Source organism: Streptomyces sp. NPDC059788 (genome assembly GCF_042732265.1).
GTDB lineage: Bacteria > Actinomycetota > Actinomycetes > Streptomycetales > Streptomycetaceae > Streptomyces.
In genome coordinates this window covers 1-57,671 of sequence record NZ_JBHWHY010000028.1, presented here as the reverse complement: position 1 = coordinate 57,671, position 57,671 = coordinate 1, and the positions used below count along the sequence as shown (strand labels likewise).

Annotated in this window: 46 protein-coding genes (1 of these 46 running past the window's edge); 25 read left to right on the top strand and 21 right to left on the bottom strand. The window is 72.6% G+C overall.

Annotated features, from left to right (window positions below):
• Together nadE and ACFV57_RS24390 are read left to right on the top strand one after the other, a co-directional pair.
• A protein-coding gene (gene nadE / locus ACFV57_RS24395) for an ammonia-dependent NAD(+) synthetase (RefSeq protein WP_385236040.1) crosses the window boundary here: on the top strand, window positions 1-302 show its 3' portion. The gene continues 529 nt to the left of window position 1, outside the view; the window shows 302 of its 831 coding nt (coding positions 530-831); its start codon lies beyond the left edge, outside the window; its stop codon occupies window positions 300-302.
• 245 nt (window positions 303-547) lie between these two features.
• Window positions 548-895 carry a hypothetical protein gene (locus ACFV57_RS24390; RefSeq protein WP_385236037.1) on the top strand — a complete coding sequence of 116 codons (348 nt, stop codon included), beginning with the start codon at window positions 548-550 and terminating at the stop codon, window positions 893-895.
• Window positions 896-954: 59 nt separating this feature from the next.
• Here the strand turns inward: ACFV57_RS24390 and ACFV57_RS24385 are convergent, their stop codons facing one another.
• From ACFV57_RS24385 to ACFV57_RS24345, 9 genes are all read right to left on the bottom strand, one after another.
• Window positions 955-1,596, bottom strand: coding sequence for a disulfide bond formation protein B (locus ACFV57_RS24385; protein ID WP_385236034.1), 642 nt, complete (start codon window positions 1,594-1,596; stop codon window positions 955-957).
• Window positions 1,597-1,719: 123 nt separating this feature from the next.
• Window positions 1,720-1,884 (bottom strand): DUF5993 family protein, encoded by a 165-nt coding sequence (locus tag ACFV57_RS24380; RefSeq protein WP_385236031.1) that lies wholly within the window; start codon window positions 1,882-1,884, stop codon window positions 1,720-1,722.
• Between the two features lie 136 nt (window positions 1,885-2,020).
• Window positions 2,021-2,851, bottom strand: coding sequence for a cytochrome c biogenesis CcdA family protein (locus ACFV57_RS24375; protein ID WP_385236028.1), 831 nt, complete (start codon window positions 2,849-2,851; stop codon window positions 2,021-2,023).
• Window positions 2,848-3,672, bottom strand: coding sequence for a DsbA family protein (locus tag ACFV57_RS24370; protein WP_385236025.1), 825 nt, complete (start codon window positions 3,670-3,672; stop codon window positions 2,848-2,850). The genes ACFV57_RS24375 and ACFV57_RS24370 overlap by 4 nt, the downstream gene beginning before the upstream one ends.
• A gap of 60 nt (window positions 3,673-3,732) precedes the next feature.
• Complete coding sequence (locus ACFV57_RS24365; RefSeq protein ID WP_385236022.1) at window positions 3,733-4,179, bottom strand: hypothetical protein; 447 nt, start codon at window positions 4,177-4,179, stop codon at window positions 3,733-3,735.
• Window positions 4,180-4,632: 453 nt separating this feature from the next.
• Entirely contained in the window at window positions 4,633-5,172 is a 540-nt protein-coding gene (locus ACFV57_RS24360) for an ATP-binding protein (RefSeq protein ID WP_385236019.1), read from the bottom strand.
• A gap of 275 nt (window positions 5,173-5,447) precedes the next feature.
• The gene (locus tag ACFV57_RS24355) at window positions 5,448-6,215 is read right to left on the bottom strand and encodes an enoyl-CoA hydratase/isomerase family protein (RefSeq protein ID WP_385236016.1); all 768 of its coding nucleotides are present in this window, start codon (window positions 6,213-6,215) and stop codon (window positions 5,448-5,450) included.
• An 83-nt stretch (window positions 6,216-6,298) separates the two neighbouring features.
• Window positions 6,299-7,525: an Ig-like domain-containing protein gene (locus tag ACFV57_RS24350; protein ID WP_385236233.1), complete on the bottom strand. Its 1,227-nt coding sequence runs from the start codon at window positions 7,523-7,525 to the stop codon at window positions 6,299-6,301.
• Window positions 7,526-7,748: 223 nt separating this feature from the next.
• Complete coding sequence (locus ACFV57_RS24345) at window positions 7,749-8,930, bottom strand: Ig-like domain-containing protein (RefSeq protein ID WP_385236013.1); 1,182 nt, start codon at window positions 8,928-8,930, stop codon at window positions 7,749-7,751.
• Window positions 8,931-9,460: 530 nt separating this feature from the next.
• On the opposite strand from ACFV57_RS24345, the gene glgX reads away from it, so the two are divergent.
• The 3 genes from glgX to ACFV57_RS24330 all read left to right on the top strand — a co-directional run bounded on the left by glgX (window position 9,461) and on the right by ACFV57_RS24330 (window position 15,645).
• Window positions 9,461-11,680, top strand: coding sequence for a glycogen debranching protein GlgX (gene glgX, locus ACFV57_RS24340; RefSeq protein ID WP_385236230.1), 2,220 nt, complete (start codon window positions 9,461-9,463; stop codon window positions 11,678-11,680).
• A 105-nt stretch (window positions 11,681-11,785) separates the two neighbouring features.
• The gene (locus tag ACFV57_RS24335) at window positions 11,786-13,699 is read left to right on the top strand and encodes an ABC transporter ATP-binding protein (protein ID WP_385236010.1); all 1,914 of its coding nucleotides are present in this window, start codon (window positions 11,786-11,788) and stop codon (window positions 13,697-13,699) included.
• The gene (locus ACFV57_RS24330; RefSeq protein WP_385236007.1) at window positions 13,696-15,645 is read left to right on the top strand and encodes an ABC transporter ATP-binding protein; all 1,950 of its coding nucleotides are present in this window, start codon (window positions 13,696-13,698) and stop codon (window positions 15,643-15,645) included. Before ACFV57_RS24335 ends, ACFV57_RS24330 begins: the two co-directional genes overlap by 4 nt.
• 208 nt (window positions 15,646-15,853) lie before the next feature.
• On the opposite strand, the gene ACFV57_RS24325 is transcribed toward ACFV57_RS24330, so the two are convergent.
• Window positions 15,854-17,101 (bottom strand): FAD-dependent monooxygenase, encoded by a 1,248-nt coding sequence (locus tag ACFV57_RS24325; RefSeq protein WP_385236004.1) that lies wholly within the window; start codon window positions 17,099-17,101, stop codon window positions 15,854-15,856.
• 78 nt (window positions 17,102-17,179) lie between these two features.
• Here ACFV57_RS24325 and ACFV57_RS24320 point away from each other — a divergent pair, with 78 nt between their 5' ends.
• Entirely contained in the window at window positions 17,180-17,773 is a 594-nt protein-coding gene (locus ACFV57_RS24320) for a TetR/AcrR family transcriptional regulator C-terminal domain-containing protein (RefSeq protein ID WP_385236227.1), read from the top strand.
• 217 nt (window positions 17,774-17,990) lie between these two features.
• Here ACFV57_RS24320 and ACFV57_RS24315 read toward each other — a convergent pair whose 3' ends face one another.
• The 4 genes from ACFV57_RS24315 to ACFV57_RS24300 all read right to left on the bottom strand — a co-directional run bounded on the left by ACFV57_RS24315 (window position 17,991) and on the right by ACFV57_RS24300 (window position 21,074).
• Entirely contained in the window at window positions 17,991-18,311 is a 321-nt protein-coding gene (locus tag ACFV57_RS24315) for a carboxylesterase family protein (RefSeq protein WP_385236001.1), read from the bottom strand.
• 134 nt (window positions 18,312-18,445) lie between these two features.
• On the bottom strand, window positions 18,446-19,552 hold the full coding sequence (locus tag ACFV57_RS24310; protein ID WP_385235998.1) for an NAD(P)/FAD-dependent oxidoreductase: 1,107 nt from the start codon (window positions 19,550-19,552) through the stop codon (window positions 18,446-18,448).
• Window positions 19,553-19,606: 54 nt separating this feature from the next.
• Window positions 19,607-20,497, bottom strand: a complete 891-nt coding sequence (locus tag ACFV57_RS24305) for an RNA polymerase sigma-70 factor (RefSeq protein WP_385235995.1) — start codon at window positions 20,495-20,497, stop codon at window positions 19,607-19,609.
• Window positions 20,498-20,567: 70 nt separating this feature from the next.
• Entirely contained in the window at window positions 20,568-21,074 is a 507-nt protein-coding gene (locus ACFV57_RS24300; RefSeq protein ID WP_385235992.1) for a DinB family protein, read from the bottom strand.
• Window positions 21,075-21,633: 559 nt separating this feature from the next.
• Between ACFV57_RS24300 and ACFV57_RS24295 the strand changes: the two genes are divergently transcribed.
• The 3 genes from ACFV57_RS24295 (at window position 21,634) to ACFV57_RS24285 (ending at window position 26,645) form a co-directional block, all read left to right on the top strand.
• Window positions 21,634-23,898, top strand: a complete 2,265-nt coding sequence (locus ACFV57_RS24295) for a M4 family metallopeptidase (RefSeq protein WP_385235989.1) — start codon at window positions 21,634-21,636, stop codon at window positions 23,896-23,898.
• A 270-nt stretch (window positions 23,899-24,168) separates the two neighbouring features.
• Entirely contained in the window at window positions 24,169-25,812 is a 1,644-nt protein-coding gene (locus tag ACFV57_RS24290) for a M4 family metallopeptidase (protein ID WP_385235986.1), read from the top strand.
• Between the two features lie 158 nt (window positions 25,813-25,970).
• Window positions 25,971-26,645 carry a response regulator gene (locus ACFV57_RS24285; RefSeq protein ID WP_385235982.1) on the top strand — a complete coding sequence of 225 codons (675 nt, stop codon included), beginning with the start codon at window positions 25,971-25,973 and terminating at the stop codon, window positions 26,643-26,645.
• Window positions 26,646-26,664: 19 nt separating this feature from the next.
• On the opposite strand, the gene ACFV57_RS24280 is transcribed toward ACFV57_RS24285, so the two are convergent.
• Window positions 26,665-27,900, bottom strand: coding sequence for a helix-turn-helix domain-containing protein (locus tag ACFV57_RS24280; RefSeq protein WP_385235979.1), 1,236 nt, complete (start codon window positions 27,898-27,900; stop codon window positions 26,665-26,667).
• 133 nt (window positions 27,901-28,033) lie between these two features.
• Here ACFV57_RS24280 and ACFV57_RS24275 point away from each other — a divergent pair, with 133 nt between their 5' ends.
• A complete protein-coding gene (locus ACFV57_RS24275) occupies window positions 28,034-28,195 on the top strand; it encodes a hypothetical protein (RefSeq protein WP_385235976.1) in 162 nt (53 codons plus the stop codon).
• A gap of 66 nt (window positions 28,196-28,261) precedes the next feature.
• Window positions 28,262-29,902, top strand: a complete 1,641-nt coding sequence (locus tag ACFV57_RS24270) for a sensor histidine kinase (RefSeq protein ID WP_385235973.1) — start codon at window positions 28,262-28,264, stop codon at window positions 29,900-29,902.
• A gap of 4 nt (window positions 29,903-29,906) precedes the next feature.
• On the opposite strand, the gene ACFV57_RS24265 is transcribed toward ACFV57_RS24270, so the two are convergent.
• On the bottom strand, window positions 29,907-30,839 hold the full coding sequence (locus ACFV57_RS24265) for an NADP-dependent oxidoreductase (RefSeq protein ID WP_385236224.1): 933 nt from the start codon (window positions 30,837-30,839) through the stop codon (window positions 29,907-29,909).
• Between the two features lie 85 nt (window positions 30,840-30,924).
• Here ACFV57_RS24265 and ACFV57_RS24260 point away from each other — a divergent pair, with 85 nt between their 5' ends.
• Window positions 30,925-31,908 carry a GlxA family transcriptional regulator gene (locus ACFV57_RS24260; protein ID WP_385235970.1) on the top strand — a complete coding sequence of 328 codons (984 nt, stop codon included), beginning with the start codon at window positions 30,925-30,927 and terminating at the stop codon, window positions 31,906-31,908.
• Window positions 31,909-32,001: 93 nt separating this feature from the next.
• On the top strand, window positions 32,002-32,289 hold the full coding sequence (locus ACFV57_RS24255) for an antibiotic biosynthesis monooxygenase family protein (RefSeq protein WP_385235967.1): 288 nt from the start codon (window positions 32,002-32,004) through the stop codon (window positions 32,287-32,289).
• Between the two features lie 63 nt (window positions 32,290-32,352).
• Here the strand turns inward: ACFV57_RS24255 and glgP are convergent, their stop codons facing one another.
• A complete protein-coding gene (gene glgP / locus ACFV57_RS24250) occupies window positions 32,353-35,070 on the bottom strand; it encodes an alpha-glucan family phosphorylase (RefSeq protein WP_385235964.1) in 2,718 nt (905 codons plus the stop codon).
• A 376-nt stretch (window positions 35,071-35,446) separates the two neighbouring features.
• On the opposite strand from glgP, the gene ACFV57_RS24245 reads away from it, so the two are divergent.
• The 5 genes from ACFV57_RS24245 to glgB all read left to right on the top strand — a co-directional run bounded on the left by ACFV57_RS24245 (window position 35,447) and on the right by glgB (window position 45,206).
• On the top strand, window positions 35,447-36,658 hold the full coding sequence (locus tag ACFV57_RS24245) for a S8 family peptidase (RefSeq protein ID WP_385235962.1): 1,212 nt from the start codon (window positions 35,447-35,449) through the stop codon (window positions 36,656-36,658).
• Window positions 36,659-37,003: 345 nt separating this feature from the next.
• Window positions 37,004-39,007, top strand: a complete 2,004-nt coding sequence (locus ACFV57_RS24240) for a maltotransferase domain-containing protein (protein ID WP_385235959.1) — start codon at window positions 37,004-37,006, stop codon at window positions 39,005-39,007.
• Window positions 39,004-40,704, top strand: a complete 1,701-nt coding sequence (gene treS, locus ACFV57_RS24235) for a maltose alpha-D-glucosyltransferase (protein WP_385235956.1) — start codon at window positions 39,004-39,006, stop codon at window positions 40,702-40,704. Before ACFV57_RS24240 ends, treS begins: the two co-directional genes overlap by 4 nt.
• A 258-nt stretch (window positions 40,705-40,962) precedes the next feature.
• Window positions 40,963-42,534 carry a phosphotransferase gene (locus tag ACFV57_RS24230; RefSeq protein ID WP_385235953.1) on the top strand — a complete coding sequence of 524 codons (1,572 nt, stop codon included), beginning with the start codon at window positions 40,963-40,965 and terminating at the stop codon, window positions 42,532-42,534.
• Between the two features lie 167 nt (window positions 42,535-42,701).
• Window positions 42,702-45,206, top strand: a complete 2,505-nt coding sequence (gene glgB / locus ACFV57_RS24225; protein ID WP_385235950.1) for a 1,4-alpha-glucan branching enzyme — start codon at window positions 42,702-42,704, stop codon at window positions 45,204-45,206.
• Between the two features lie 46 nt (window positions 45,207-45,252).
• Here glgB and ACFV57_RS24220 read toward each other — a convergent pair whose 3' ends face one another.
• The 3 genes from ACFV57_RS24220 to ACFV57_RS24210 form a co-directional block, all read right to left on the bottom strand.
• Window positions 45,253-46,317, bottom strand: a complete 1,065-nt coding sequence (locus ACFV57_RS24220) for an aldo/keto reductase (RefSeq protein WP_385235947.1) — start codon at window positions 46,315-46,317, stop codon at window positions 45,253-45,255.
• A gap of 168 nt (window positions 46,318-46,485) precedes the next feature.
• Window positions 46,486-46,899, bottom strand: coding sequence for a DUF4259 domain-containing protein (locus tag ACFV57_RS24215; RefSeq protein ID WP_385235944.1), 414 nt, complete (start codon window positions 46,897-46,899; stop codon window positions 46,486-46,488).
• Window positions 46,900-47,024: 125 nt separating this feature from the next.
• Complete coding sequence (locus ACFV57_RS24210; RefSeq protein ID WP_385235941.1) at window positions 47,025-48,713, bottom strand: MFS transporter; 1,689 nt, start codon at window positions 48,711-48,713, stop codon at window positions 47,025-47,027.
• A 181-nt stretch (window positions 48,714-48,894) separates the two neighbouring features.
• On the opposite strand from ACFV57_RS24210, the gene ACFV57_RS24205 reads away from it, so the two are divergent.
• Window positions 48,895-49,545: a TetR/AcrR family transcriptional regulator gene (locus tag ACFV57_RS24205; RefSeq protein WP_385235938.1), complete on the top strand. Its 651-nt coding sequence runs from the start codon at window positions 48,895-48,897 to the stop codon at window positions 49,543-49,545.
• A gap of 64 nt (window positions 49,546-49,609) precedes the next feature.
• On the opposite strand, the gene ACFV57_RS24200 is transcribed toward ACFV57_RS24205, so the two are convergent.
• Window positions 49,610-51,013, bottom strand: coding sequence for a cation:dicarboxylate symporter family transporter (locus tag ACFV57_RS24200; protein ID WP_385235935.1), 1,404 nt, complete (start codon window positions 51,011-51,013; stop codon window positions 49,610-49,612).
• Window positions 51,014-51,196: 183 nt separating this feature from the next.
• Here ACFV57_RS24200 and ACFV57_RS24195 point away from each other — a divergent pair, with 183 nt between their 5' ends.
• The 6 genes from ACFV57_RS24195 (at window position 51,197) to ACFV57_RS24170 (ending at window position 57,544) form a co-directional block, all read left to right on the top strand.
• Entirely contained in the window at window positions 51,197-52,888 is a 1,692-nt protein-coding gene (locus tag ACFV57_RS24195) for an ATP-binding protein (RefSeq protein WP_385235932.1), read from the top strand.
• On the top strand, window positions 52,885-53,583 hold the full coding sequence (locus ACFV57_RS24190; RefSeq protein WP_385235929.1) for a response regulator: 699 nt from the start codon (window positions 52,885-52,887) through the stop codon (window positions 53,581-53,583). Before ACFV57_RS24195 ends, ACFV57_RS24190 begins: the two co-directional genes overlap by 4 nt.
• A gap of 63 nt (window positions 53,584-53,646) precedes the next feature.
• Window positions 53,647-55,011 (top strand): extracellular solute-binding protein, encoded by a 1,365-nt coding sequence (locus ACFV57_RS24185; RefSeq protein ID WP_385235927.1) that lies wholly within the window; start codon window positions 53,647-53,649, stop codon window positions 55,009-55,011.
• Window positions 55,008-55,925 (top strand): carbohydrate ABC transporter permease, encoded by a 918-nt coding sequence (locus tag ACFV57_RS24180; protein WP_385235924.1) that lies wholly within the window; start codon window positions 55,008-55,010, stop codon window positions 55,923-55,925. The genes ACFV57_RS24185 and ACFV57_RS24180 overlap by 4 nt, the downstream gene beginning before the upstream one ends.
• Window positions 55,926-55,929: 4 nt before the next feature.
• Window positions 55,930-56,781, top strand: coding sequence for a carbohydrate ABC transporter permease (locus tag ACFV57_RS24175; protein ID WP_385235921.1), 852 nt, complete (start codon window positions 55,930-55,932; stop codon window positions 56,779-56,781).
• Between the two features lie 40 nt (window positions 56,782-56,821).
• On the top strand, window positions 56,822-57,544 hold the full coding sequence (locus tag ACFV57_RS24170) for a S1 family peptidase (RefSeq protein WP_385235918.1): 723 nt from the start codon (window positions 56,822-56,824) through the stop codon (window positions 57,542-57,544).
• The last annotated feature ends 127 nt before the right edge of the window (window positions 57,545-57,671 follow it).

Here is a 57,671-nt window from a genome sequence, read left to right as displayed (position 1 = left end):
GCTTCTTCACCAAGTACGGCGACGGCGCGGCGGACGTGGTGCCGCTCACGGGCCTGACCAAGCGCCGGGTACGGGCCCTCGCCGACGCGCTGGGCGCCCCCGCCGAGCTGGTCCACAAGGTGCCGACCGCCGATCTGGAGACGCTGGACCCGGGCAAGCCGGACGAGGACGCGCTCGGCGTCACGTACGACGACATCGACGACTTCCTGGAGGGCAAGCCGGTCGGCGAGAAGGCGTACGAGTCGATCGTCCGCCGGTACCACGCCACGGCCCACAAGCGGGAGCTGCCGACCGCGCCCTGAGCGGGGTCCGCTCAGGGCCGCGCCGGGGACCGGCTGGTTTGCCGAGACGGTGCGGGGCCGCTTCCGGGCGGGCCCGCACCGTCTTCGCGTCCGGCGGCCAGGGTGACACCTGTCATGCTCCGGCAAGGGGACGGTCACCGCGGGTGTGCACAATCGTGGTCCGCGGCGGGCATGGATGGGTCATGCGAAGCCGTGAAATGCGATCGGAAGATCAACTGTCAGTGGGGGCCTCTACGCTCCGGAGCATGGGTTACGCAGACCTGCGCGAACTCCAGACCGCGCTGACGACCGCATCCGACATCGCCTCCTCCCTCCAGGCGGCGCCCACCCGGCGGGACGCCGACCAGCTCGTCGACGTCCTGCGGCAGGCGCTGACCGCCGCCAGCTCGCTCAGCACGCTGACCGGGCCGACCGGCTGCGCCATACATCCGCACGGCGCGGTCGACCCGCTGTACGGCGACCCCGAGGACCCGCTGCCTCCGGGGTACGGCAAGTGCCTGCTGTGCAACGACCGCCGTCGCCGTGCGGACGCCCGCCCGCACCAGCCGTACCACTGGGACCGGCAGGAGCACTCCTTGCGCCGCAGCGCCTGACGCCGCGCACGCTTGCCGGGGCGGGGGCCCGCCCCGGCAGGCGCCGGGCCCCCGCCTGCCTAGTCCAGGAAGCCGAGGTCGTAGAAGAACTCGTAGCGGACGGGGTTGTCCGGCAGGAACCAGTGGAAGCCCTCTTCGAGGAGGACGGCGACGGCATTGACCGCGACGACCAGCACGGCGAACGCCAGGGCGAAGCGCCCGACGGCGCGGTACGGCCCCGAGGCCGGCACCCGCCGGTCGGCCGCGGTGCCGTACGCGAACGCCATGACCACGCCGATGGCGACGACGGACGCCTGGAAGAGGAGCCACGCCCAGACGTAGAGGTGCAGGCCGAGCAGCTCGCTGCCGTATCCGTGGTCGCCGGGCAGCACGTGCAGCATCGTCTGCCGCCAGGCGGCGAAGGACCCGGCGACGCAGCCGATCAGGGCCAGGCCCCAGCCCATGAGGCAGTCGCGGCGTGCGACCGTGCCGTTCAGGCCCTGCCGCACGATGTACGCGGGCCCCAGGAACGCCAGCATCATGAACATCCGCTGGATGACGCACAGCGGGCACGGATACTCCCACCGCACGAACTGGTAGTAGAGGCCGCCGCAGACGATGCCGGTCCAGCCGATGACGAAGAGGCAGGCGAACCAGTACTGGCCGCGGGCCACGACCGCGGGCGGTCCCGGTTCCAGGCCGGCGAGGGGCGGTGCGCTCATGGAAGCTGGCAACTCCGGACGTCAGAAGCAGCGGACAGGCCGCAGGCGGCGGAAGCGGAAAGGGCCGGACGGAATGCGGCGCCCCCCGGATTTATCGGGCCGGTGATTCAGGGACGGGGCGGTTCAGTAATTCAAGGAGAGGGCCAGACTGCTGGTGATGTGGTGCGCCAGCAGGGCGAGCGTCGCGGCGAGTATCAGCCACCACCACCCGAGGACCACGGCGCGGCTCTTGTTGCCCACGACCGCCAGGAGCGCGACCAGCAGACCGGCGAAGACGAGGGTGTCCATGGCTGGGGAAAATAGCGCCTCGAATGCGTACGGGCGGTCCGACATCCCGCACCGTGTGCGGGAGCCGGGCCGCCCGTGAGCCGGATGGCCCCCTGCGCGCCGCCGGTCGCCCGGCGGCTTCGGGGGCCGCGTCGCCTCAGTCCTCCCGCTTCTTTTCCGGACGCAGCGCGATACGTCCCAGCACCGCCGCCACGACGAGCGCGACCAGGGCGACCAGGACGAAATCCGGTACGGAATTGCCGATCCGGGTGGCCCATTCCTCGACGCGGATCTCCGCGTCCGGGTCGAGGATTCCGGGCAGCGCGCTGGTGCCGTTGAACGTGAGGAAGAGGATGCCGATTCCGATGAAGAACAGGCCGGAGAGCAAGGAGGTGGTGTGCAGCCGCAGCTTTCCGACGGTGAATTCCCGGCCGCGCAGCCAGCCCCGGCTGCCCAGCGAGAACCGGTCCCAGAGCAGCGCCAGCACGAACAGCGGCAGGGCCATGCCGAGCGCGTACACCGCGAGCATGGAGGCGCCGTAGACCGGTGAGCCGCTGACCGCCGTGACCGTCAGCACCGCGCCCAGGATCGGCCCGGCGCAGAAGCCCGCGAGGCCGTAGACGCAGCCCAGCAGGAACGTCGACAGGGCCGAGCGCGGGGTGATCCGGGCCGCCGCCTGCTGGGCGCGCTTGAAGGCGAAGCCCAGGCCGAGGATCTGGGCGACGCCCATCGCGATCACCACCCAGCCGCCGATGGCGACGAGCAGGTCGCGGTGGCCGTTGAACAGCCGGCTGGCGGCCGTGCTGGCCGCGCCGAGCGGAACCAGCGTGGTGGCGAGGCCCAGGTAGAACACGCCGGTACGGGCGAGCAGCCGGCCGGGGTGGGAGAGGGAGTAGGCGAAGAAGGCGGGCAGCAGCAGCGCGCTGCACGGGCTGAGCAGGGCGAGGGCGCCGCCGAGGAAGGCGGCGAGGTAGCCGATGTCGGTCACTTCGCCTGCTCCTCCGCCTTGCCGGAACCCTGGCCCTTCTCCGCGCCGCCGGACTTCCCGGCCTTCTTCGCCTGCTCGGCGGCCTGGCCGACCGCCTGCTCGAAGACGGCGGTGGGCTGGGCGCCCGCGATGGGGCGGCCGTTGACGAGGAAGGACGGCGTGGACTGCACGCCGATCCCGTAGCCCTCGTTCTGGTCCTTCTTCAGGGCGGCGGCGGCAGCGGGGCTCTTGAGGTCGGTGCGGAACGTGTCGAGGTCGCTCACGCCGCTCTTGCGGGCCATCTCGACGAGCTTGTCCTCGGCGAGTGCGCTGCCCTTGTTGGTCTTGGCGTACAGCTCGTCGTGCATCTGCCAGAACCTGCCCTGCTGCCCCGCGGCCCATGAGGCGCGGGCGGCCCGCTCCGAGTCGGCGCCGTAGATGGTGAAGTTGCGGAACTCGATGCGCAGGGTGCCGTCGTCCACGAACTTCTTGATCAGCTCGGGCTGGGTCTCCCGGGTGAAGCGCCCGCAGAACGAGCACTGGTAGTCGGCGTACTCGACGAGGACGACCGGGGCGTCCTTCTTGCCGACGGCGAGCGGATCGCCGTCCGTGCGCCGGCTGGTCTGCTGCGCGAGCTGGTCGTACAGCTTCTGCTGGCCGTCGTCCTCCTGGGGAGAGACGGAGGCGGCGGCGCCGGGGGTGTCCGCGGCGCTGTCGGCATCGCCTTCGACGGCCTTGCCGACGGCGATGCCGATGGCGACGAGCGCCACGACCAGGGCGAGGACGGCACCGATGGCGGCGATCTTGCGGGTGGGTGAAGCGGATGACGAGGAAGTGGGCATGGGGATGCTCCAGACGTACCGGGATGAACAGGAGGTCGGGCCGTGTGTACGGGCAGCGGCCTAAATCCGCAGTACGGGCAGGAGCGCGGTGTGATCGGTGGCGGGCGCAGTTCCGGTGGGCGGGCGGGCGAGGCCGAAGCAGGCGGGGGCGTCGGCCGCGAGCGGTGCGGGGGCGGGGGCGGCGGGCGCCAGCGGCTCGCCGCGGTTCGGGGTGGGCACCGGGACCGACTCGTTCTGGCTGGGGGCGTGCTGCCCGGAGCACTTCTTCGGCGCCTGGGCGACGGCGTGGCGCGGGGCCGGGTCGCCGGTCTTGGCGACGGCGTGACGCGGGCCGCCGGTCGCGGCGCCGTCGGGCGCCTGCGCCGCGGTCTGTGTCACGGCCTGCGCCGCGGCGGCCGGCAGCGTCGGTGCCGGCTGGACGCCGCCCACCCGGCACAGCAGCGGGGCGAAGGTGACGGCGAGCAGGAGCAGCAGGGTCGCGGCGGCCGAGCGGCGTACGCGTTCCATGCCGTGGTCTCCTTCCGCTTCCCTCTCCCGGGCCCGCGCCGGGTTGTGCCGGTGTGAGCCGCCCATCCTACGGACCGCGGGCCCGGCGTCCCGCTACCGGCCGTTCCGCCCCGCCATCGAGTTGCGTGCATAGCCCACGATCTTGACCGCATAACCATCGAAGGAATCGATTACCTAACCGCTAAATGCAAGGCTGGTGTCCTAGCTCACCTTTGATCATCCAGCACTTCGTCAATAAGTGCCCTATTTTGTCCACGAATGCCGTTTTGGCAAGGTCACGACCGGCCTGCCATAGTCGGTCCAGCGACCCCCCATTGACCCGGGCCAGGTCGTCCAGACCCCGCGGGTACACCCCTTTCGCCCGCCGGCGGTCGACACTGGGGCCTCACCCGCGCACACAGCGGGCAGGCCCCAGTCGCGTTCACGGCACGGGCGAAGCGGCCCGGCGGGCGCTCAGCGGTCGATGACCCGCATCTCGAACCAGGTGGTCTTGCCGCGCGGCAGCAGGTCCACGCCCCAGCGGTCGGAGAGCTTGTCGACGAGGAAGAGACCGCGGCCGCTGATGTCCATCTCATGGACCGGCATCAGACAGGGCAGACCGCGGGACGGATCGCGGACCTCGATACGGATCCAGCCACGGCGGCGGAGCATCCGCAGGCCGAAGGTGCGCGCGCCGGTGTGCCGGACGGCGTTGCCGACCAGTTCGGATACCAGGAGCACGGCGTGCTCGGCGAGCTGGGGGGAGAGGTTCCAGCGCTTGACGAGCACGGACTGGGTCAGCCGGCGGGCGGTGAGGGCGGATTCGGGGCGCGAGGGCAGCCGCACCTCCTCCAGGGTGGGGTCGCCCACCAACTCCAGTGCCTTGGCGGCGAGATCGTCGTCGGACGGGCCGCCCTCCGCGCCCGCACCGGGGAGATCTCCGGGAAGTCCCCAGCGTGCGGCGGCCGAGCCGCTCCGCGGCCGCGGCTGCTCCGTTCCTTCGAGGCCCGCCATGCCCCCATCATGGCCGTTACCGGGGCGTCACGGGGGCGGAACCGGTGGAATGCTCCGCCCGGTACAGCCGGTTTCGACACCCTGCCGCGGCATATGCCGACGGCAGGGGATGCCCGGCCGAATCCACGCTGACCTGCGGTGACTTCATGTTTCTAACCGATCATCGGGAGCCGTGGACGGGGCTCCCGTGGGGCATGACAGCGGTTTCCGCAATTCGCCCACATGAGGCATCGACAACCGGCCAAACCTCAGAAGCCCCGCCAACACCTTCCGCCTCAGCGGAACTTGGCCTTGCCCGGCCCCTCCTCGACGAAGCTGCGCATCCCGGTCTCCCGGTCCTCGGTGGCGAAGAGGCCCGCGAACCACGTGCGTTCGATCGTCAGACCGGTGTCGATGTCGGTCTCCAGGCCCGCGTCGACGGCCTCCTTCGCGGCCCGCAGCGCGATGGCGGGGCCGGCCGCGAGCCGGGCCGCCCAGGCGTGCGCCTGCTCGTAGACCTCGGCGGCGGGCACGACCCGGTCCACCAGCCCGAGGGACAGCGCCTCGTCGGCCCGCACCTGGCGGCCCGTGAAGATCAGGTCCTTGGCCTTGGACGGGCCGACGAGCCGGGCCAGCCGCTGGGTGCCGCCGGCGCCCGGGATCAGGCCGAGCAGGATCTCCGGCTGGCCGAGCTTGGCGTTGTCGGCGGCGATCCGGAAGTCGGCGCACAGCGCCAGCTCGCAGCCGCCGCCGAGCGCGTACCCGGTGACGGCGGCGACCACCGGCTTGGGGATGCGGGCCACGGCGGTGAAGGAGTCCTGCAGGGCCTTGGAGCGCTCGATCATGGACGCGTGGTCCATGTTCTGCATCTCCTTGATGTCCGCGCCGGCCGCGAACACCTTCTCGCCGCCCCAGACGACGACGGCGCGCACGTCGTCGCGGCGGGTGGCCTCCTCGGCCAGCTCGCGCAGCCGGTCCTGGGTGGCGACGTCCAGCGCGTTCATCGGCGGGCGGTCCAGGCGGATGGTGCCGACGCCCTCGGCGACCTCGAAGTTCACAGTCATGAGGGCAGGTTAGCCGTCGTTAACGCGGGGCGGACCGGCGCCCTTCGGTCAACCGGCCCGGCCGCCCGCCGCGGGCCCCGCGCCTACCGGCTGCCCGAGCGCCACTTGTCCCAGGACATGTTCCACACGTTGAGGCCGTTGTCGGGAGCGATCGTCTCGTCGTGGGAGTTCTCGACCGTGACCACGTCGCCGATCAGCGAGTTGGCGTAGAACCAGGCGGCCGGGGTCGAGCTGTCGCCGCCGCCGCGCTGGTCGTACAGGCCGACGCAGCCATGGCTGGCGTTGCGGGCGCCGAACGTCGACCTGCCGGACCAGTAGTTGCCGTGGATGAACGTGCCGGAGGTGCTCAGGCGCATGGCGTGCGGCACGTCCGCGATGTCGTACTCGCCGCCGAAGCCGACGGTTTCCCCGTTCATCCTGGTGACCTCGTGCTTCTCGCTGATCACCATCTGGCCGTTGTACGTCTCGGTGCCCGGCCCGCCGGCGGTGACCGGAATCGTCTTGATCTTCTTGCCGTCGCGGACGACGGACATCTCCTTCGCCTTGACGTCGACCGTGCTCACCTGGCTGCGGCCGACCGTGAAGGATATGTGCTTGGCCTGCGTGCCGTAGACGCCGGGGCGCCCCTCGACGCCCTTGAGGTCGATGTCGAGCGTGACCTTGGTGCCGGGCGCCCAGTACTTCTCGGGGCGGAAGTCCAGGCGGTCGTTGCCGAACCAGTGGCCCACGATCGGCACCGAGGGCTCGGCCGTGACCTTGATGCCCTTCTCGATGCGCTCGGGGTCGGTTATCCCCCGGGTGAAGTTCACCGAGACCGGCATGCCGACGCCGACGGTCTGGCCGTCCTCCGGGGTGTACCGGCCGACGAAGGTGTTCTTGGGCACGAGGGTGGTGAACGTCGCGTGCCGGGCGGACTCGCGCAGCTGGTCGTCGACCGCGACGGCGTCGACCTTGTACGTCGTGGCGGCGCGCAGCTTGCCGGTGGGCTGCCAGACCGAGCCGCCGCTCACCTTCCCCGCGACCGCGTTGCCCTTGTCGTCCTGGACCTTGACCGAGGTCAGCCGACCCCGCGAGACGCTCACCTTCAGGGCGCCGTCGGTGGCGACGTCCTTCGCGCCGTCGCCCGGCGTGATCGTCACGCCGGCCTGCGAGGGCTGTTTGTCCGGGTCGGTGCCGCCCCGCTTGCCGTCGTCACCGCCTCCGCAGGCGGTGACCAGTATCAGCAGCGCCGACAGCAGCAGTGCGAGCGCCCCGCTGCTCCCCGGCGGCCCTGTCCGCCGCGCCCCCGGCGCCGGCTGCCCCTGCTGCACGTTCACGACTGGCCCCTTTGTTCCCTCGCCCGGCCCGCAATCCCCCGTACGCGCATACCTACCCACGCACGCTCAGCCGATAGATAACCACACCCCACTGACAGTGGCTTCACCCGGCGATGTCACCGTTCGGCCTCAAGTGGTATGCGTGGGGCGGGATCGCACGAAAGGGAGTCCGGTTCGCCCCGAAGTCGGCCGGAACCGTCCTCGTGGCCCGGGCCCTCTAGCGCAGCGCGGAGCCCGCGCGCCACTCCTGCCACGGCATGTTCCAGCCACCGAGCCCGTTGTCCGGCGCGACCACCCGGTCCCGGGAGTTCACGACCTCCACGACGTCCCCGACCAGCGACCGGTCGTAGAACCAGCCGGCCGGGGTGTCCGGTCCGCCGCCCTGGGTGTCGCGCAGCCCGATGCAGCCGTGGCTCGTGTTGGTGCCGCCGAAGGTACGCGGGGGCGCCCAGTAGTTGCCGTGCAGGAACGTCCCCGAAGTGGTCAGGCGCAGCGCGTGCGGCACGTCCGGGATGTCGTACTCGCCGCCGAAGCCCACCGTGTCGCCGTCCATGCGGGTCACCGGGTGCCGCTCCAGGATCACCATCCGCCCGTTGTACGTGGGGCTGGTGAGGCTGCCCGCGGTCACCGGGAGCGTGGCCAGGCGCCGGCCGCCGCGCGAGACCGTCATCGTGTGCGCCGCCGCGTCAACCCGGCTGGTCTGATCCCGGCCGATCCTGAACCGGACGGTCTTGCGCTGGGTGCCCAGTACGCCGGGCGCCGCCCGCACGCCGCGCAGCCGCAGGTCCATCGTCACCCGCGTACCGGGGCGCCACCGGGCGCGCGGCCGGAAGTCCAGGCGGCGCGCGCCGAACCAGTGCGCGGCGACCTCGGCGGCGGGCCGGGCGGCGACCGAGACGGCGCGCTCGACGGCCGCGCGGTCGGTGACCGGACGGTTGAACTCCAGCGAGACGATCATGCCGGTGCCGACGGTGGCGCCGTGCTCGGGCGCGAAGAAGCCGACGAGGCGGTGCGGCGGCACGTACGTGGTGAAGGTGGTGTGCCGGGCGGTCCGGCGGCCGTGCCCGTCCAGCGCCACCGCGTCCACCGTGTAGCGGGCGGCCGGCTTCAGCGGCGCCTTCCCGGAGGGACGCCAGCTCAGCCCGTCCGGGTCGATCCGGCCCGGCACCGGCGTACTGCCGTCGTCCTCGATGCGGCTGACCGCGACCCGCTCCAGCCGCCCGTCCGGCACCTGTACCGCGATGCGGTCCGTGGCCCGTACGTCCTTCGCGCCGTCGCCCGGGGTGACCCGGATCGCCTCCTTGGGCGACGGCGGCTTGCCGCCGGTCATCGCCTCGGGAAGCCCGCAGCCCGCCAGGGCCACGGCCGCCGTGAGGACGGCGACGGTGACGGCCGTCACGGAGGACGCACCCCGGCTCCCGAGGGGCAGCCGGACCGGGCGGCGGCCCCCGGACGGGGTCCGCCGTACGGGAGGCACCGGTACGGAAGTTGCCCGCCCAGGAGGCCGCCTTACGAGGACCCGTTGCCCCATGTCCTGATATGTCACGCCGCGATAGGTCACGTACAGATCAACGAGCCCCCCGGCGCGGAGGAAACGTGAGGCGGCGGCCCGTTGCGGGAAGAACACAGGGGAGGACGGGCCCACGCGCCGCCGGGACGCCGCGCGCGGGCCGTCCGACCGAGCCATGAGCCGCGGGAGGCTGGCCTGTGTCGAGCGCACCCGAACAGGAGTCGGTACCGGACGTGCGGGGCGAGGACGGCGGCCGGAGCGGGCAGCGCGAGCACGGCGGCCCCGGGCCCACGGCGCCGCCCACGAACACGGAGGGGGACGCCGCACCGGGCCCGTCCCCGGACGCGGCGGACGGCACGGAACCCGGCAACGGCGCCTCCCCCGTCAACGGCCACCGGGTCCGCGTACCCCTCGCCCGGCTGCCCGGCCCCGCCACCGCGCCGGGCCCGCGAGCCCAGGCCGGGCCGCCGCCCGCGCCGGTGCGCCCCGGCAGCCCGCAGCCTCTCGGGGCCCGCTGCCGTACGGGCCCCGACGGCGTGGCGGGCACCAACTTCGCCCTGTGGGCGGGCGGCGCGGAATCCGTCGAGGTGTGCCTCTTCGACGACGAGGGGCGCGAGACCCGGCACGCCCTCACCGAGCTGACACACGAGATCTGGCACGGCTTCCTGCCCGGCGTGCGGCCGGGCGTGCGCTACGGCTACCGGGTGCACGGCCGCTGGGACCCGTGGACCGGTGCCCGCTGGAACCCGGCCAAGCTGCTCCTGGACCCGTACGCGCGCGCCGTCGACGGCGAGTTCACGCTGCCCGCCGAGGTGTACGGGCACGTCCGTGACTGGCCGCAGCAGCACGTCGCCGACACCGTGCGCGACGACCGCGACTCGGCCCCGTACGTCCCCAAGGGCGTGGTCGTCGGCGACGAGGACCCGGAGGACGGCGGCGACGAGTGGATGGACGACCGGCGGCCCAAGACGCCCTGGTCCGACACCGTCCTGTACGAGATGCACGTCCGCGGCTTCACGATGCTCCATCCGGACATCCCCGAGGAGCTGCGCGGCACGTACGCGGGCCTCGCGCACCCCGCCGCGATATCCCACCTCACCCGCCTCGGTGTGACCGCCGTCGAGCTGATGCCGGTGCACCAGTTCGCCCACGAGGACCACCTGCTCCGCCGCGGCCTGCGCAACTACTGGGGCTACAACTCCATCGGCTACTTCGCGCCGCACGCCGCCTACGCCGCCTCCGGGACCCGCGGCCAGCAGGTCGGCGAGTTCAAGCGGATGGTACGGGCCCTGCACGACGCCGGTATCGAGGTCGTCCTCGACGTGGTCTACAACCACACGGCCGAGGCGGGCGAGCTGGGTCCCACCCTGTCCTTCCGCGGCATCGACAACCGCGGCTACTACCGGCTGGCGGACGGCAGCCGCCGCTACGCCGACTACACGGGCTGCGGCAACACCCTGCACGTCGTCCAGCCCAACGTGCTGCGGCTGATCACCGATTCGCTGCGCTACTGGGTCACCGAGATGGGCGTGGACGGCTTCCGCTTCGACCTCGCGGCGGCGCTGGCCCGCTCCATGCACGACGTGGACATGCTCTCGCCGTTCCTGGCGGTGATCGCGCAGGACCCGGTGCTGCGCCGCGTCAAGCTGATCGCCGAGCCGTGGGACGTCGGCTCCGGCGGCTACCAGGTGGGCGCCTTCCCGCCGCTGTGGACGGAGTGGAACGACCGCTACCGCGACACCGTGCGCGACTTCTGGCGCGGCGCCCACCCGGACCTGCGGGACCTGGGCTACCGGCTCTCCGGGTCCAGCGACCTGTACGCGTGGGGCGGCCGGCGCCCGTACGCCTCGGTCAACTTCATCACCTCGCACGACGGCTTCACCCTGCGCGACCTGGTCTCCTACGAGCACAAACACAACGCGGCCAACGGCGAGGGCAACCGCGACGGCACCGACGGCAACCGCGCCTGGAACTGCGGCGCGGAGGGCGAGACCAACGACGGGGCCGTACGGGCGCTGCGCCGCCGCCAGCTGCGCAACATGATCACCACCCTGCTGCTGTCCACCGGGGTGCCCATGCTGGTCGCGGGCGACGAGATGGGCCGTACGCAGGGCGGCAACAACAACGCCTACTGCCAGGACGACACGACCAGTTGGGTGGACTGGTCGCTCCTCGGGGACCCGGGCTGGCGGGCCCTGGCCACCCTCGCGTCCCGGCTGGTGGCGCTGCGCCGCGACCACCCCGTACTGCGCCGCCGCGCGTTCTTCTCCGGCCGCCCGCAACGGCCCGACGGGCTGCGCGACCTGGCCTGGTTCACCCCGCGCGGCACCGAGATGACCGAACCGGACTGGTACGCGCCCACCTCCGCGCTCGGCATGTACCTCTCCGGCACCGACATCCCGCAGCGCGACCCGGAGGGCCGCCCGGTCACCGACGACAGCTTCCTCGCCGTGCTGCACACCGGCCACCGCCCGGCCGGCTTCACCCTTCCGGGTCCGCCCTGGGCCGACGCGTACGAACTGGTCGTCGACACCTCCCGCGAGGACCAGGACGAGCCGCCCGGGACCACGCTGCGCGCCGGCACCCGGCTCACCGCCCCGGAGCGGTCGGTGCTGCTGCTGCGCGTGGTGGCGGACTGACGCGGCGCGCGGTGGGGGCCGACGCGGCGGTTCCCCCACCGGCTCCGGGCGTTGCGCCGAAAACCCGGTGAGTGATGTCAGTGGCGAGCCGTACTCTCGGTGCTGATGTCCGATACAGCGAAGGTGACGAGTCAGCAGCCCGGCAGACCTGCCGGCGCCCCGGCCGCCGGACAGCCGCCGGCGCCCCGGCGATCCGCCGTGCGCTCCCTGCTGCGGCTGTGGCCGTTCGTCCGGCCGGTGCGGGCGCGGCTGTTCACCGCGGCGTTCGTGGCGGTCCTCGCGTCCTGCATCGGGCTGGTCATCCCCCTGGTCCTCAAGTGGCTGGTGGACGGGCCGATCGCGGACCGCGACCCGGCCGGGGCGTGGCTGGGCGGCGGCTACCTGCTCCTGCTCGGCCTGGCGGAGGCGGGCCTGTTCGGGCTGCGGCGCTGGCTGGTGGCGCGGCCGCTGGCGAGCGTCGAGGCCGCGATGCGCGAGAGCCTCTACCGGCACGTGCAGCGGCTGCCGGTCGCCTTCCACGACCGCTGGGCCTCCGGCCAGCTGCTCTCCCGGGGCACCACGGACCTGCAACTGCTGCGCCTGTTCCTGGCCTTCCCGCTGACGTTCCTGGTCGTCAACGCCACCACGATCCTGGTGGGCTGCGCGATCCTGCTCGTCCAGCACTGGTCGCTGGGGCTGGTGCTGCTCGCCCCGATCGTGCCGCTGATCGTGCTGTGCTCGGTCTTCGAGGCGAAGTACGCGGTGGCCGCGCGCCGGGCGCAGGACCAGGTCGGCGATCTGACCACGGTCGTCGAGGAGTCGGTCCTCGGCATCCGGATCGTCAAGGGCTTCGGGCGGCACCGCAGCCAGGCCCGCGCGTTCCGGGCGCTGACGGCGCGGCTGCGCACGACCGAGCTGCGCAAGGCCCGGCTGCTGGCCGCCCTGTGGGCCTTCGTCATGACGCTGCCGGAGCTGGCCATCGGGGCGGCGCTGGTGCTCGGCACGGTCCAGGTGGCCGACGGGGAGCTGTCCGCGGGCACCCTGGTCGCGTTCCTGTCCACGGCGCTGGCGCTGATCTGGCCGGTGGAGTCGATCGGCTTCCTGCTCGCGATGAGCAATGACGCGGCGGCGGCCACCGACCGGTTCTTCGAGGTCCTGGACGAGCCGCCGGCGGACCGGGACGACGCCCGTGCGGCCGGGGAGCACCCGGCGGAGGACGGCTTCGGGGGCGGGTTCGCAAAGGGCCACGGGGACGGCCCCGGGGGCGCGGGCCTCGCCTTCCACGACGTCTTTTTCCGCTATCCGGACGCGCCCGCCGGCGCCCCGCCCACCCTCCGGGGCATCGATCTGCACATCCGCCCCGGGGAGACGCTGGCCCTGGTCGGCGCGACGGGCAGCGGCAAGACCACGCTCACCGCGCTCGTCCCCCGGCTCCACGACGTCACCGGCGGCCGTATCACCCTCGACGGCACGGACATCACGGCGCTGACCCGCGACGAGCTGCGCGCGCGGGTCGCGGTGGCCTTCGAGGAGCCGACCCTGTTCTCCGCCACCGCGGCGGAGAACGTCCTGATGGGCGGGGAGAACACCGGTACCGACGACCTCGTGCGGGCCCTGCGCGTCGCCCAGGCCGAGGAGTTCGTGGACGCGCTGCCGGACGGCCGGGACACCGAGGTCGGTGAGCAGGGGCTGAGCCTGTCCGGCGGGCAGCGGCAGCGGCTCGCGCTGGCCCGCGCGGTGGTCGGCCGGCCGCGCTTCCTGGTCCTGGACGACCCGCTGTCGGCGCTGGACGTCCATACGGAGGCGCTGGTCGAGGCGGCGCTGCGCCAGGTCCTGGCGACCACGACCGCCCTGGTCGTCGCGCACCGTCCGTCCACGGTCCTGCTCGCCGACCGGGTGGCGCTGCTGTCCGGCGGCCGGATCGCGGCCATCGGCACCCACCACCAACTGCTGCGGGAGAACGTTGAGTACGCGGCGCTGATGTCCGGCGCCGCGGCCGACGTCGGCACCGCCCGGCGCGAAGGGGAGAACGCGCGATGACCACGAGCACGAGTGCCGGTACGGCCGCGGGCGGCGCGCGGGACGACGGCACACAGGCCGATGCCCGGGGCGACGGCACACGGGACGACGGCGCGCGAGGCGACGGCAGCGCGCCCCCGCCGTCCTCCTCTCCCCCACCCTCCTCCTCCGCCGCCCCCGACGCCTTCGCACAGGACCTCCTGCCCACCGCCAAGGGCGCCTCCCGCGGCCTCCTGGGCTCGTTGCTACGCCCGCACCTGCGTCCGGCCTGGGCGGCGGCCGTCCTCCTCCTGTTCCAGCAGGCCGCCGTGCAGGCCGGGCCGCTGCTGGTGGCCTTCGCCATCGACCACGCCGTCCCGGCGCTGCGCGCGGGCCGCCACGGCCCGCTGATCGCCGTGGCGGCGGCCTACCTGCTGTGCGCGACGGCGTCCGGCGGGCTCCAGTACGTCTTCATCCGGCTCTCCGCGCGGATCAGCCAGGACGTCCTGCTCGACCTGCGGGGCCGGATCTTCCGGCACGGCCAGGCGCTGACCCTGGACTTCCACGAGCGCTACACCTCGGGCCGGCTGATCTCCCGCGCGACCACCGACGTGGAGGCGCTGCGCGAGCTGCTGAACGAGGGGCTCCAGGAGCTGATTTCCATCGTCCTGGCCACGGTGTACATCACGGCGACGCTGCTCTACCTCGACTGGGGCCTGGGCGCTGCCGCCGTCGCCACCGCCGGGCCGCTCTACCTGCTCGTCCGCTCCTTCCGGCGCCGCTCCCAGCGGGTCTACAGCGTGAAGTCGTCGGCGATGGCCGCCGTCATCGTGAAGTTCGCGGAGACGATCAACGGCATCCGCCCGGTGCAGGCGTTCCGGCGCGAGCGACCCAACGACGCGGCGTTCGCCGTCCTGAACGCCCGCCATGAGCGCACCAACGGCGACGCGATACTGGAAATGGCCCGGTACGTCATCTCCTCGCGCCTGGTGGCCAACGTCGCGGTGGCCGCGCTGGTCCTGTGGGGCGCGTACCGTGTCGCCTCCGGCAGCCTGGCGCTGGGCGTCCTGGCGGCCGCGGTGCTCTACCTGCGGCGGCTGTACGACCCGATCGACCGCCTCGGCATGTTCCTCAACTCCTACCAGGCCGCCGCCGCGTCGCTGGAGAAGATCGCCGGACTGCTCGCCCAGCGTCCGAGCGTCCCCGAGCCCGCCGACCCGCTGCCGCTGCCGGACCGCCCCGGCGCCCGGCCGGGCCGCGAGGTCGCCTTCGACGGTGTCCGCTTCGCCTACCGCACCGGCGGCGAGGTGCTGCCGCGCTTCGACCTGACGCTGGCCGCCGGCCGTACGGTCGCCGTCGTCGGCTCGACGGGCGCGGGCAAGTCCACCCTGGCCAAGCTGCTGGCCCGGTTCTACGACCCGAGTTCCGGCAGCGTCCGCGTGGACGGTGTCGATCTGCGCGACCTGTCCGCGGCAGATCTGCGCCGCTCGGTGGTCATGGTCACCCAGGAGGCGTTCCTCTTCTCCGGCACGGTCGCCGAGAACATCGCCATCGGCCGCCCCGACGCCACCCGCGAGGACGTCGAGCGGGCCGCGCGGGCGATCGGCGCCCACGACTTCATCGCGGCGCTGCCCGACGGGTACGACACCGACGTCCGCAAGCGCGGCGGCCGGATTTCCGCCGGCCAGCGCCAGCTCGTCGCGTTCGCGCGCGCCCTGCTCGCCGACCCGGCCGTACTGATCCTCGACGAGGCGACCAGTTCCCTCGACATCCCCGGCGAGCGCGCGGTCCAGCGGGCCATGGACACGGTGCTGCGCGGCCGTACGGCGGTGGTCATCGCCCACCGCCTGTCCACGGTCGAGACGGCCGACCGGGTCCTGGTCATGTCCGGGGGCCGCATCGTCGAGGACGGCACCCCCGCCGAACTGATCGCGGACCGCGGCCGCTTCGCGGAGCTGCACCAGGCGTGGCGGGAGAGCGTGGTGTGACCGGCCGCTTGCAGGTTCCGCGATGTCGCGAGCATTTCCGCGTGATCATGAGCACGGTTTGGGCAATTCCACGTGATCATGGGCAGCGGTAACGGTCAGTAGCGGACTGCCAACGGCCTACCGGCGAGGGTACGAGGGGCAGCCGCACCGGCCCACCATCCGTCCCGCGTTCACGTGGCCCGTCGCGCCCCGGAGCACAAGGGCGGCATCAGACGGCGAGGGCGCCGGCGTAGACCGGCAGCTGCCAGTCGCCGCCGCGGTCCTCCTTGGAGAACCGTGCGACCAGGGCGGGGATGCGGAAGAAGCAGGCCAGCGCGGTGGCGTTCTGGAAGGCGCTGATGGCGTGCTTGTTCGTGGGCATGCCCACGCGCAGGATGCGGGGGTTGACCTCGCCCTGGATCCCGTCGACGAAGGGCCGCAGGACGCGGTCGTAGTTCGCCAGCGCGGTCGGCAGGTCCCCCGCGTGCCGGTTGATCTCTCCGGCCAGGACGTACGCGCCGACCAGTCCGCCGGAGATCCCCATGCCGCTGTAAGGGGACGCGCAGTGCGCCGCGTCACCGGCCAGGACCACCCGGCCCTCGGACCAGCTGTCGATGCGCACCTGGGCGATCTCCTGAGAGTAGAAGAACGGACTGTCCTTCATGCCCGCGATGAACCGGTCGGTCTGCCATCCGGCGTCCCTGAACCGCCCGGCCCAGAACTTCTGCTGCTGCTCGACGGGAGCGCGGTGGATCGCGGACGCTTCCGCCGACTCCTCGCGCATCACGAAATACACCTGCGTCTCGGTCGCGTTGTGGCTGCGCCGCATGATCTGCCGGCCGCCCGGGACCATGCAGGTGTCGCGGATGTTGGTGTCGGAGGCAATGCGCGGCACGAACCAGTAGGCCATGTGGATGCCCACCCGCCAGTACGGGTCGAAGCCGTCCGGCAGCAGCGCCCGCCGGATGCGCGAGCCCTGCCCGTCGGCACCGATCAGCAGGTCGTACTCGCCGGAGGTCCCGTCCGAGAAGTGCGCGGTGACCCGGTCTGCGTCCTGGTCGAAGCCGTCGACGCTCCTGCCGAAGACGTACTCGGTGTCGTTCGTGGTCGCCTCGTGCAGGATGCGGACCATGTCGCCGCGCATGATCTCGTACTCGGAGGTCAGGGTCTGACGTCCCTTGCCGGAGGTGTTCGCCATGATGATCGCCTTCGACTTGCCGCGGGAGTCGACGAAGGCGACGCCCGCCTCGTCCACCAGCCGGCTGCGCACGGTCTCCAGCAGGCCCATGCGCTCGACCGCCTCGATGCCCTGTCCGCGCAGGTCGACCTGCGCGCCCGAGGCGCGCAGCGCCGGGAAGCGCTCGGCGACCGTCACCTGGTGACCGCCGCGGGTGAGCCAGAAGGCCAGCGCCTGCCCGGCGACGCCACCGCCGGCGACGAGAATCCGCAGCGAACGCTTCGCGATCTTGGTTGCCACGTCCGACCACCCCAAAATCTATCGGTGATTGATTCCTTTACAGTCTTCTATCAGCGATAGATTGTCAACGTGACCAAGATGAACCGTGCGACCGTCGTCGCAGAGGCGCTGAATCTGCTGGACGAGGTGGGCCTGGAAACAGTGAGCACCCGGCGGCTGGCCAAGCGCCTCGGTGTCGAGCAGCCGTCGCTCTACTACCACTTCAAGACCAAGAAGGACCTCCTTGCCGCCATGGCGGAGGTGGCCATGGCCCCGCACGCCGACGCGCCGCTGCCCTCCCCCGAGGACGACTGGCGCGACTGGTTCCTGGAGAACTCGCGCAGTTTCCGCCACACGCTGCTGATGCGCCGTGACGGTGCCCGGCTGCACGCCGGGAGCACGCCGATCGGTGACCTCGACCGGATCCGCCGCAAGATCGCCTTCCTGGTGGCCTCCGGCGTGCCCGAGCGGGATGCGCAGATGGCGATGCTGGCCGTCAGCCGCTTCACCGTCGGCTGCGTGCTGGAGGAGCAGGCGGATGCGGACGCGCCAAACGCCGAGGATCTGCCGGACGATGTCCCCGGCCTCGATCACGAGGAGGCGTTCGAGGCGGGCCTCGCGCTCATCCTCGGCGGCCTCGACCAGCGCAGCGCCGCTTCCGGCCGCGCCTCCGATACTCCGTCGCCGGCCTGACCGCTCGCGCGCCGGGAGGTGTCAGGTAAGCGCCCGCCGAGGGTGGCGGTCACCGGCCGGCCGCCCCGGACAGCTCTTTGAAGGATCCCCACCACCACACAAGGAGGGCATCACGCCCTGCCTTCTTTCGCACGGTCCAGGTGTCGAGACTCCGGTCGGGCATCGAGAACATCAAGGGCATCAAGGGCATCATGAAAATCCTCGTAGGGCTTACCCGTCACGGCTGCGAATGCCGCCCCGGCGACATAATCGAGTTCCTCCCATTCCGGCCCTTCGTGGTCGCCGCCTCACGGGACAGTTCCGCCATGCCGAAGTGGTCGCCCTGGGGTGGCGGCGGGCCGTACGACAGCGCTGCCCGCGCCCCGTCCCACCTGCGCACCGGGCGCGGCGCCGCGAACCGCGCCGGGCCGACGGGCGGTTCGGCGGACGGGATGCCGCGGAAGACCGCCACCCCCTCCTCCCCGCTCCCGCGCAGCACCCCGGCCGCCGCGCGGACCTCGGGCCGGGCCCCGGACGTATCGGACACGACAGCGGCCATCCCCCTCTCCCCCTCCGGGCGGACGCAGCGCGAGCGCAGAGGTTCGCGGCGGCCCGGACACCGGCATCGTCCCGCCGCGCCACGGCACGGCGCCAGCCGATTACGGGCGGGCGCCGCGGGCCGGCGGGCGAGGCTCAGCGACGCAGGGCCAGCACCGTGCCCCTCGTGACGGCCTCCTTGAAACGGGCCGAGGCCCGGCCGGTGAGCACCGCGCCGACCGGGCTGTCGTCGGGACGGGTGAACTGGGTGAGGCCGTCGTGCCGGCCGAGGCTGATGTTCTGCCAGACGTAGCGCAGGCGCAGCGGATCGGGGGTGCGGCCGGTGAGGGAGGCGGCGACGCTGCGCGCGACGTACGCGCCCATCGGCAGCCCCGTCTGGCAGGACATGCGCGACGCGACGCCGCCGGGCCCGTACGCCGCGACCGCGTCGCCCGCCGCGAAGACCTCCGGGTGGGACAGCGAGCGCAGGGTCGGGTCGACCGCGACCAGACCGCGGTCGTCGACGGCGAACCCCGCCGCACGCGCCAGGCCGGGGACGCGGAACCCGGCCGTCCAGACGACCGTGTCGGCCGGCAGCTCACCGCCGTCGGCGAGGACCAGTCCGTGCGCGGCGACTTCGCGTACGCGGGTGTGCTCGCGCAGGTCGACGCCGCGCCGGCCCAGGGCGGTGCGGAGGTAGCGCCGGCCGCGCTCCGAGAGCCCGGGCCCCAGTTGGCCCTGGGTGACCAGGTGCACCGTACGTCCCGGGTGCGCTTCGGCCAGCTCGGCGGCCGTCTCGATGCCGGTCAGACCGGCTCCGGCCACGGCCAGCGGCCCCCAGGTGTCCGCGGTGCGGGCGCGGAGGCGGGCCGCGTCCTGGTGGGTGGCCACCGCCGAGGTGTGCTCGGCGGCTCCCGGGACGGTGGTGGTGTCGGCGGTGCTGCCCAGGGCGTAGACGAGGGTGTCGTAGGTGAGGGCGTACGGGGCGGTGTCCAGCCGGACCGTACGCGCGGCGGCGTCGATGGCGGTCGCGCGGGCGACGACCAGCTCGATGCCCGTACCGGCGAGGAGGGTGTGCAGGGGCAGGTCCCTGAGCGGCCGGCCGGCGGCGAGCTGGTGCAGCCGTACCCGCTCGACGAACCGGCTCGAAGCGTTGACCAGCGTGATGCGCACGCCGCCGTGGCGCCGCAGTCTGCGGGCCGCGCCCTTCGCCGCGACCAGTCCGGCGTATCCGGCTCCGAGAACCACGAGGTGATGTGTCATGCCTCCTGAACCGGCGGGCGGGCGGGTCCGTGACAGCTCACGGCGTGAGGCGGGTCACGTGAGCTGGCCGGCGGCGAAGGCGAGTTTGTCCGGGTTGATGACCGTACGCAGGGCGACGACGCGCCCTTCGTGGATCTCCGGTACGACGACGGCCAGCAGCGTCCGGTCCACGAGAACGAGGGCCGCCGGTACGCCGTTGACCTCGGCCGGCTCGAAGCCCACCGACGCCGCCTCCGGGCGGGAGCCCAGGCCGAGCAGGTAGCGGAGCACCTTCGCGCGTCCGGCGACCGGCCGGCGTGCCGCGGTCGCCCGGCCGCCGCCGTCGGCCCAGGCCACCACGTCGTCGGCGAGCAGCCGTTCGAGACCGGCCACGTCCCCTTCGAGGGTGGCGGCGAAGAAGCGCTCGACGATCTTCCTGCGCTGTGCGTCGTCGACGTCGAAGTGCCGCCGCGGGTGGTCCAGCCGCTCGCGGGCCCGGCGGTGCAACTGCCGCGAGTGCGCTTCCCCGACGCCGATGATCCGGGCGATGTCCCGGTGGCTGTGGCCGAACGCCTCGCGCAGCACGAAGACCGCGCGCTCGGCCGCGGTGAGCCGCTCCATCAGGGTGAGCAGCGCGAACGACACGGACTCGCGCTGCTCGGCGGTCTCCAGCGGGCCGAGCCGGCCGGCGGCGGTGTCCGTGCGGACCGGCTCGGGGAGCCAGGGCCCCATGTACAGCTCCCGGCGGGCGCGGGCGGAGGTGAGCTGGTTGATGCAGAGGTTCGTCATGACCTTGGTCAGCCAGGCCGCCGGGGTCCGGACCGTGGACCGGTCGGCCGCGCTCCAGCGCAGGTACGTGTCCTGGACGAGGTCCTCGGCCGTGCTCGCCGAACCGAGCATCCGGTAGGCGAGCGAGAAGAGCCGGGGCCGGTGCGCCTCGAACTCCGCGGTGGCTTCCCTGGTCATGTCCGCAGCATGACAGGCGGCCCGGCGGGCCCGGCGCCGGGCCGGTGCCCCGCCCCCGGTCGCCGTCGCCTCAGGGCCCCACCACCCCGTCGATGCCCTCGCGGAGGAAGTCGGCGTGGCCGTTGTGGCGGGCGTATTCGAGGATGACGTGGAGCATCACGACGCGCAGGGACACGTCGGCGCCCCAGCGCGGCTGGTGGCCGGTCACGTCCAGCGACGGGGCGGCGCCTTCGATGCGGCGGGCGTGGCCGACCTCCGTCCGCCAGGCGGTGAACGCCTGCGCGCGAGTGGCCGTGCCGGGGTCGTACGCCGCCTGGTAGTCGCCGTCCGGCGACCACACCAGGGGGATGTCCTCCTTGTTGATCACCCGCCGGAACCAGGTGCGCTCCACCTCCGCCAGGTGGCGTACGAGGCCGAGCAGGCTCAGCGTGGACGGTGGCATCGACCGGCTGCGCAGTTCCTCGTCGGTCAGGTCGTCGCACTTCATGGCGAGCGTCGCGCGGTGGAAGTCGAGGTACGCGCGGAGTGTCTCGCGCTCGCCGTCCCGGAGCGGCGGGCGGGGGCGTTCGGTGGCCATCTGCTTCCTTTCGACCGCGCCGATCCTGCCGGGCGCACCGCGCCGCCGCATCTTCTTTCCGCGCGGCGGGTGGCCGAAGACGGCGGTTCGCCGCCGGGCCGGCAGACGAGCGGTGTGCTGAACGTGTATATACCCGGGACGCCTGAGCCGGGCGGGCGGGTGGAGGTCGGCGTATGCGGCGGCGCGCGCCTGGTGTGAGGAGGTGCCCGCGGGGCGCGCCGGGAGTGGGGATGGACGTCCGGGCACGTCCTGTATACGGACCCGACCCCCCGCTCTACGGACGTTTTCCGGCCAACTCTTGACCGGCCACTGACAATCGCGGCTCTCAGGTGGCACTCTTCCCCGCATCCGTACGCGGAGCCCCACGACGCACCACTCCGCGCCCACGGCCCGCTCGCAGCTCGACGCTCCACGCTCGAAGGCCCGGACCACCCGCACCTGGTGCCTCCCCCCACACGTTCCACGTGTTCTGCCTCGCTCTGCCCGGACGGTCACTCCGCCGCCCGGTCCCCCTCGGCCGCCCACCCCTCCGGTCGCGGCCACCGCAGAAGGAGTCAGTGTGAGACGCACCCCCCATAGGCGCGCCGTCGCGACCGGCGCCGTGGTCGCCATGGCCGCGATGCTGACCGTGACCGTGCAGGCAGGCGCCGGTACGGCCGCCGCCCCCCGGCCCGGCCAGGTCCACGCGCAGCCCGACCCGGGCGCCCTGCCCGCCAAGCTGACCCCGGCCCAGCGTGCGGAACTGCTGCGGGAGGCCAGGGCCACCACCGCCGAGACGGCCCGGCAGCTCAAGCTCGGCCCCAAGGAGAAGCTCGTCGTCAAGGACGTCGTCAAGGACGTCAACGGCCGTACGCACACCCGCTACGAGCGCACGTACGCGGGACTGCCGGTGCTCGGCGGCGGTCTGGTCGTCCACCGGGCCGACGGAAAGGTCGGCGGTGTCACCAAGGACGTCCGCTCGCGGCTCGACGTGCCGACCACCACCGCGAAGGTCGCGCCGGCCACGGCCGAGGCCAAGGCGGTCAAGGCGTCGCAGGCGCAGGGTGCGAAGAAGTCCGCCGCCCAGGAACCGCGGAAGGTGGTCTGGGTCGCCGACGGCAAGCCGACCCTGGCGTACGAGACGGTCGTCGGCGGCGTCCAGGAGGACGGCACCACCCCCAACGAGCTGCACGTCGTCACCAACGCCACCACGGGCGCGAAGCTGGCCGAGTACCAGGGCGTCCACGAGGGCACCGGCAACAGCATGTACAGCGGCCAGGTCACCCTGGGCACCGCGCCCTCGTACACGCTGACCGACACCACCCGCGGCAGCCACAAGACCTACAACCTCAACCGCGGCACCTCCGGCACCGGGACGCTGTTCTCCGACCCGGACGACGTGTGGGGCGACGGCACCCCGCAGAACGCCCAGACCGCCGGCGTGGACGCGCACTACGGCGCGGCGCTGACCTGGGACTACTATAAGAACGTGCACGGCCGCAGCGGCATCAGGGGTGACGGTGTCGGCGCGTACAGCCGGGTGCACTACGGCAACAACTACGTCAACGCGTTCTGGCAGGACAGCTGCTTCTGCATGACGTACGGCGACGGCAGCGGCAACGTCAAGCCGCTGACCTCCATCGACGTCGCGGCCCACGAGATGACCCACGGCGTCACCTCGGCCACCGCCAACCTCACCTACAGCGGCGAGCCCGGCGGCCTGAACGAGGGCACCTCGGACATCTTCGCCGCGGCCGTCGAGTTCAACGCCAACAACCCCAAGGACGTCGGTGACTACCTCATCGGCGAGAAGGTCGACATCAACAGCAACGGCACGCCGCTGCGCTACATGGACAAGCCCAGCAAGGACGGCCGTTCCAAGGACTACTGGTACTCCGGCATCGGCGGCATCGACGTCCACTACTCCTCCGGCGTCGCCAACCACTTCTTCTACCTGCTGGCCGAGGGCAGCGGGCCCAAGGACATCAACGGCGTCCACTACGACAGCCCGACCTCCGACAACCTGCCGGTGCCCGGTATCGGCCGGTCCAACGCCGAGAAGGTCTGGTTCTCGGCGCTGACCAAGTACATGAACGCGAACACCAACTACGCCGCGGCCCGCACCGCGACGCTGTCCGCCGCCGCCGAACTGTTCGGCCAGGGCAGTTCCACGTACAACACGGTCGCCAACACCTGGGCGGCGGTCAACGTCGGCCAGCGCGTCCCGGACTCCGGGGTCAGCGTCACCAACCCGGGCAACCAGACCAGCACCGTCGGCCAGCCCGCCAGCCTGCAGATCAAGGCCACCAGCGGCAACGCGGGCGCGCTGAAGTACGCGGCCACCGGGCTGCCGGCCGGGCTGAGCATCAACCAGGACTCCGGGCTGATCTCGGGCACCCCGACCACCGCGGGCACCGGCAACGTGACGGTCACCGTCACCGACTCCGCCAACAAGACCGGCACCACCAGCTTCACCTGGACCGTCAACCCGGCCAGTGGCGGTGACGTCTTCGAGAACACCGACGACGTGCAGATCCCGGACGCGGGCGCCGCGGTCTCCTCGCCGGTCAAGGTGACCCGGGCGGGCAACGCGCCGAGCGCACTGAAGGTGGACGTGGACATCGTCCACACCTACCGCGGTGACCTGGTGATCGACCTGGTGGCCCCGGACGGCACCGCCTACCGGCTGAAGAACTCCAACGCGGCCGACTCGGCGGAGAACGTGAAGGCCTCGTACACCGTCAACGCCTCCTCCGAGGTGGCGCAGGGCACCTGGAACCTGCGGGTCCAGGACGTGTACCAGCAGGACACCGGCTACATCAACAGCTGGAAGCTGACCTTCTGAGGTGACGGCGGGCCGCGCGCGGTCCAACCGCCGTGACCTGCCGCAAAGTTTGGCAGCCAGTCGATCGGGCGTCGCTCCCCACCAGGGGCGGCGCCCGTTTCTTTGCGTGCAACTCCGCTATACGAACAGTGATGTTCGCTCTACGGACGATTTCACGCCAACTTTTGGACCACCCCCTGACATGCACGCGTTCGAATGGCAGTCTCCCCCGCAAGCAACACCCGCATCGCTTTGCACCCCCACCCTTGGCAAAGTCGAAGGAGCACACGCGTGTCCCCCCACATTTCCCGTAAGGCGCGTACCACCGGCCTCTCGCTGGCAGCGGCCGGCGCACTGATAGCCGCGGCCGTCACGGCCGGAACCGCGGGCGCCTCCCCCACAGGCCCCGACACCACCCCCAAGGCCGCGGCGGCCTCGCCGATCCAGATGACCGCCTCGCACCGCGCCGAGCTGCTGCGCGACGCGAGCGCCACCAAGGCGCAGGCCGCGAAGGAACTGGGCCTGGGTGCCCAGGAGAAGCTCGTCGTCAAGGACGTCGTCAAGGACGCCGACGGCACCACCCACACCCGCTACGACCGCACCTTCGCCGGACTGCCCGTCCTCGGCGGCGACCTGATCGTGCACCGGGCCAAGGGCGGTGCGGTCAAGAGCACCACCAAGGCCAGCGGCGCGAAGATAGCCGTCGCCTCGACGACCCCGAAGGTCGCCCCGAAGGCCGCGGCGCAGGCCGCCCAGGGCACCGCGAAGACCTTCGGCGCCAAGCAGGCCGCCGCCGTGACGCCCAAGAAGGTCGTCTGGGCCGCCTCCGGCAAGCCGGTCCTCGCGTACGACACCGTCGTCGGCGGCTTCCAGAAGGACGGCACGCCCAACCAGCTGCACGTCATCACCGACGCCAACACCGGCAAGAAGATCTTCCAGTACCAGGGCATCGAGAACGGCGCCGGCACCAGCGCCTACAGCGGCTCGGTCGAGATCGGCTCGAAGAAGGGCGGCAGCGGCTACGAGCTGACCGACGACGCGCGCGGCGGCCACTCGACGTTCAACCTGAGCGGCAGCGAGAGCGGTGAGGGCAAGCTCTTCACCAACAAGGACGACAAGTGGGGCAACGGCAAGGCCGACGACCCGGAGACCGCCGCCGTCGACGCCGCCTACGGTGCCCAGCTGACCTGGGACTACTACAAGAACGTGCACGGCCGTTCGGGCATCAAGGGTGACGGCAAGGGCGCGACCTCCCGCGTCCACTACGGCCAGAACTACTCGAACGCGTTCTGGGACGACAGCTGCTTCTGCATGACGTACGGCGACGGCGAGGGCAACAAGAAGCCCCTGACCTCGATCGACGTCGCGGCGCACGAGATGAGCCACGGCGTCACCTCGGCCACCGCCAACCTCACCTACAGCGGCGAGTCCGGCGGGCTGAACGAGGCCACCTCCGACATCTTCGGCACCGCCGTCGAGTTCTTCGCCAAGAACAAGGAGGACGCCGGCGACTACCTGATCGGCGAGAAGATCGACATCGCCGGTGACGGCAAGCCGCTGCGCTACATGGACAAGCCCTCCAAGGACGGCCAGTCCCTGGACAGCTGGAGCGAGGACGCCGGCAACGTCGACGTGCACTACTCCTCCGGCATCGCCAACCACTTCTTCTACCTGCTGTCCGAGGGCAGCGGCGCCAAGGAGATCGGCGGCGTCAAGTACGACAGCCCGACCGCGGACGGCAAGAAGGTCGAGGGCATCGGCCGGGACAAGGCCGAGAAGATCTGGTTCAAGGCCCTGACCACGTACATGACCTCGAACACCGACTACAAGGGCGCCCGCGAGGCGACCGTCAAGGCGGCCACCGACCTGTTCGGCGCGGACGGCGCCGAGGTCAAGGGCGTCGAGGCGGCGTGGACGGGCGTCGCCGTCAAGTGACCGACGGGGCCGGCCGGCCGCACCCGGCCGGCTGAACCTTCCGGGGCAGCGTGACCCCACGACCGGGCGGTGTCCGGAGGCTCCCAACCTCCCTTCGGACACCGCCCATCCATGTGTCCGGCGGCCGCCGTCGCCGGACCGGGAACTAGGGTGACGGTATGAGCGATACGGGGGTCACCGTCCGGGTGCTGCTGGCGGACGACGAGGCGATGATCCGGGCCGGGGTGCGCGCCATCCTGACGGCGTCGCCCGGTGTCGAGGTGGTCGCGGAGGCGGCCGACGGGCGGGAGGCGGTGGAGCTGGCGCAGCGGCACCGGCCCGACGTGTGCCTGCTGGACATCCGGATGCCGCGGCTGGACGGCCTGGGCGCCGCGGCCGAACTGCGCCGGACGCTGCCCGGGACCGCCGTGGTGATGCTGACGACCTTCTCCGAGGACGAGTACGTGGCCGGTGCCCTGGGCTCCGGCGCCAGCGGCTTCCTGCTGAAGACCGGCGACCCGCGCGAGCTGATCACCGGCGTGCGGGCCGCCGCCGAGGGCGGCGCGTACCTCTCGCCGTCCGTGGCCCGGCGCGTCATCAGCCAGTTCGGCGGCGGTGCGCTGGGCAAGGCGGCCGCGGCGCGGTCCCGCGCCGAGCAGCTGTCCGGGCGGGAGCGGGAGGTGCTCGCCCTGGTGGGCGCCGGGCTGTCGAACGCGGAGATCGCCGCGCGGCTGTTCGTCGTCGAGGGCACCGTCAAGGCGTACGTCAGCGCGATCCTGGCCCGGCTGGGCCTGAAGAACCGGGTACAGGCGGCGATCCTCGCGTACGAGGCGGGACTGGTCCGGGACGCGTGAGGCGGGCGGCCGGAAACCGTCAGCGCCAGAACTGCCACCGGGGCCGCGGGCGCCCGGGCGACAACGCGTTCATCCGCAGGTCGCGTTCACGGTAGTAGTCCCGTACGGCTGCCTCGGGGCGGTTCTGGCACGCGGCGGCGAGAAAGCCCAGGGCCTCCTGGTCGTCACGTTCGTGGCACGCCTTGCCGAACCGCGCGAGTTCACCGACGGGGGCTTCGCCGCCGATGGAGTCGATCAGGTGGTCGCCGGTGACGACCTCGGTGTCGAGGATGAACGCGGTACGCCGGAACGTCCCGGTCCGGCACAGGTGGTAGAGCTGGACCCCGCCGCAGATCCGGGCCGCGGCGGCGAGGAGCCGCTCGGCGTCGAGTTTCCGGCCGTGCTCGCGGAACTCCTCCCAGAGAGCGGGAATGCCCTCGGGCGACTCGTCGCAGAAGGTGGCCACCGCGTTGTCCGCGGTCGCGTCACGGTCCTCGTCACGGAGTTTTTCCACGAGGGCGAACAGGTCCGTGACGGAGCGGGGAGCCGTCGAGGGGGCCGTGGGCGCCGCCGTCCCTTCGTACCGCGCGATCTCCCGGGCCGTCTCGGCAACCATCTCGTCCAGGTGCCGCACCTCGGACCGCCGCAGCCGCACCACCGCCTCGCCCTGCGCGATCGCGTCCTCCAGCTCGGCCACCCGGCCCCGGGCCGCGTCGCGTTCCCGGGTGAGCTCGCCGATCTCCCGAGCGTGGTCGCCGGCCTGCTCGGCCAGGCGCTGGAGCGCCTCCTCCGCCTTGCGGCGCAGGTCGCGCTCGTGTTCCAGCTCCTCGCGCAGGGTGCCGAGCTCGGCCGCGGCCTCCACGCGCAGTAGTTCCTGCTGTTCCCGGGCCTCCTCCACATCGAATTCGCGCGCCCGCAGCGGCTTCCTCTCCCGCTCGGCGTCCACGACGGCGTACAGCATCTTCTGGGTCGTCCGGACCGCCTCCTGGGCGCGAGCGGTCTCCGGTTCCGCGTCGCACACCTGGTGGAAGGCCGCGATCTGCGCGCGGCTGGGAATCTCGTGCCCGTTGAGGAACTTCGACAGCCGCGACACGCTGAGCACGACTCCCTGCTCCGCGAACCCTTGCCGCAGCTGCTCCAGCGTCAGGCCGGATGCCTCACGCAAGGTGCGCAGCCGCGCAACCAGCACCTTCCGCGGCCCTTCCGGCACGTTGTCCAGCAGGGCGAGCCGGTCCGGCCCCCGCCCCGTACGCCCTGATCCGAGCTCTGGGCTCATCGCCACCCCTGAAGTTGCCGGCCCCGCACCTTGCGTCCGTCTCACGCAAAGTGCCCGCGCGCGCTGGCGCAACATCGCGCGCCGCTGCTGAGCTTGGACTGTATCCAAGACCCCGCACCGAACGAAGGCCGTCATGACACCACACCAGCAGCAGAAGAAGCCGCCAACCCCCTTTCTGGAACTGCGTGTCGGCGGCGTGCACGTAGTGATCCAGCACATGCCCTACCGGCTGCTCGCCGTCCTGAGCAGCCTGGCCGGGGCGGTCGGCGGCGCGTACTGGGTCAGCGGGAGGTGAAAGGACACGGCAGGCCCTTACTTTCGTCAGGGGCGCGCCGGGTCCCCGATCGGCGAAGCTGACGTCATGCTCACTCGTCTCCCGCGGCCCGCGCCGCCCGCCGCCGAACGTCCCCGGTGGGCCGCCGGGCTGCTGGACGTCTGTCTCTGGGTGGCGCTGTCCGTACCGCTCACAGCGGCGTTCGACGGGGTGCCGCGGACGCGGATGTGGACGGCGGTGCTCGGCATCCCGCTGCTGGGCGCGGCGGTGGCGGTGCGCCGCAGGTGGCCGCTCGTGGCGCTCGCCGTGCCCGTGGCGCTGGGTCTCGCGACGACCCGGGACCTGTTCACGTTCGAGTACACCGCCGCGCTGGCCGCGCTGGCCTACCTGGCCGGCGTACGGGTCGAACGGGCCCGCCCCGCCCTGTGGTTCTTCGCCGGGGTCGCGGCCGTCGGCCTGCTGCTGAGCATCGTCGTCACGCGCAACATGTGGCCGTGGTTCACCGCGGTGCTCACACTGCTGTTCAACGTCGTCCTGCCGTGGCTGCTGGGCCGCTACCGCCGCCAGTACGCGACGCTGGTCCGTACGGGCTGGCAGCTCGCCGAGCGGATGGAGCACGAGCAGCAGGCGGTCGCCGACCGCACGCGGCTGCGCGAACGGGCCCGGATCGCCGGGGACATGCACGACTCGCTCGGCCACGAGCTGGCGCTGCTCACCCTGCGGGCCGGGGCGCTGGAGGTCGATCCGCGGCTGGCGCCGGACCAGCGGGCGGCGGTCGGCGAGCTGCGGGCGGCGGCCGGGACCGCCGCCGAGCATCTGCGGGACGTCATCGGGGTGCTGCGCGCCGACGACGCCGAGACCCCGACCCGGCTGCCCGCCGACGACAGCGTGGAGGCCCTCGTCGAGCGCGCCCGGTCCTCCGGTCTGGACGTCTCGCTGCGGCGCGACGGGGGCGCGGCGGCGGGGGCGCAGGCCATGCCGGTCATGGGCGGCCGTGCGGTGTACCGCGTGGTGCAGGAGGGACTGACCAACGCCACGAAGCACGCGCCGGGCGCGCCGGTCGAGGTGCGGCTCGTCGGCGGCGACCGGTGGCTGGAGGTCACGGTGGCCAACGCCCCGCCCCCGCCGGACGGGCCCCGGCCCGGCACGGCGTCCGTGCCCGTCCTGGTCTCGGGCGGCAACGGCCTGGTGGGACTGGACGAACGGGTACGTCTGGCGGGCGGCGGGCTGCGCGCCGGGCCGACGCCCGAAGGCGGCTTCGAGGTGGCGGCGCGGCTGCCGACGGCCGGCGGGGCGCCGGTGCGCGGCCCCGGCGACGGCGCGCAGTGGAGCCTGTCACGGCGGGAGCTGGCGTCCGCCCGGCACCAGGTGCGGCGGCGGCTGGTGCAGACGGTGGCCGTGCCGGCGGCGCTGTTCACCGGGCTGCTGCTGCTCATGGGTGTCTTCGCGCTGATCAGCCCGTCCTGGTCGGTCCTGGACCGCGGGACGTACGACCGGATACGGACCGGTGAGGGCCAGGAGGCGGTGGAGTCACGGCTGCCGTTCTTCTCCATGGACGTACCACCGGACGGCACGCCCGAGCCGCCGCCCGGTCACACGTGCCGGTACTACTACATCCGCGCGTACGCGGAGGATGTGGCGTACCAGCTGTGCTTCGCGGACGGCCGGCTGGCGTCGAAGGACGTCGTCCACCGCCGGGACCGGCCGTCGTCCGGACGGCACACCTAGGGCGTCACTTCACCTCAAGGACGATCTTCCCCTGCGTACGGCCGCTCTCGCCCATCTCGTGCGCCCGCGCGGCCTCCTCCAGCGGGAAGGTCGCGGCGATGTGCGGGCGCAGCGCGCCGGCCTCGGCGAGGGCGGCGATCTCGCGCATCCCCGCGTGGTCGGCCTCGACGATCAGCAGCGCGAGGCGGACCCCGCGTTCCGCGGCCTTCGCGGTGTCCTCCGGGACGGAGCGGGCGAGGATCGAGACGACGGTGCCGCCCTCGCGCACCACGTCCAGGGAGCGGGTGAGGGTGTCGCCGCCGATGGTGTCCAGCACGACGTCGACCGGGCCGGCGGCCTCGGCGAAGTCGGTCTCCCGGTAGTCGATCACCTCGTCGGCGCCGAGGGAGCGCAGGAAGTCGTGCTTGCCGGAGCTGGCCGTACCGATCACGTGCGCGCCCTTGGCCTTGGCGATCTGCACGGCGAGGTGGCCGACGCCGCCCGCCGCCGCGTGGATCAGTACGCGCTGTCCGGGCCGTACGTCCGCGGTGTCCACCAGGGCCTGGTACGCGGTGAGCGCGGCGAGCGGCAGGGCGCCCGCCCGGACGTGGTCGAGGGCGGCGGGCTTGTGCACGAAGGCCCGCGCGGGCCCGGTGACGTACTCGGCGTGGGTACCGACGCCGTACGGGTACGGGACCATGCCGAAGACCTCGTCGCCCGGCCGGAACAGGGTGACGCCGATGCCGACCGCCGTGACGACGCCGGAGACGTCCCAGCCCAGGACGCGGGGCAGGGTCCTGATGAAGAGGCCGTCCGCGCGGTGCTTCCAGTCGGTGGGGTTGACCCCGGCGGCGCGGACCGCGATCTGTATCTGGCCGACGCCCGGCTCGGGCCGCGGGAGTTCGGTCTCCTTGAGGACCTCGGGGCCGCCCGTGACGTCCTGGCTGATGGCACGCATGGTGTGTTCGCTCATGCCGTCCAGCATCACCGGCCCCGGAGACCGCAACAATGGCACGATGGCCATCATTCGATAGGATCGTGCCATGCAGCGTGAACATCGGGTGGTGGTCCTGGCCCTGGACGGCGTCTACCCCTTCGAGCTGGGCATCGCGGGGCGGGTGTTCGGCGCGGCCGAGGGCCGTTACGAGGTGCTGACCTGCTCGGCCGACGGGCGCCCGGTGCGCTGCGGCGCCGACTTCTCGATCGTCGTGGAGCACGGCCCCGAGGTGCTGCGCACGGCGGGCACGGTGGTGATCCCGTCCATCGCCCCGGGCCACCTCCCCGACGAGCTGCCCGACGCGGTACGGGCCGCGCTGGCGGCGATCCGGCCCGGCACGCGCATCGTGTCCATCTGCACCGGCGCCTTCGTACTGGCCGCCGCCGGGCTGCTCGACGGCCGCCCGGCCACCACCCACTGGCAGCTCGGCGACCTCTTCCGCCGCCGGTACCCGCGGGTCCGGCTCACCCCCGACGTGCTCTTCGTCGACGACGGCGACATCCTGACCTCGTCCGGCGCCGCGTCCGGCATCGACGTCTGCCTGCACATCGTGCGCGCGGACCACGGCAGCGCGGTCGCCAACCACGCGGCCCGCAAGTGCGTCATGCCGCCCTTCCGCGACGGCGGCCAGGCCCAGTACGTCGAACAGCCGGTACCCGCGCCCACCGCGACGGGCACGGCGGCCACCCAGCAGTGGGCCCTGGAGCACCTGGACGAGCCGCTGACGCTGGCCCGGCTGGCCCGGCACGCCGGGATGAGCCTGCGCACCTTCAACCGCCGCTTCCGCGACGAGACCGGCCTGAGCCCCGGCCGGTGGCTCATCCAGCAGCGCCTGCTGCGCGCCCGCCAGCTGCTGGAGACCAGCGACCTGCCGGTGGACCTGATCGCGGGGCAGGTCGGCTTCGCCGGCGGCGCGTCCCTGCGCCAGCATCTGCACGCCGCCATCGGCGTCTCGCCGCAGACGTACCGGCGCACGTTCCGGGCACCCCGCGGGGCGGCGGAGGGGCCGCCGGTGGTTCCTACCGGCTGATTCCCGCCCGTCGCGTTCCGCGGCTGTACGGAGTCGTACAGCGGGTCTAGCTTCGGCTCGTACGGAAACGTACGCCCGAGAGGGGACACCGTCATGTCATTCGGTTTCGTCGCCTTCCACTACCCGGCCCCCGAGCACGTCGAGGAGTTCGTCGGCCAGTGCCACCAGGTCGCCGAAGCGGCGCGGTCGCAGCCGGGCTTCCTGTCCGTCGGGGTGTGGGTCACCCCGGACGGCGAAGCCGTCGTCACCACCGGCGCCTTCGAGTCCGAGGAGACCTTTCGCGCGGCGTCCGAGGTCGCCCGCGAAATGGGCGCGACGCCCGAGGGGCTGAGCGACCTGGAGGTCAGGCCCCGCCAGGTGCACTTCCTCGTGTCCCGGTGAACCGCCCGGCCGGGGCCCGCACACCGTGGTGCGGGCCCCGGCCGCCGCGGGAGGCGGCCGCCGTCACCGCATCAGCACCCCGGCCTCCTCGCCCGTCGCCTCCGACGGCACCGCCAGCAGCCCCATCTCGGCCGCGGACGCCAGCAGCCGGTGCGCCGGCAGGACGCGGACCGTGTAGCCGAAGGAGCCGGTGCGGTCCAGGGCGAGCGGGCCCTCGTAGAGCCAGCGGCCCTCCAGGTCCGGGCCGCCGGTCGGCTTGAGCGGCACCGCCGTCGCGTCGGTGATCCGGTCCGACTCGTCCACCCGGCCCGAGACGACCTGCACCTCCACATCGTCCGGGGCGAGGTCGCCGAGCGTGACGCGGACCCGCAGGGCCAGCGTGGCGCCCAGTTCGGCGCTGCCGTTGGGCGAGGTGCCCGGCACGCCGACGGGCTCCGCGCGGTCCACCGCCAGGGCCCCGGTCTCCACGTGGTCCACCGCGACGCGCGGCCACGCGGCCCGCACCCGCGCCTTCCAGACCGCCAGTTCGGTGGCGGCCTGCGGGGTCAGCGCGCGCTGGGAGCGGGCGGCGGGCGCGTACAGCCGCTCCACGTACTCGCGCACCATCCGCCCCGCCAGCACCTTGGGCCCCAGGTTGACCAGCGTCTGCCGGACCATCTCGACCCAGCGCCGGGGGACGCCGTTCGCGTCGCGGTCGTAGAAACGCGGCGCGACCCGCTGTTCCAGTACCTCGTACAGCGCGTTGGCCTCCAGCTCGTCACGCCGGTTCTCGTCGGTGGCGTGACCGTCGGCGGTCGGGATGGACCAGCCGAAGTCCGGCTCGTACCACTCGTCCCACCAGCCGTCCAGCACGGACAGGTTCAGACAGCCGTTGAGCGCCGCCTTCATGCCGGAGGTGCCGCACGCCTCCAGCGGGCGCAGCGGGTTGTTGAGCCAGACGTCGCAGCCGGGGTAGAGCTTCTGCGCCATGGCCATGCCGTAGTCGGGCAGGAAGACCAGCCGCTGCCGTACGCGCGGGTCGTCGGCGAACCGCACCAGTTCCTGTACGAGGCGCTTGCCGCCGTCGTCGGCCGGGTGGGCCTTGCCCGCCACCACGATCTGGATGGGCCGCTCCTGGTGCAGCAGCAGGTCCATCAGGCGGTCGCGGTCGCGCAGCATCAGGGTGAGCCGCTTGTAGGAGGGCACCCGGCGGGCGAAACCGATGGTGAGCGCTTCCGGGTCCAGTACGCCGTCGATCCAGCCCAGCTCCGCGGCCCCGGCGCCGCGCTGCCGCCAGGAGACGTGCAGCCGCCGCCGTACCTCCTCGACGAGCTGCTCGCGCAGCACCCGCCGCAGGTCCCACACGTCCGCGTCCGGGATGTCGGCCACCGCCGACCAGCGCCGCGAGTCGCCGACGGACAGCGCGTCCTCGGTGCGGCCGGCCCCGATCTGCCGCGCGCCCAGCCGGAAGACCTCGGGCGCCACCCAGGTGGGCGCGTGGACCCCGTTGGTCACCGACGTGATCGGCACGTCCTCCGGGTCGAAGCCCGGCCACAGCCCGGCGAACATCTCCCGGCTGACGCGGCCGTGCAGGGTGGAGACGCCGTTGGCGCGCTGGGCCAGCCGCAGTCCCATCACGGCCATGTTGAAGCAGTTGGGCTCGCCGCCGGGGTAGGTCTCCAGGCCGAGGGCGAGAATCCGCTCGACGTCGATGCCGGGCAGCTCCGCGGCGTCCCCGAAATGCCGGGCGACCAGCTCGCGGTCGAAGCGGTCGATGCCCGCGGGGACGGGCGTGTGGGTGGTGAAGACCGTACCGGCGCGCACGGTCTCCAGCGCGCCGTCGAAATCCAGCCCGACCGGGCCGCCAGCCTCGCCGGGGCCGCCCTCCCGGCCGGCCTCCGCCAGCTCCCGGATGCGCTCCAGCCCCAGGAAGCCCGCGTGTCCCTCGTTCGTGTGGAACACCTCGGGCGCGGCGTGGCCGGTCAGCCGGCAGTACATCCGTACGGCCCGTACCCCGCCGATCCCCAGCAGCATCTCCTGCAACAGGCGGTGCTCGCTGCCCCCGCCGTAGAGCCGGTCGGTCACGTCCCGCTCGCCCGGCCCGTTCTCCTCCACGTCGGAGTCCAGGAGGAGCAGGGGTACGCGCCCGACCCTGGCCACCCAGACGAGCGAACGCAGCTGCCGCCCGCCGGGCAGCGCGAGGGCGACCTGCGCGGGCGTCCCGTCGGCCTCCCGCAGCAGATCCAGCGGCAGCTCGTTGGGGTCCAGCACCGGGTAGTGCTCCTGCTGCCAGCCCTCGCGGGAGAGCGACTGGCGGAAGTAGCCGTGCCGGTAGAGCAGGCCGACGCCGATCAGCGGTACGCCGAGATCGCTGGCCGCCTTGAGGTGGTCCCCGGCGAGGATGCCGAGGCCGCCCGAGTACTGGGGCAGCGCGGCGGTGATGCCGAACTCGGGCGAGAAGTAGGCGACGGCCTCGGGCAGCCGGCCGTCCCGGCCGCTCTCCTGGGCGCTCTGGTACCAGCGCTGCCCGCTCAGATAGTCCTGGAGGTCGTCGGCGGCCGCGCCGAGCCGGCGCAGGAACCTGCGGTCCCCGGCCAGTTCCGCCAGCCGCTCGGCGGAGACGGTGCCCAGCAGCCGTACGGGGTCCAGCCCCGCCCGGCGCCGGCCGGCGGGGGCTATGGCGTGGAACAGTTCGCGGGTCTCGGGGTGCCAGGACCAGCGCAGATTACGAGCCAGGTCGCTGAGCGGTCGCAGGGGTTCCGGGAGGACGGGGCGCACGGTGAACCGACGAATGGCCTTCACGCTACGACGGTAGCGGCGCACCGCCGCCCGATTCGCCCGGTACCCCGGAATCCGGTCGAATACGGCCGCCAACTGCCGTGACCGGTACGCCCCTTGGCCCGTCACCCGTTCGGCCGAGCCGCCCGCCCGAAGGGCACGTTCAGGCCATCCGCGAGAGGGCCCGGCGCACCGGGCGGCCGGGGTGCGGCGCGCCCCTCCCCCGCTCCCCACCCACCCCTTGCGGCCGGTATGGCCGGTTCCACCCCCTCCTGCACTCTTGTACGGGCCCGCGCCGGGCGGAAGGCTGCCGGGTGGCGCCGCCGGCACGGGTGCGGTACCCGGCTTCCCGTACGCAACTCCGGCGGCACCTGTCCGAGTTGAGGAGGGGACGGGACGCATGACACCCATACGGACACGCCGCCGGGGACCGGCAGCGGCCGCCGTCGCGACCGCCACGGCGGCCGTGCTCACCGCAGCAGCCCTGCCCGCGCAGGCCGCCCCGCCCGCGGGGAGAGCGCCGGGCGCGGTCGCGGACACGGCGAGCGGCAGCTACCTCGTCACCCTCGCGCCGGGGCCCGGAGGGGTCCGCGCGTCGTCCGCGGCGGGCCGGGCGCTGGCGGCGCGGTACGGGGCGCGGATCAGCCACACGTACCGCACGGCCGTCAACGGCTTCGCCGTCCGCGCGACCGCGGCGCAGGCCAAGCGGCTGGCCGCGGACCCCGCGGTGGCGTCCGTCGCCCGCGACCGTACGGTCTCGCTGGACCGCACGCAGCGCAATCCGCCGTCCTGGGGCCTGGACCGCCTGGACCGGCGGAGCCTGCCGCTGGACCGGTCCTACACCGCGCCGCAGCCGGGCGGCGAAGGCGTCACGGTGTACGTGCTCGACACCGGCGTCCGCACCACGCACCGGGACTTCGGCGGGCGCGCCACCAGCGGCTGGGACTTCGTGGGCGGCGACGCGGACGCCGACGACGCCAACGGTCACGGCACGCACGTGGCCGCCACCGCCGTCGGCGCCCGGTACGGCGTCGCCAAGCGGGCCCGCGTCGTCGGCGTACGCGTCCTGAACAGTGCGGGCACGGGCTCCACCGCGCAGGTCATCGCCGGTATCGACTGGGTGGCCCGGCACGCGCGGCGCCCGGCGGTGGCCAACCTCAGCCTGGGCAGCGCGCCCAGCGCGCAGCTCGACCAGGCGGTGCGCAACGCGATCGCGGCCGGTGTCACCTTCACCGTCGCGGCCGGCAACCACGGGCGGCCGGCGGCGGCGTCCTCGCCGGGCCGGGTGCGCGAGGCGGTCACGGTCGGGGCGAGCGACGCCCGCGACCGCCGGGCCGCGTTCTCCAACTACGGGGCGAAACTCGACCTGTTCGCACCGGGTGTGGGCATCACATCGGCGTGGAACTCGGGGGACACTGCGAAGCGGACCCTCTCCGGCACGTCCATGGCCGCTCCGCACGCAGCCGGCGCGGCTGCGCTCTATCTGTCGTCCCACCGGCGGGCCGGACCGAAGGAGGTACGGAACGCGCTGGCCGCCGCGGCGGCCCAGCACCGGATCAAGGCGGCGGGTCCCGGCTCGCCGAACGCGTTGTTGCAGGTCAGGTCCCGCTAGCGGGGTCAGGGCGGCACCGGCTTCGCCCCGCGACAGGTGGGGCCCGGCCGGGCGCCCGGGGCGTCTGCGCCGTCACCCGGGCGCGACCGTGGCCCCGGTCATATTCCGTTCCGCGGTTACGTACCGGTAGTGCGCGGACGGCCGGATTGTCCACCCGCGCGGCGCGGGAAGGCTTGTGCGGTACCGCTCTTGCGCCGCCCCGCGCCGTACGGCTTCCCGCACCGCCCCCATCCGCCAACCGAGTGAAAGCGGACAGGAGAGCCCATGCCCGCAGCCCGTCCATCCGTCACAAAAACGATAGAAAGGACAGAATCCGGTAGCACCTCCCAACGTTCAGGTGACCCCATGATCGGCCGCATCCCCGTGCTCGACCTCCACCCGCTGATCGACTGCGGCCGTCGCCCGGCGAAAGCGGTGGTCGGCGAGACCTTCGAGATCTCGGCCACGGTCTTCCGCGAGGGTCATGACGCGGTCGCCGCCAACGTCGTCCTGCGCGATCCCCTGGGCCGGCCGGGCCCCTGGACCCCGATGCGCGAGCTGGCGCCCGGCACCGACCGCTGGGGCGCCGAGGTCACACCGGACGTCGAGGGCCGGTGGACGTACGGCGTCGAGGGCTGGTCGGACCCGGTCGGCACCTGGCGCCACCACGCCGGCATCAAGATCCCGGCCGGCATCGACACCGAACTGGTCCTCGCCGAGGGCGCCGTCCTGCACGAACGCGCCGCCGAAGGGGTGCCCAAGAGAGACGGCCGGGAAGCGGTGCTGGCCGCCGCGGACGCCCTGCGCGATCCGCAGCTGCCCGCCGCGACCCGGCTCGCCGCCGCGCTCGCCCCCGAGGTCACCGAGGCACTCGCCCGGCACCCGCTGCGCGAGCTGGTCACCGCCTCGCGTACGGCGCCGCTGCTGGTCGAGCGCCGCCGGGCGCTGTTCGGGTCGTGGTACGAGCTGTTCCCGCGCTCGGAGGGCGCCGTCGTGCGCAAGGGCGCGGCACCCGTCAGCGGCACGTTCCGGACAGCCGCCGAACGGCTCCCGGCGGTCGCGGCCATGGGCTTCGACGTCGTCTACCTGCCGCCCGTGCACCCCATCGGCACCTCCTACCGCAAGGGCCCCAACAACGCGCTCTCCGCGTCCCGGCACGACGTGGGCTCACCGTGGGCGATCGGGTCCCCCGAGGGCGGGCACGACGCCCTCCACCCGGACCTCGGCACGTTCGAGGACTTCGACCACTTCGTCCGTACGGCGCGCGACCTGCGCATGGAGGTGGCGCTGGACTTCGCCCTCCAGTGCTCGCCGGACCACCCCTGGGTCACCGAGCACCCCGAGTGGTTCCACCACCGCGCCGACGGCTCCATCGCGTACGCCGAGAACCCGCCGAAGAAGTACCAGGACATCTACCCCCTCGCCTTCGACACCGACCTGAACGGCCTGGTGCGGGAGACGGAGCGGCTGCTGCGGTTCTGGATGGAGCGCGGGGTGCGCATCTTCCGCGTGGACAATCCGCACACCAAGCCCGTGGTCTTCTGGGAACGGGTGATCGCGGACGTCAACCGCACCGATCCGGACGTCGTCTTCCTGGCCGAGGCGTTCACCCGCCCGGCGATGATGCGCACGCTGGCGCAGATCGGCTTCCAGCAGTCGTACACCTATTTCACCTGGCGCAACTCCAAGCACGAGCTCACCGAGTACCTCACCGAACTGTCGCGCGAAACGGCCTCGTACATGCGGCCTAATTTCTTCGTCAACACACCGGACATCCTCCACGCCTATCTGCAGCACGGCGGACGGCCCGCGTTCGAGGTACGTGCCGTACTGGCCGCCACCCTCTCCCCGGCGTGGGGCGTCTACGCCGGATTCGAGCTGTGCGAGTCGACACCGGTACGAAGTGGCAGCGAGGAGTACCTGGATTCGGAAAAGTACCAACTGAGGCCCCGGGACTGGGAGACAGCGGGGCGTCAGGGACGTACGATCGCTCCTCTCATCACCACTCTGAACCGCTTGCGACGCCGTCACCCGGCACTCCAACAGCTGCGCGATCTCCATTTCCACGCCGTCGACAACGACGCCGTCCTCGCCTATTCCAAACGGGCCGGGAACGGCGCCGGGGCCGACACGGTGCTCACCGTCGTCAACCTCGACCCGCACCACACCCACGAGGCGACGGTGTCGTTGGACATGCCGGAACTCGGCCTCGATTGGCACGATTCCGTCCCGGTGCGCGACGAGCTCACCGGCGAGACCTACCACTGGGGCAGGGACAACTATGTGCGCCTTGAGCCGGGCCGCGCTCCGGCACCCGCGCACCTGTTCTCCCTGCGACCGTCCTCACCGATCGGAGGGTCACCCAATTGATCGTCAACGAGCCCGTCCCGGACAAGTTCGAGGACACGCCGGCCAAGGACCGCGATCCCGACTGGTTCAAACGGGCCGTCTTCTACGAGGTCCTGGTGCGTTCCTTCCAGGACAGCAACGGTGACGGCATCGGCGACCTCAAGGGCATCACGGCCAAACTGGACTATCTCCAGTGGCTGGGCGTGGACTGCCTGTGGCTGCCGCCGTTCTTCAAGTCGCCGCTGCGGGACGGCGGTTACGACGTGTCGGACTACACGGCCGTGCTCCCGGAGTTCGGCGACCTGGCCGACTTCGTGGAGTTCGTGGACGCCGCGCACCAGCGCGGCATGCGGGTGATCATCGACTTCGTCATGAACCACACCAGCGACCAGCACCCGTGGTTCCAGGAGTCCCGCAGCGACCCGGAAGGGCCGTACGGCGACTACTACGTCTGGGCCGACGACGACAAGCAGTACCAGGACGCGCGCATCATCTTCGTCGACACCGAGGCGTCGAACTGGACCTTCGACCCGGTGCGCAAGCAGTACTTCTGGCACCGGTTCTTCTCCCACCAGCCGGACCTGAACTACGAGAACCCGGCCGTCCAGGAGGAGATGATCTCCGCCCTGCGCTTCTGGCTCGACCTGGGCATCGACGGGTTCCGCCTGGACGCCGTGCCGTACCTGTACGCCGAGGAGGGGACCAACTGCGAGAACCTGCCCGCCTCGCACGCCTTCCTCAAGCACGTACGGTCCGAGATCGACGCGCATTACCCCGACACGGTGCTGCTGGCCGAGGCCAACCAGTGGCCGGAGGACGTCGTCGACTATTTCGGCGACTACTCCAAGGGCGGGGACGAATGCCACATGGCGTTCCATTTCCCGGTCATGCCGCGCATCTTCATGGCGGTCCGGCGGGAATCGCGCTACCCGGTCTCGGAAATCCTGGCCAAGACCCCCGAGATTCCGGCCAACTGCCAGTGGGGTATCTTCCTGCGCAACCATGACGAGCTGACCCTCGAAATGGTCACGGACGAAGAGCGCGACTATATGTATGCGGAATATGCCAAGGACCCGCGGATGCGGGCCAATATCGGCATCCGCCGCCGGCTGGCCACGCTGCTGGACAACGACCGCAACCAGATCGAGCTGTTCACCGCGCTGCTGCTGTCACTGCCCGGCTCACCGATCCTGTATTACGGCGACGAGATCGGCATGGGCGACAACATCTGGCTCGGCGACCGGGACGCGGTCCGCACCCCGATGCAGTGGACCCCCGACCGGAACGCCGGTTTCTCCTCCTGCGACCCCGGCCGGCTCTTCCTGCCGGCCATCATGGACCCGGTCTACGGCTATCAGGTCACCAACGTCGAGGCGTCGATGTCCTCGCCGTCGTCGCTGCTCCACTGGACCCGCCGCATGATCGAGATCCGTAAGCAGAACCCGGCCTTCGGTCTCGGCACCTACACCGAACTGTCCTCGTCCAACCCCGCGGTGCTGGCCTTCCTGCGGGAATACCAGGACGACCTGGTGCTGTGCGTGCACAATTTCTCGCGTTTCGCGCAGCCCACCGAACTGGATCTGCGCACATTCAACGGACGGCACCCGGTCGAGCTGATCGGCGGAGTCCGTTTCCCGCCCATCGGCGAATGGCCCTATCTGCTGACGCTGGCCGGGCACGGCTTCTATTGGTTCCGACTGCGGAGGGGGGCGGTCTAGGGATCCGACCGGCGCCCGGCCGGGGCGGCGGAAAACCACCGCGCGCTGTTTTCCGCCCGCCCCCACGGGCAGTCTCCCTACTACCGCACGGGCCGGGTGAGCCATCGCCGAAACCCCGGCGTCAGGGGTAATCCCCACGGACGCCGCTGCCGTACGGACGATCCTCACCCGACACGTCCCGCACCGCCGCACAGTCAAGGCCGCATTCCGGGACACTTTGCCCTATCTGTCGTGTGCCCGGGGAAAGGACGCGACGCCATGTCGGAGACCGCCTCGACCCGTGCCATCCGCAGTTCGCATGACCGCCTCTCGACCACCGCGCCCGCGCTGTTGTCCTCCCTCGTCCCCCTGCTGAGCGAATGGCTGCCGCGACAGCGGTGGTTCGCCGGCAAAGGGCGGCCGATCACGGGGTTCCAGCTGGTGTCGGCGACCGAGTTGCTGCCGTGCGCGGCGGGTGGCGCCACACCGGGGCTGCTGCACCTGCTCGTACGGGCACAGCAGTCGGCGGCACCAGCCGGAACCCCGCAGCCGGTGCCGCCGGAGGGCCCGGCCGAACCGGCCACCGCGCCGGCCGGAGGGCAGGCGGGCCCCGCGGACTGCTACCAACTCCTGCTCGGCGTGCACAGCGCGCTGCCGCCACAGCTCGCCCCCGCCGTGATCGGCCGCCCCGGCGGCGGCCCCCTGCACGGCCGTACGGTCTACGACGCCCTGCTGGACAACCGGCTGTGCGCGCTCCTGCTGGAGCGGCTGCGGGTGCCGGGGCGGCTCGGCGGGCTGCAGTTCTGCCGGGTGGCCGACAGCACCATCTCCTCCGGGATGCCCGCCCGGCCGATCACCGCCGAGCAGACCAACTCCAGCATCGTCTACGGGGATTCGTACATCCTCAAAGTCTTCCGGCGGACCGCGCCCGGCCTCAACCCGGACCTGGAACTGCCGCTGGCGCTGGCCCGCGCCAAGTGCGGGCGGGTCCCGGCGCCCGCCGCGTGGTTCGAGACCGACCCGGAGGCGGACGAGGGCGAGCCGGTGACGCTGGGCGTGCTCCAGCCCTATCTGAGCGGTTCCGCCGACGGATGGCAGCTGGCCCTCAACGCCCTGGCCGTCCAGGCCGACTTCACCAGTTCGGCGCGGGCGCTCGGACACGCCACCGCCGAGGTGCACACCGCGCTGGCCGGATCGCTGCCCACCACCGAGCTGCGCCGCCCCCAACTCGACGCGATCGCGGCCCGGATGAACGAGCGGCTGGTGGCCACCGCGCGGGTGGTGCCCGCCCTGCGGCCGTACTGCGGCCGGCTGCGCACCGCCTTCGACGAGCTGGCGGCGCTCGGGCACGACGGCCGCGCCTGGCCCGCCCAGCGCATCCACGGCGACCTCCACCTGGGCCAGACGCTGCGGTCCGCCGACGAGGGCCGCTGGTCGCTGATCGACTTCGAGGGCGAGCCGTCCCGGCCGCTGGCCGAGCGGCGGCGCCCGCAGCCCGTGGTGCGCGACGTGGCGGCCATGCTGCGCTCGTTCGACTACGCGGCGCGCAGCGGGCCTTCGGGCGGCGACCCCTGGTCGCTGGAGTGGGCGCGGCGCACCCGGGCCGCCTACTGCCTCGGTTACGCGGAGGCCGGCGGGCTCGACCCGCGCTCGGCGCCCGAGCTGATGCGGGCGTACGAGACGGACAAGGCCGTGTACGAGGTGCTGTACGAGGCCCGGCACCGGCCGAACTGGCTGCCCGTACCGATGGCCGCGGTGCGGCGGCTCGCCGGGGCGCAGGCGTCCCGGAGCGCCACCGGCACCGACCCCGGTTCGGGCCCGGATCTGGATGTGGCCGATGGGCGCGCATGAAACGGCGGGAGCGGGCCACCCGCAGCCGTGCGGAGCACCGGCATCGGCGGGTGCCGCGCCGGCGTCCCGGCCCGCGGAACCGGCGCACACCAGGCCCCTGCACCTCAGATTCCTCAGACAACTCAGACGACCCTGACACCTGATATCTGGCCGAGGAGGCTCCTCTCGTGACCGCCCGTTCGTCGTCCCGCCGCCCATCGCAAGAACCCGCGCCCGCCCGTGGCACGGCCGTCCGGGGCGCGTCCCCGGAGGCAACCGCCGGCCGGTCCGGTGTCCCGGCGACCTTCCTGCCGGGGCGGGGCGATCCTGCCGGGCCCGACGGGGCCGCCTCCCCCGCGGAGACCGGCCGGCCGGGTGACCTGAGCGGGGCCGCCGAGCGGCCGCCGCACCAGCGCGACCACGGCGAGCCCCTGCCGGAGCGGTCCGACGGCCCGCGGCCCGACCTCGCCCCGGAGCCCAGTGGCGGGAGCCGCGGCGTGCGGACCGCGCCGCCGCTGGACGCCGGTGACCGCGAGCGGCTGCTGTCCGGCGCCCACCACGACCCGCACGGCCTGCTCGGCGCGCATCCGGTGCGCGGCGGGGTCCTCTTCCGCGTGCTGCGCCCGTACGCGAAGGCCGTCACCGTCCTCGCCAAGGGCCTGCGCGCCGACCTGCACGACGAGGGCGACGGCCTGTTCGGCGGTGTCCTGCCGCTGTCCGCGGTCCCCGAGTACGAGCTGCTGGTCTCCTACGACGACAGCGACGTGACCGTGCACGACCCGTACCGCTTCCTGCCCGCCGTCGGCGAACTGGACCTGCACCTGTTCGGCGAGGGCCGCCACGAGGAGCTGTGGCAGGCGATGGGCGCGATGCCGATGGTGCACCAGGAGGTGACCGGGACGCGCTTCACCGTCTGGGCGCCGAACGCCCGGGGCGTGCGCGTCGTCGGCAACTTCAACTACTGGGACGGCACCGGCTTCCCGATGCGCTCGCTCGGGTCGTCCGGGGTGTGGGAGCTGTTCCTGCCGGGGCTGGGCGAGGGCGAGCTGTACAAGTTCGAGATCACCCGGCCGGACGGCTCGAAGACGCTGCGCGCCGACCCGATGGCCCGCCGTACGGAGTGCCCGCCCGCCAACGCCTCCGTCGTGCACACCTCGCACCACCGATGGCAGGACGCCGCGTGGCTGGAGGGCCGCGCCGAGCGGCCGGTGCACGCGGCGCCGTTCTCCGTCTACGAGGTGCACCTCGGCTCCTGGCGTCCCGGGCTGACGTACCGGCAGCTGGCCCAGCAGCTGCCCGCCTACGTCAAGGACCTGGGCTTCACGCACGTCGAGCTGATGCCGGTCGCCGAGCACCCCTTCGGCGGCTCGTGGGGTTACCAGGTCACCGGCTTCTACGCGCCGACCGCCCGGATGGGCACCCCCGACGACTTCAAGTACCTGGTCGACGCGCTGCACCGGGCCGGTATCGGCGTGCTGATGGACTGGGTGCCGGCGCACTTCCCGCGGGACGACTGGGCGCTGGCGGAGTTCGACGGGCGGCCGCTGTACGAGCACGAGGACCCGGCGCGGGCGGCGCACCCCGACTGGGGCACCCTCGAATTCGACTACGGCCGCGCCGAGGTGCGCAACTTCCTGGTCGCCAACGCGGTGTACTGGTGCGAGGAGTTCCACATCGACGGGCTGCGGGTGGACGCCGTCGCCTCCATGCTGTACCTGGACTACTCCCGGGAGAGCGGCGAGTGGACGCCCAACGTGCACGGCGGCCGGGAGAACCTGGACGCGGTGTCCTTCCTCCAGGAGATGAACGCGACCGTCTACCGGCGCTGCCCCGGCGTCGTCACCGTCGCCGAGGAGTCCACCGCCTGGGACGGCGTCACCCGTGCCACCCACCACACCGGGCCGGGCGGCTTCGGCGGGCTCGGCTTCGGCCTGAAGTGGAACATGGGGTGGATGCACGACTCGCTGGGCTACGTCGGCAAGGAGCCGGTGCACCGCAAGTACCACCACAACGAGATGACGTTCTCGATGGTGTACGCGTACTCGGAGAACTACGTGCTGCCGATCTCGCACGACGAGGTCGTGCACGGCAAGCGGTCGCTGGTGTCCAAGATGCCCGGCGACTGGTGGCAGCAGCGGGCCACGCACCGGGCGTATCTCGGGTTCATGTGGGCGCATCCGGGCAAGCAGCTGCTGTTCATGGGGCAGGAGTTCGCGCAGGGCGCGGAGTGGGCCGAGGGGCACGGGCCCGACTGGTGGCTGCTGGACCCGTCGTACTCGGCCGAGCCGGACCACCGGGGCGTACGGGACCTGGTCCGCGACCTGAACCGCCGCTACGCCGACACCCCGGCGCTGTGGGAGCGGGACACCGTGCCGGAGGGCTTCTCCTGGATCGACGGCGGCGCGAGCGAGGACAACGTCTTCTCGTTCCTGCGCTACGGCGCGGACGGCACGCCGCTGCTGGCCGTCTCCAACTTCTCGCCGGTGGTGCGGCACGCGTACCCGGTCGGGGTGCCGGAGGGCGTGGCGGCGTGGCGGGAGGTGCTGAACACGGACGAGGTCCGCTACGGCGGGAGCGGGGTGGGCAACGCCGGGCCGCTGGTGCCCGACGCGTCCGTGCCGTGGAACGGGCGGCCGGGGTCCATCACGCCGGTGCTGCCGCCGCTGGCGACGGTGTGGCTGCGGCCGGTGTGACGGCGGCGGGCCCTGTGGGCCGGGGCCATGCCGGCCCCGGTCCGGTTCAGCCGCCCATGGCCCGCTTCCAGCCGTCCAGGAAGGGCGCCTCGGCCGGGTCCGGGCGGTCGGTCGCGTTCATGACGCGGTGCCAGTACGGGTAGTAGGCGGGCAGCTGGGAGAGCTCGGTGAGCCGCGTCGTCTCGGCCGCGGTGAGGGCGAGGTCGGTGGCGGCGAGGTTGTCGCGCAGCTGCTGCTCGTTGCGGGCGCCGATCACCAGGCCCGTGACGCCGGGGCGGCCGAGCAGCCAGGCGAGCACGACCCGCGGGACGGACGTGCCGTGCGCGTCGGCGACCTCGGTGAGGGTGTCGATGATGTCGTAGGCCCGCTCCTTGTCGACCACGTGCGGCTCGGGCCAGTCGGTGCCCTGCCGGGTCGTGGACGGCACCCGCTGTCCACGCCGCACCTTGCCGCTGAGCAGCCCCTCCCCCAGCGGGCTCCAGACCAGGGTGCCCAGGCCCTGGTCCAGGGCGGCCGGGAGGATCTCGTACTCCGCCTCGCGGGCCTCGGGCGTGTAGTAGACCTGCTGGGCCACGGGCGCGACCAGGCGGTGCAGCTTCGCCGTGTACAGCGTCTTCATGATCTGCCAGCCGTTGAAGTTGGAGATGCCCACGTAGCGGACCTTGCCGTCGGCGACCAGCCGGTCCAGCGCGGTCAGGGTCTCCTCGACGGGCGTCTGGCCGTCCCACTGGTGCAGATAGAGCAGGTCCAGGTGGTCGGTCTGCAGGCGGCGCAGGCTGCGCTCGACCTCGCGCAGGACGCTGTACGCCGACGAGCCGCCCTCGTTGGGCCCGTCGCCCACCTGCATCCGCACCTTGGAGGCGAGGAGCACGTCGTCCCGGCGGCCCCGGAGGGCCTCGCCGGTGATCTCCTCGGCCTGGCCGAAGGAGTACATGTTCGCGGTGTCGATCATGTTGACGCCGGCGTCCAGGGCGATGTCGAACAGGCGGCGGGCCTCCTCGATGCCGAGCCCGCCGATCTGGGCGAACTGCTCTCGCGCGCCCACGTTGAGGGTGCCGAGCACGAGCCGGGACACCTTCAGGCCCGACTGCCCGAGCGTGCGGTACTCCACGGTTCCTCCACGGTCGCTGGTGCCGGTCGGCGGCGGCCGGTCCGCGCCCGGTCGCGGGGCCGGGCACGGGCCGGTGACGCTCCGCGGTCCACCGTAGGTCCCGGGCCGCACGACGCACGGCAGGTCAGCGGCGTGGCGGCGGACGGCCCGGAGCCCGGACACGGCGCCTCAGTCCGCCCGCCCGGCCAGCCGCGCGCGCAGCCGGGCGAGGCCCGCCCGCCACTCCCGGCCGCCGTCCGCCTCGTCCCACAGCTCGGCCAGCTCCGAGTCCGGCGCGAGCACCCGGTCCAGGGCGTGCACCGCGAGCACGGCGAGCTGGGGCGGCGGCGCGGGGACGGTCAGCTCCGGCCCGTACGCGGGACCGGCCGGGTAGGTGCTCCCGGCGCGGGCGGCGGCGGTCAGGGCCGCGGCGGCCACCGCCATCTCGCCTTGCGGGGCCTCCAGATACTCCCGCTCGGCGGCGGCGGTGGACAGCACCGCGCGTATCGCGCCGAGGCGGCGCGCCTCGGGCATGGCGATCAGTTCGTCCAGGAAATCCGCCGCCGCGTCGCCGTCGAACGGCCCCATGCCCCACGTCCCCATCAGCTTTTGCCCCTCGCTCCCTGCCACCCCGACAACGCCCGCACCACCACCGGGCCAACTGCATCGTGGCACCTGCCACTGACAATCGGCCCGGCGGCGGAGTACGAGCACCAGCGGAACGTGGTTCAGCCGCGCGGGGCCGCGCCGCCGCTGCCCGCCGCGACCGGCTCGCGGCCGGTCTCCGGCGCGGTGGCCTGCTCCTGCGTACGGCGGCGGCGCGGCAGCAGTACGGCGACCAGCACCGTCCCCACGCCGAGCACGACCGCGCCGATCAGGCTGGTGTGCGCCACCGCGTCGGAGAACGCCCCGCGCACCGCGTCCGCGACCGCCTGGGCCTGCTGGAGGCCCGCGGCCTGCGCCTTCTCCGGGCCCATCGTGGGCGCGGCGCCCTGGGCGACCTGCTTGCCGACCTCCTTGGCCACCGCGAGACCGGCGCCCACCGAGTCCTGCGCGGTGGACAGCGCGCTGCCGGGCAGCTTGGGGCCGCCGTGCGCCGCGGCCGACGCCGCCGCGTCGGAGAGCTTGGACGAGTAGGTGCTCGCCAGGACGGACCCCAGGATGGCGATGCCGAGCGAGCCGCCCAGCTCGATGGAGGTGTCGTTGACCGCGCCGCCGACGCCGAGCTGGTCCTCGGGGAAGGCGCCCATGATGGCGTCCGTGCACGGCGACAGGGACAGGCCGATGGCCAGGCCCAGGACGATGAGCGGGGCGAGGAAGTCGCCGTACGGGGAACCGGCGTCCACGCGGGTCAGCAGGGCGAGGGCGACGGTGCCGCCGACCATGCCGGTGGTGACGGTGACCTTCATGCCGAGCCGCGGCGTCAGGAAGCCGGTCAGCGCGGCGCCCACGAAGACCGCGCCGGCCAGCGGCAGCATCCGTATGCCGGTGTCCAGCGGGGAGTAGCCCAGGACGAACTGGAGGTGCTGCGTGAGGTAGTAGAACGCGCCGAAGACCGCGAGGAAGAAGAGGGCCACGGCGAGGTTGGCGCCGGCGAAGCCGCGGTGGGCGAAGCGGCGTACGTCCAGGATCGGGCGCGGGTGGCGCAGCTCCCAGACGACGAACAGGACCAGGCCGGCGCCGGCGGCCACGGCGGCGCCGACGGCGCGGGCGTCCCAGCCGAAGTGCGGGCCCTGGATGAGCATGTAGATCAGCGAGCCGACCCAGATGACGGACAGCAGGCCGCCGACGTAGTCGAGGCGGTCGCGGTGGCCCGCCTTGGACGCCGGGACGACCAGCAGCGCGCCGACGATGCCGAGCGCGGCGACCGGCACGTTGATCAGGAAGGACGAGGCCCAGCCGTGGTTCTCCAGGAGGGCGCCGGCCACGAGCGGGCCGACGGCGATGGCGAGTCCGGCGGTGGCGGTCCACAGGGTGATGGCCAGCGCGCGTTCGCGGCGCGGGAAAGTGGCGGCCAGCAGCGACAGCGTCGCGGGCATGATCATGGCCGCGCCCACGCCCATCACGGCGCGCGCCGCGATGACGCCGCCGGAGCCGTCCACCAGGGCGCCCGCGACCGAGCCGCCCGCGAAGACGAGCAGACCGAGCACGAGCGCGCCGCGGCGGCTGTACTTGTCGCCGACGGCGCCGAGCATCAGCATCAGCGCGGCGTACGGGACGGTGTAGGCGTCGATGACCCACTGCAGGTCGGAGCTGCTCAGCCCCAGGTCGGCGGTCATGTCGGGGGCCGCGACGGTGAGCGAGGTGTTCGCCATCACGATGATCAGCAGGCTCAGGCACAGCACGCCCAGTGCCCACCAGCGCTTCGTATAAGGCCGGTCCCTGTCGTGGTCCGGCCGGGTCTCCGTGGGAGCCACCCGATTCACCCCTGACTCTCGAAACGATCTCGGTTCGCGTGCGCACCCGCGCACGCCCTTGCACACGCATGTGCAATTACACAGCAGTGTGCAATTTACGTCGCTGCACACCCATGTGCAAAATGAGATGAGGAGCGGAACCGTGACCGCACACGTCCGCCGACCGAGGAGCCGCCGCGCCATGACCGCACTCACCAGCCGGGCCCAAGCCAACCGCCGCCGGATCATGGACATCGCACTGGCCGAACTGCTGCGTCACCCGGACGCGACCATGGACCAGATCGCCCGGGCCGCGGGGGTGGTGCGGCGCACCGTCTACGGGCACTTCCCGAGCCGCGAGGCGCTGATCACCGCGCTGACGGACGCCGCCGTCGAGGACGTGACGACCGCCTTCACCGACCACACGGCCGACCTGTCCGAACCCGCCGACGTGGCGCTGGCGCGGGCCACCCTCGCCGCGTGGGAGTGCGCCGACCGCTACCGGCTGCTGGTCTCGCTCGCCCAGTGCAGCGTCACCGACGCGGGCATCCGGGCCCGCCTGGAACCCGTACGCAACCGGGCGACGACCATCCTGACGCGCGGCCTGGAGGCGGGCGTCTTCCGCTCCCCGCTCACGCCGCGCGCGCTGGCGCACGTACACGAGCACATGCTGTTCGGGCTGATGCAGGCGGTCAACGACGGCGATCTGGACGCCGAGGCGGCGGGGCCCGCGGCGGCGGAGACGGTGCTGGCGGCGGCGGGGGTGCCGGCCGGGCGGATCGCGGAAGCGGTACGGGAGGCGGAGGCGTCACCGGTGGAGGGGGCGACGCCGGTGGCGGAGGCGATGGACTGACGGGCGGGCGGAAACGCGGAAGAGCCCCGGCGGGCGCGCCCGCCGGGGCTCTCGGCTTCTCTTCTCAGACCTTCGCCGGCTCCTTGGAACCGTCCGTGCGCTGCGGCGGCGGCCCGTCCGCCTCAGCGGCGTGGCCGTCCGCACTCAGCGTCCGCTCGTCGAAGGGCAGCTTCCCGGCGAGCACCTCGCCCACCCGGGACGTGTCGATCTCCTTGGTCCAGGTGCCGACGAGGACCGTGGCCACCGCGTTGCCCGCGAAGTTGGTCAGCGCCCGCGCCTCGCTCATGAAGCGGTCGATGCCGACGATCAGGCCGACGCCGTCGACCAGCTCGGGGCGGTGCGACTGGAGGCCGCCGGCCAGCGTCGCCAGCCCGGCGCCGGTCACGCCGGCCGCGCCCTTGGACGCGATGATCATGAAGACGAGCAGCGAGACCTGCTGGCCGATGGAGAGCGGGCTGCCCATCGCCTCCGCGATGAACAGCGAGGACATCGTCAGGTAGATGGCGGTGCCGTCGAGGTTGAAGCTGTAGCCGGTCGGCACGGTGATGCCGACAACCGGCTTGCTGACGCCCAGGTGCTCCATCTTCGCGATCAGCCGCGGCAGCGCGGACTCGGACGAGGAGGTCGACAGGATCAGCAGGAACTCCCGGCCCAGGTACTTCAGCAGGGCGAAGATGTTCACCCCGGCGATCAGGCGCAGCAGCGTGCCGAGTACGACGATCACGAACAGCAGACAGGTCACGTAGAAGCCGACCATGATGACGGCCAGGGACTTCAGCGCGTCCACGCCGGTCGCGCCGACCACCGCGGCCATCGCGCCGAACGCGCCCACCGGCGCCGCCCACATGATCATGGACAGGACACGGAAGACCAGGCGCTGGAGGTGCCCGATACCGCGCAGCACGGGCTCGCCGGAGGCGCCCATCGCCTGGAGGCCGAAGCCGACGAGCAGCGCCACCAGCAGCGTCTGGAGCACCTCGCCGTGGGTGAGCGCGGAGACCAGCGTCTCGGGGATGATGCCGAGCAGGAAGTCCGTGGTCGACTCGGCGCCGCCCTTGGTCTGGGCCTGTCCCGCGTGCCGCAGCGACTCGGTCAGGTGGAGGCCGGAGCCGGGCTCCAGGATGTTGCCCACCACCAGGCCGATGGCCAGCGCGACCGTGGACATCACCATGAAGTAGCCCAGCGCCAGGCCGCCGACCGCGCCGACCTTGGCGGCCTTGCGGACCGAGCCGACGCCCAGCACGATCGTGCAGAAGATGACCGGCGAGATCATCATCTTGATCAGGTTCACGAAGCCGGTGCCCAGCGGCTTCAGCCCGACGGCGAAGCCGGGGGCGGCGAAGCCCACGGCGATGCCGGCGAGCACGGCGACGATGACGGCGATGTAGAGGTAATGCGTCCGGTCCCGCTTCTTCTGCGGTGCGCTCTCCTCGGTCGTCCCCCCGGGCGGTGGGGTGTGTGCGGCCACGGCTGACTCCTCGGTCCTTGGTTCTGCGCCGGTCTGCGGCTCTGCAACCCGTACACGGCCCGAGCTGGTGCCGGTACGCGGCCCGTACGCAGAACAGTCCCGGTGACTATGCACGCCGCTGTGGCGCCCGTCACCCTTGTGTGCATTTCGTTCACGCATAAATAACCGGGCAGACTGGTGCCCATGCCGAGTTCCCGACGGGGGGAGCAGCCGCGTACCGCACGCCGCGCGCGGGGCGCGTCCCCCGCATCCCGCCCGCGTGTGCGGTGGCCGCGCAGCCTGGCCGGACAGCTGTTCGCCGTGCAGGTGGTGCTGGTCGCCGTGGTGGTCGCGGGGTACGGCGCCTTCGCGTACGTCGGCGCCGGACGGCAGGCCGAGGAGACCGCGCGCCGGCAGACGACGGCGGTGGCCGCGGCGGTCGCCGACGCGCCGGCGGTGGCGCGGGCCGTGCGCTCGGCCGACCCGACCGCGGCGCTCCAGCCGTACACCGAGCGGCTGCGGAAGGACGCCGGGGTCGACTTCATTGTGGTCATGGACACGGCAGGCCGTCGGTGGACCCACCCGGAGCCGTCCGCCATCGGCCGCACCTACCTCGGCCGGACCGCGGAGGCCCGGGCCGGCCGGACCTACACCCAGACGTATCCGGGCAGGCTCGGCCCGTCCGTACGGGTCATCACGCCGGTACGGGACCAGGAGCACGGCGGCCGGATCGTCGCCCTGGTCAGCTCGGGCATCACCGTCGAGACGATCAGCGACGGGCTGCGGCAGGAGGTCATGACGCTCGCCGCCGTCGCGGCCGGGGCCCTCGCGCTCGGCGGCGTCGGTACGTACCTGGTCAACGCGCGCCTGCGCCGGCACACCCACGGCATGAACGCCGCCGAACTGAGCCACCTGCACGACTACCACCAGGCAGCGCTGCACGCGGTACGCGAGGGACTGCTGATGCTGGACGGGCAGCGCAGGGTGGCGCTCCTCAACGACGGCGCCCGCGAACTCCTCGGACTGCGCGGTGAGCCCCGCGGCCGGCCCGTCGACGCGCTCGGCCTCCCCGCGCCCCTCACCGACACCCTCCTGTCACCCGTCCCCCACACAGACGAACTCCACCTCACCGAGGACCGGGTGCTGGTCGTCAACACCTCACCGGTCTCCGGCGGCGAACGGCGCGGCACCGTCGTCACCCTCCGCGACCACACCGAACTCCAGGCGCTCTCCGGCGAACTGGACTCCGTACGGGGTGTCACCCGGGCGCTGCGCTCCCAGGCGCACGAGGCCGCCAACCGGCTGCACACCGTCGTCTCCCTCGTCGAACTGGGCCGCGCCGACGAGGCCGTGGAGTTCGCCACCGCCGAACTGGAACTCGCCCAGGCCCTCACCGACCAGGTCGTCGGCGCGGTCGCCGAACCCGTCCTCGCCGCGCTGCTCCTCGGCAAGGCCGCGCAGGCCAACGAACACGGCGTCGAACTGGAGCTCACCGCCGACAGCCGGATCGACGACGGCGTCCTGCCCGCGTCCCTGCCGCCGCGCGACCTGGTCACGGTCCTCGGCAACCTCCTGGACAACGCGATCGAGGCGGCGCCCGAAGGCGCCCGGGTGCGGGTCACCGCGCTCGCCGAGGGCGGGGAACTGCTGCTGCGGGTCGCGGACAGCGGGGACGGGGTCCGGGGCGCGGCGGACGCCGAGGACGTGTTCCGGTGGGGGTGGAGCACGAAGCAGGGCGGGGGCCGGGGGCTCGGGCTGGCCCTCGTACAGCAGGCGGTGCGGCGGCACGGCGGGACCGTACGGGTCGGCGAGGCGCCCGAGGGCGGCGCCGAGTTCACGGTGCGCCTGCCGCTGGCGGCCGGGGACGCCGCGGCCGGAACGGGCGGCGCCGGATGACCGGGCCGCACGCCGGTGCCGCGCCGCCGCTGCGGGTCCTCGTCGTCGAGGACGACCCGGTGGCGGCGGACGCCCATGCCCTCTACGTGGGCCGGGTGCCGGGCTTCACCGTGTCGGGGACGGTGCGTTCCGTCGCGGGGGCCCGGCGCCATCTGGACCAGCACGCCGTCGACCTGATCCTGCTGGACCTGATCCTGCCGGACGGGCACGGCCTGGCGTTCGTACGGTCGCTGCGGGCGGCCGGGCACGGCGCCGACGTCATCGCCGTCACCTCGGCGCGCGATCTGGCCGTCGTCCGGGAGGGTGTCTCGCTCGGCGTCGTGCAGTACGTGCTGAAGCCGTTCACGTTCGCCACCCTGCGCGACCGCCTGCTGCGGTACGCCGCGTTCCGCGCGTCCGCCGGGGAGGCCAGCGGGCAGGACGAGGTGGACCGGGCCCTCGCGGCCCTGCGCGCGCCGCAGCCCGCCGCGCTGCCCAAGGGGCTGACCGCGGCGACCCTGCGTCTGGTCACCGACGCGCTGCGCGCCGCCCCGGAAGGTCTCGGCGCCACCGCGGCCGCCGAGGAGATCGGCATCTCCCGCATCACGGCCCGCCGCTACCTCGAACACCTCGTCGACACGGGCCGCGCCGCGCGCGCCCCGCAGTACGGTCAGGTGGGCCGTCCCGAATTGCGGTACCGCTGGATGGGGCATTGACCTCCCTTTATCCCTGACTTACGGTCACCGGGCAGCCAGCCGTGGCTAGTTGGAGGTCATGCCGTGCGCCGCACCGCTCCGATGGCTCTGCTCACCGCCGCCGTGCTGGCCGCAGGCGCGCTCACCGCCTGCGGCGGCGGTTCGGATGGCGACAGCAACACCCTCAAGGTCGCGTTCCCCAAGGACACCAACAACAAGGTGACGGTCCGGGACGACTACGTCGAGATGGTGGCCCGCGCGTTCGAGAAGGCCAACCCGGGCAAGAAGGTCAAACTGATCCCGATCCAGGCGTCCGAGAACGACTACTACGCCAAGATCCAGCAGATGATGCGCTCCCCGAAGACCGCCCCCGACCTGGTCTACGAGGACACCTTCCTGATCAACTCCGACATCACGGCCGGACTGCTGCGCCCGCTGGACCCCTACATCGCCAAGTGGGCCGACTGGAAACAGTTCGAGCCCGCCGCGAAGGCCGCCGCACGGGCGCAGGACGGCAGGACGTACGGCGTACCGGACGGCACGGACACCCGCGGCCTGTGGTTCAACAGGAAGATCTTCAAGAAGGCGGGGCTGCCGCAGGACTGGCGGCCGAGGACCTGGGACGAGGTGCTGGCCGCGGCCCGCACCATCAAGCGCAAGGTCCCCGGCGTCATCCCGCTGAACGTCTTCACCGGCAAGGGCGCGGGCGAGGCCGCCGTGATGCAGGGCTTCGAGATGCTGCTCTACGGCACGGGCAGGGACCAGCTCTACGACCCGGCGGCGAAGAAGTGGGTCACCGGGACCAAGGGCTTCCGCGACAGCCTGGAGTTCCTGCGCACCGTGTACGGGGAGAAGCTGGGCCCCGACGTGTCCGACGCGCTCAGCCCCAACATCCAGACCAACGTCGCCACCGAGCTGATGCCCGAGGAGAAGCTCGCGATCGACCTCGACGGCTCGTGGCTGGGCCAGCAGTGGCAGCCCAAGGGCGGCGGCAAACCGTGGCCCGAGTGGCCGACGACGCTGGGCCGGGCGGCGTTCCCCACGCAGACCGGCGCGGCGCCCGGCCGGGTCAGCCTGGCGGGCGGCTGGACCTGGTCCGTACCGCGGCAGTCGCAGCGGCCCGACCTGGCCTGGAAGCTGATCGAGACGCTCCAGACGCAGCGCAACGCGCTGGAGTGGTGTGTGCGCGGCGCCCAGATCGCCGTACGCAAGGACGTGGCGGCGGACCCCGCGTACCTGAAGTCCATCCCGGGCATCGGCTTCTTCACCGGCCTGGTGAAGGTCAGTCACTACCGTCCGGCGCTGCCCGTCTACCCCAAGGTGTCGGCGGCGATCGGCGAGGCGATGGAGGCGGTCACCACCGGTGACGCGACGCCCGCCAAGGCCGCGGCGGACTACGACGCGCAGCTGAAGTCGATCACGGACGGGCAGGTCGTCGCCAAGCCATGACCCGCGCCGCCACGACGTCCACCGCTTACGGCACGGCGGGCCGCGGCGCCCGGTCCCGCCGCCGCGCCCTGCTGCGCTGGTCGCCGCTCGCCCCCGCGACCGTACTGCTGCTGCTCTTCCTCGCCGGGCCCATCGGCTACTGCGTCTACATCGCCTTCACCGACCTCCAGCTGACCGGCCAGGAGTCCGCCTCCTTCGTCGGCCTGGACAACTTCCGGCACGCCTTCGGCGACCCCGCCTTCCGCAACGCCGTCGTCCTGACGCTGGTCTTCACCCTGGTCTCGTCGATCCTGGGGCAGAACACCCTGGGCCTGGCGCTCGCCGGACTGATGGAGCGCGCCTCCAAGGCCGTCCGCGTCATCACCGGCGCGGTCGTCATCACCGCCTGGGTGCTGCCGGAGATCGTCGCCGGATTCCTGCTCTACACCTTCTTCGAACGGCGCGGCACCCTCAACGCGATCCTGGACTGGCTGCACCTGCCGTCGCAGAACTGGCTGTTCACGCTGCCGATCCTGGCCGTGTCGTTCGCCAACGTCTGGCGCGGCACGGCCTTCTCGATGCTGATCTACTCCGCGGCGCTCTCCGAGATCCCCCGGGAGGTCACCGAGTCCGCCGAGGTGGACGGCGCGAGCGGCCGGCAGCGGCTGTGGCACGTCACACTGCCGATGATCCGCCGTTCCATCGGCACGAACCTGATGCTCAACACCCTCCAGACGCTCTCCGTCTTCGGGCTGATCTGGGCCATGACGCGCGGCGGCCCCGGCAACCGGAGCCAGACGCTGCCGGTGTTCATGTACGACCAGGCGTTCCTGAAGTCGCTGATCGGGTACGGCACGGCGGTCGCCCTGCTGCTGCTCGTGGTGGGCGCCCTCTTCTCCGTCGTCTACCTGCGCCTGCTGCGCGAGGAGGTGTGACGCGGTGCCCGCCCGGTCCGCCCGGCCCCTGCTGACCCGCCGCGCCCGCCGCCGTCTCGCCGCCGACGCGGCGCTGCTCGTCGTAGCCGTCGCCTTCGCCGTACCGCTCGCCTGGCTGGTGCTCGCCTCGCTCGACACCGAGGCGACGCTGCGTGTGAAGCTGCCCGGCTCGCCGTCGCCGGACAACTTCTCGGCGGTGCTGACGGACGAGATCACCTTCACGCCGATGCTCAACAGCCTGGTGCTGTGCGGCAGCGCCACCGCCCTGACGGTCGCCTGCGCGGCCCTGGCGGCCTACCCGCTGTCCCGCTACCGCTCCCGGTTCAGCCGCCCGTACCTGCTGACCATCCTGTTCTCCACCTGTCTGCCGATCACCGCGATCATGGTCCCGGTGTACGCGCTGTACGTCCGGGTCAACCTGATCGACACCGTGTACGGCACCGCGCTGTTCCTCGCGACCGCCCAGCTCCCGTTCGCCATCTGGCTGATGAAGAACTTCATGGACGGCATCCCGCGGGTCCTCGAAGAGGCCGCGTGGACCGACGGCGCCTCCTGGTTCCAGACGCTGTGGCGGGTGATCCTGCCGCTGATGGGGCCGGGCGTCACGGTCGTGACGATCTACACCTTCGCCATCATGTGGGGCAACTTCTTCGTCCCGTTCCTGCTGCTCCTGTCCCCCGAGCAACTGCCCGCCTCCGTCAGCATCTTCACCTTCTTCGGGAACTACGGCGCCATCGCCTTCGGTGAGCTGGCGGCGTTCTCGATCCTGTACTCGGCGCCGGTCGTCCTGCTGTACGTGCTGATCTCGCGCAAGCTGGGCGGCGGGTTCGCGCTGGGTGGCGCGGTGAAGGGCTGACCCCACTGCCGCCGACCCCACTGCCTCCGGAGGAGGACCCGTGAGACCGAGACCCACCGCACTGCTCCGTTCCCCTGCCGTCCTGGCCGCCGCCGCACTGGCCGTCCTGGCCGTCGCGCCGCCGGCCGGTGCCGCGCCGCACGGTGGCGTGCCGGACGCGGGACCGTCCCGTACGGCCGCCGCCCCGGCCGCGGTCCGCGGCGGCAACGTCCTCCACAGCCCGTCGGGCCGCTGCACCGTCGGCTTCAACGCCACCAAGGCGGGGACGTACTACGCGCTCGTGGAGGGCCGTTGCGTGGGCCGCGCCAAGGACTGGTACGCCGACGCGGTCCGTACCGTCCACGTCGGCGTCACCGAAGCGGTGCGTTTCCCCGGCGAGGACTACGCCGTGATCCGCTACACCAACCCGGCCGTCACCTACCCCGGCGAAGTCGACCTGGGCGGCGGCCGGTACCTCGACATCACCGGCGCCGCCCGGCCGACGGTCGGCCAGTCGGTGTGCGTCGCCGGTTCCGTGGCCGGCCAGCACTGCGGGCGGGTCGACGCCGTCAACGTGAGCGTCACCTACCCCGAAGGCACGGTGTCCGGGCTCGTCCGGACCTCGGCCTGCGCCGACACGGGCTCGGCGGGCCGCCCCGCCGTCTCCGGCAGCCTGGCGCTCGGCGTCGTCATCGGCGGCAGCGGCAACTGCACGTCCGGCGGCACCACGTACCTCCAGCCGGTCACCCCGGCGCTTCAGGCGTTCGGCCTGACGCTGCACTGAGCGGCCCGCCCGGCGTCCGTGCCCGCCCACCCCGCCACCGGCCCCCCGCGCCACCCCCCCGCCCCCGCCGGGGGCCAATAACAAACACTATGGGAAGGAACCGCCACCAAAAATATAAAAAAAAAAA

What these genes read in the sequence shown, in the direction of transcription:
- ACFV57_RS24390 (WP_385236037.1), top strand. Translation starts at nt 548, where the DNA reads ATGGGTTACGCAGACCTGCGCGAACTCCAGACCGCGCTGACGACCGCA.
- ACFV57_RS24385 (WP_385236034.1), bottom strand. Translation starts at nt 1,596, where the DNA reads ATGAGCGCACCGCCCCTCGCCGGCCTGGAACCGGGACCGCCCGCGGTC.
- ACFV57_RS24380 (WP_385236031.1), bottom strand. Translation starts at nt 1,884, where the DNA reads ATGGACACCCTCGTCTTCGCCGGTCTGCTGGTCGCGCTCCTGGCGGTC.
- ACFV57_RS24370 (WP_385236025.1), bottom strand. Translation starts at nt 3,672, where the DNA reads ATGCCCACTTCCTCGTCATCCGCTTCACCCACCCGCAAGATCGCCGCC.
- ACFV57_RS24365 (WP_385236022.1), bottom strand. Translation starts at nt 4,179, where the DNA reads ATGGAACGCGTACGCCGCTCGGCCGCCGCGACCCTGCTGCTCCTGCTC.
- ACFV57_RS24360 (WP_385236019.1), bottom strand. Translation starts at nt 5,172, where the DNA reads ATGGCGGGCCTCGAAGGAACGGAGCAGCCGCGGCCGCGGAGCGGCTCG.
- ACFV57_RS24355 (WP_385236016.1), bottom strand. Translation starts at nt 6,215, where the DNA reads ATGACTGTGAACTTCGAGGTCGCCGAGGGCGTCGGCACCATCCGCCTG.
- ACFV57_RS24335 (WP_385236010.1), top strand. Translation starts at nt 11,786, where the DNA reads ATGTCCGATACAGCGAAGGTGACGAGTCAGCAGCCCGGCAGACCTGCC.
- ACFV57_RS24330 (WP_385236007.1), top strand. Translation starts at nt 13,696, where the DNA reads ATGACCACGAGCACGAGTGCCGGTACGGCCGCGGGCGGCGCGCGGGAC.
- ACFV57_RS24320 (WP_385236227.1), top strand. Translation starts at nt 17,180, where the DNA reads ATGAACCGTGCGACCGTCGTCGCAGAGGCGCTGAATCTGCTGGACGAG.
- ACFV57_RS24315 (WP_385236001.1), bottom strand. Translation starts at nt 18,311, where the DNA reads ATGGCCGCTGTCGTGTCCGATACGTCCGGGGCCCGGCCCGAGGTCCGC.
- ACFV57_RS24310 (WP_385235998.1), bottom strand. Translation starts at nt 19,552, where the DNA reads ATGACACATCACCTCGTGGTTCTCGGAGCCGGATACGCCGGACTGGTC.
- ACFV57_RS24305 (WP_385235995.1), bottom strand. Translation starts at nt 20,497, where the DNA reads ATGACCAGGGAAGCCACCGCGGAGTTCGAGGCGCACCGGCCCCGGCTC.
- ACFV57_RS24300 (WP_385235992.1), bottom strand. Translation starts at nt 21,074, where the DNA reads ATGGCCACCGAACGCCCCCGCCCGCCGCTCCGGGACGGCGAGCGCGAG.
- ACFV57_RS24285 (WP_385235982.1), top strand. Translation starts at nt 25,971, where the DNA reads ATGAGCGATACGGGGGTCACCGTCCGGGTGCTGCTGGCGGACGACGAG.
- ACFV57_RS24280 (WP_385235979.1), bottom strand. Translation starts at nt 27,900, where the DNA reads ATGAGCCCAGAGCTCGGATCAGGGCGTACGGGGCGGGGGCCGGACCGG.
- ACFV57_RS24275 (WP_385235976.1), top strand. Translation starts at nt 28,034, where the DNA reads ATGACACCACACCAGCAGCAGAAGAAGCCGCCAACCCCCTTTCTGGAA.
- ACFV57_RS24270 (WP_385235973.1), top strand. Translation starts at nt 28,262, where the DNA reads ATGCTCACTCGTCTCCCGCGGCCCGCGCCGCCCGCCGCCGAACGTCCC.
- ACFV57_RS24265 (WP_385236224.1), bottom strand. Translation starts at nt 30,839, where the DNA reads ATGCGTGCCATCAGCCAGGACGTCACGGGCGGCCCCGAGGTCCTCAAG.
- ACFV57_RS24260 (WP_385235970.1), top strand. Translation starts at nt 30,925, where the DNA reads ATGCAGCGTGAACATCGGGTGGTGGTCCTGGCCCTGGACGGCGTCTAC.
- ACFV57_RS24255 (WP_385235967.1), top strand. Translation starts at nt 32,002, where the DNA reads ATGTCATTCGGTTTCGTCGCCTTCCACTACCCGGCCCCCGAGCACGTC.
- ACFV57_RS24245 (WP_385235962.1), top strand. Translation starts at nt 35,447, where the DNA reads ATGACACCCATACGGACACGCCGCCGGGGACCGGCAGCGGCCGCCGTC.
- ACFV57_RS24240 (WP_385235959.1), top strand. Translation starts at nt 37,004, where the DNA reads ATGATCGGCCGCATCCCCGTGCTCGACCTCCACCCGCTGATCGACTGC.
- ACFV57_RS24230 (WP_385235953.1), top strand. Translation starts at nt 40,963, where the DNA reads ATGTCGGAGACCGCCTCGACCCGTGCCATCCGCAGTTCGCATGACCGC.
- ACFV57_RS24215 (WP_385235944.1), bottom strand. Translation starts at nt 46,899, where the DNA reads ATGGGGACGTGGGGCATGGGGCCGTTCGACGGCGACGCGGCGGCGGAT.
- ACFV57_RS24205 (WP_385235938.1), top strand. Translation starts at nt 48,895, where the DNA reads ATGACCGCACTCACCAGCCGGGCCCAAGCCAACCGCCGCCGGATCATG.
- ACFV57_RS24195 (WP_385235932.1), top strand. Translation starts at nt 51,197, where the DNA reads ATGCCGAGTTCCCGACGGGGGGAGCAGCCGCGTACCGCACGCCGCGCG.
- ACFV57_RS24190 (WP_385235929.1), top strand. Translation starts at nt 52,885, where the DNA reads ATGACCGGGCCGCACGCCGGTGCCGCGCCGCCGCTGCGGGTCCTCGTC.
- ACFV57_RS24180 (WP_385235924.1), top strand. Translation starts at nt 55,008, where the DNA reads ATGACCCGCGCCGCCACGACGTCCACCGCTTACGGCACGGCGGGCCGC.